The sequence below is a fragment of the Candidatus Zixiibacteriota bacterium genome, assembly GCA_018820315.1.
Taxonomy (GTDB): Bacteria; Zixibacteria; MSB-5A5; order JAABVY01; family JAHJOQ01; genus JAHJOQ01.
Genome location: JAHJOQ010000059.1, coordinates 1 through 57,671, shown reverse-complemented (window position 1 = coordinate 57,671; position 57,671 = coordinate 1). Strand labels below are relative to the sequence as shown.

General features: G+C 50.9%; 49 protein-coding genes and 1 tRNA gene. 11 read left to right on the top strand and 39 right to left on the bottom strand.

Annotated features, from left to right (window positions below):
- Positions 1-288: 288 nt before the first annotated feature.
- Complete coding sequence (locus KKH67_05220; protein MBU1318582.1) at positions 289-645, top strand: VOC family protein; 357 nt, start codon at positions 289-291, stop codon at positions 643-645.
- Between the two features lie 413 nt (positions 646-1,058).
- Here KKH67_05220 and KKH67_05215 read toward each other — a convergent pair whose 3' ends face one another.
- From KKH67_05215 to KKH67_05115, 21 genes are all read right to left on the bottom strand, one after another.
- Positions 1,059-1,532, bottom strand: coding sequence for a hypothetical protein (locus KKH67_05215; GenBank protein ID MBU1318581.1), 474 nt, complete (start codon positions 1,530-1,532; stop codon positions 1,059-1,061).
- A 225-nt stretch (positions 1,533-1,757) separates the two neighbouring features.
- A complete protein-coding gene (locus KKH67_05210) occupies positions 1,758-3,173 on the bottom strand; it encodes a tryptophanase (GenBank protein ID MBU1318580.1) in 1,416 nt (471 codons plus the stop codon).
- 117 nt (positions 3,174-3,290) lie between these two features.
- Entirely contained in the window at positions 3,291-4,295 is a 1,005-nt protein-coding gene (locus KKH67_05205) for an asparaginase (protein ID MBU1318579.1), read from the bottom strand.
- A gap of 158 nt (positions 4,296-4,453) precedes the next feature.
- The gene (locus KKH67_05200) at positions 4,454-5,986 is read right to left on the bottom strand and encodes an aldehyde dehydrogenase family protein (GenBank protein MBU1318578.1); all 1,533 of its coding nucleotides are present in this window, start codon (positions 5,984-5,986) and stop codon (positions 4,454-4,456) included.
- Between the two features lie 312 nt (positions 5,987-6,298).
- Positions 6,299-9,001, bottom strand: coding sequence for an aconitate hydratase AcnA (gene acnA / locus KKH67_05195; GenBank protein ID MBU1318577.1), 2,703 nt, complete (start codon positions 8,999-9,001; stop codon positions 6,299-6,301).
- Positions 9,002-9,199: 198 nt separating this feature from the next.
- Positions 9,200-9,793 (bottom strand): LysE family translocator, encoded by a 594-nt coding sequence (locus tag KKH67_05190; GenBank protein ID MBU1318576.1) that lies wholly within the window; start codon positions 9,791-9,793, stop codon positions 9,200-9,202.
- Positions 9,794-10,065: 272 nt separating this feature from the next.
- Positions 10,066-13,761: a hypothetical protein gene (locus KKH67_05185; protein ID MBU1318575.1), complete on the bottom strand. Its 3,696-nt coding sequence runs from the start codon at positions 13,759-13,761 to the stop codon at positions 10,066-10,068.
- 234 nt (positions 13,762-13,995) lie between these two features.
- Positions 13,996-14,081, bottom strand: a tRNA-Leu gene (locus tag KKH67_05180).
- Between the two features lie 34 nt (positions 14,082-14,115).
- On the bottom strand, positions 14,116-14,274 hold the full coding sequence (locus KKH67_05175) for a hypothetical protein (protein ID MBU1318574.1): 159 nt from the start codon (positions 14,272-14,274) through the stop codon (positions 14,116-14,118).
- A 140-nt stretch (positions 14,275-14,414) separates the two neighbouring features.
- The gene (locus KKH67_05170) at positions 14,415-15,605 is read right to left on the bottom strand and encodes a hypothetical protein (GenBank protein MBU1318573.1); all 1,191 of its coding nucleotides are present in this window, start codon (positions 15,603-15,605) and stop codon (positions 14,415-14,417) included.
- A 466-nt stretch (positions 15,606-16,071) separates the two neighbouring features.
- Complete coding sequence (locus KKH67_05165) at positions 16,072-17,358, bottom strand: DEAD/DEAH box helicase (GenBank protein ID MBU1318572.1); 1,287 nt, start codon at positions 17,356-17,358, stop codon at positions 16,072-16,074.
- 274 nt (positions 17,359-17,632) lie between these two features.
- Positions 17,633-18,901 carry a cytochrome c3 family protein gene (locus KKH67_05160; GenBank protein MBU1318571.1) on the bottom strand — a complete coding sequence of 423 codons (1,269 nt, stop codon included), beginning with the start codon at positions 18,899-18,901 and terminating at the stop codon, positions 17,633-17,635.
- Between the two features lie 7 nt (positions 18,902-18,908).
- Positions 18,909-19,997, bottom strand: a complete 1,089-nt coding sequence (locus KKH67_05155) for a cytochrome bc complex cytochrome b subunit (protein ID MBU1318570.1) — start codon at positions 19,995-19,997, stop codon at positions 18,909-18,911.
- 2 nt (positions 19,998-19,999) lie between these two features.
- On the bottom strand, positions 20,000-20,440 hold the full coding sequence (locus tag KKH67_05150) for a ubiquinol-cytochrome c reductase iron-sulfur subunit (protein ID MBU1318569.1): 441 nt from the start codon (positions 20,438-20,440) through the stop codon (positions 20,000-20,002).
- A gap of 211 nt (positions 20,441-20,651) precedes the next feature.
- Positions 20,652-21,755, bottom strand: coding sequence for a hypothetical protein (locus tag KKH67_05145; protein MBU1318568.1), 1,104 nt, complete (start codon positions 21,753-21,755; stop codon positions 20,652-20,654).
- 9 nt (positions 21,756-21,764) lie between these two features.
- On the bottom strand, positions 21,765-23,327 hold the full coding sequence (locus tag KKH67_05140; protein ID MBU1318567.1) for a hypothetical protein: 1,563 nt from the start codon (positions 23,325-23,327) through the stop codon (positions 21,765-21,767).
- An 11-nt stretch (positions 23,328-23,338) separates the two neighbouring features.
- Positions 23,339-24,274 carry a hypothetical protein gene (locus KKH67_05135; protein MBU1318566.1) on the bottom strand — a complete coding sequence of 312 codons (936 nt, stop codon included), beginning with the start codon at positions 24,272-24,274 and terminating at the stop codon, positions 23,339-23,341.
- Positions 24,275-24,568: 294 nt separating this feature from the next.
- Complete coding sequence (locus tag KKH67_05130) at positions 24,569-25,162, bottom strand: hypothetical protein (GenBank protein ID MBU1318565.1); 594 nt, start codon at positions 25,160-25,162, stop codon at positions 24,569-24,571.
- A gap of 49 nt (positions 25,163-25,211) precedes the next feature.
- The gene (locus KKH67_05125) at positions 25,212-25,769 is read right to left on the bottom strand and encodes a hypothetical protein (protein MBU1318564.1); all 558 of its coding nucleotides are present in this window, start codon (positions 25,767-25,769) and stop codon (positions 25,212-25,214) included.
- A gap of 110 nt (positions 25,770-25,879) precedes the next feature.
- Positions 25,880-27,583: a TldD/PmbA family protein gene (locus tag KKH67_05120; protein MBU1318563.1), complete on the bottom strand. Its 1,704-nt coding sequence runs from the start codon at positions 27,581-27,583 to the stop codon at positions 25,880-25,882.
- Between the two features lie 200 nt (positions 27,584-27,783).
- Positions 27,784-29,007 (bottom strand): hypothetical protein, encoded by a 1,224-nt coding sequence (locus KKH67_05115; GenBank protein MBU1318562.1) that lies wholly within the window; start codon positions 29,005-29,007, stop codon positions 27,784-27,786.
- Between the two features lie 228 nt (positions 29,008-29,235).
- Here KKH67_05115 and KKH67_05110 point away from each other — a divergent pair, with 228 nt between their 5' ends.
- Complete coding sequence (locus KKH67_05110; GenBank protein MBU1318561.1) at positions 29,236-30,573, top strand: glycerate kinase; 1,338 nt, start codon at positions 29,236-29,238, stop codon at positions 30,571-30,573.
- 68 nt (positions 30,574-30,641) lie between these two features.
- Positions 30,642-31,463, top strand: a complete 822-nt coding sequence (locus tag KKH67_05105) for a formylglycine-generating enzyme family protein (GenBank protein ID MBU1318560.1) — start codon at positions 30,642-30,644, stop codon at positions 31,461-31,463.
- A gap of 73 nt (positions 31,464-31,536) precedes the next feature.
- Here the strand turns inward: KKH67_05105 and KKH67_05100 are convergent, their stop codons facing one another.
- Positions 31,537-32,532, bottom strand: coding sequence for a hypothetical protein (locus KKH67_05100; GenBank protein MBU1318559.1), 996 nt, complete (start codon positions 32,530-32,532; stop codon positions 31,537-31,539).
- 538 nt (positions 32,533-33,070) lie between these two features.
- Between KKH67_05100 and KKH67_05095 the strand changes: the two genes are divergently transcribed.
- The 6 genes from KKH67_05095 to KKH67_05070 all read left to right on the top strand — a co-directional run bounded on the left by KKH67_05095 (position 33,071) and on the right by KKH67_05070 (position 37,321).
- Positions 33,071-34,198, top strand: coding sequence for an aminopeptidase (locus KKH67_05095; protein ID MBU1318558.1), 1,128 nt, complete (start codon positions 33,071-33,073; stop codon positions 34,196-34,198).
- Positions 34,199-34,346: 148 nt separating this feature from the next.
- Positions 34,347-34,754 (top strand): hypothetical protein, encoded by a 408-nt coding sequence (locus KKH67_05090; GenBank protein MBU1318557.1) that lies wholly within the window; start codon positions 34,347-34,349, stop codon positions 34,752-34,754.
- A gap of 25 nt (positions 34,755-34,779) precedes the next feature.
- Complete coding sequence (locus tag KKH67_05085; GenBank protein ID MBU1318556.1) at positions 34,780-35,226, top strand: hypothetical protein; 447 nt, start codon at positions 34,780-34,782, stop codon at positions 35,224-35,226.
- Positions 35,227-35,289: 63 nt separating this feature from the next.
- Complete coding sequence (locus KKH67_05080; protein ID MBU1318555.1) at positions 35,290-36,171, top strand: nitroreductase family protein; 882 nt, start codon at positions 35,290-35,292, stop codon at positions 36,169-36,171.
- A gap of 25 nt (positions 36,172-36,196) precedes the next feature.
- Complete coding sequence (locus tag KKH67_05075; GenBank protein MBU1318554.1) at positions 36,197-36,955, top strand: GNAT family N-acetyltransferase; 759 nt, start codon at positions 36,197-36,199, stop codon at positions 36,953-36,955.
- A gap of 12 nt (positions 36,956-36,967) precedes the next feature.
- Positions 36,968-37,321, top strand: coding sequence for a n-acetylglutamate synthase (locus KKH67_05070; protein MBU1318553.1), 354 nt, complete (start codon positions 36,968-36,970; stop codon positions 37,319-37,321).
- Between the two features lie 21 nt (positions 37,322-37,342).
- Here KKH67_05070 and nadA read toward each other — a convergent pair whose 3' ends face one another.
- A complete protein-coding gene (nadA, locus tag KKH67_05065; protein ID MBU1318552.1) occupies positions 37,343-38,434 on the bottom strand; it encodes a quinolinate synthase NadA in 1,092 nt (363 codons plus the stop codon).
- A gap of 92 nt (positions 38,435-38,526) precedes the next feature.
- Positions 38,527-38,940 carry a secondary thiamine-phosphate synthase enzyme YjbQ gene (locus KKH67_05060; GenBank protein MBU1318551.1) on the bottom strand — a complete coding sequence of 138 codons (414 nt, stop codon included), beginning with the start codon at positions 38,938-38,940 and terminating at the stop codon, positions 38,527-38,529.
- A 252-nt stretch (positions 38,941-39,192) separates the two neighbouring features.
- On the opposite strand from KKH67_05060, the gene KKH67_05055 reads away from it, so the two are divergent.
- Positions 39,193-39,456, top strand: coding sequence for a hypothetical protein (locus tag KKH67_05055; protein ID MBU1318550.1), 264 nt, complete (start codon positions 39,193-39,195; stop codon positions 39,454-39,456).
- Positions 39,457-39,809: 353 nt separating this feature from the next.
- Here the strand turns inward: KKH67_05055 and KKH67_05050 are convergent, their stop codons facing one another.
- The 3 genes from KKH67_05050 to KKH67_05040 all read right to left on the bottom strand — a co-directional run bounded on the left by KKH67_05050 (position 39,810) and on the right by KKH67_05040 (position 43,874).
- Complete coding sequence (locus KKH67_05050; GenBank protein ID MBU1318549.1) at positions 39,810-40,673, bottom strand: YfiM family protein; 864 nt, start codon at positions 40,671-40,673, stop codon at positions 39,810-39,812.
- A gap of 82 nt (positions 40,674-40,755) precedes the next feature.
- Positions 40,756-43,056, bottom strand: a complete 2,301-nt coding sequence (locus KKH67_05045) for a hypothetical protein (protein ID MBU1318548.1) — start codon at positions 43,054-43,056, stop codon at positions 40,756-40,758.
- A gap of 107 nt (positions 43,057-43,163) precedes the next feature.
- Positions 43,164-43,874, bottom strand: a complete 711-nt coding sequence (locus tag KKH67_05040; GenBank protein ID MBU1318547.1) for a T9SS type A sorting domain-containing protein — start codon at positions 43,872-43,874, stop codon at positions 43,164-43,166.
- A 336-nt stretch (positions 43,875-44,210) separates the two neighbouring features.
- Here KKH67_05040 and KKH67_05035 point away from each other — a divergent pair, with 336 nt between their 5' ends.
- Entirely contained in the window at positions 44,211-44,651 is a 441-nt protein-coding gene (locus tag KKH67_05035) for a CBS domain-containing protein (GenBank protein MBU1318546.1), read from the top strand.
- Positions 44,652-44,991: 340 nt separating this feature from the next.
- On the opposite strand, the gene KKH67_05030 is transcribed toward KKH67_05035, so the two are convergent.
- The 12 genes from KKH67_05030 to KKH67_04975 form a co-directional block, all read right to left on the bottom strand.
- Positions 44,992-45,285, bottom strand: a complete 294-nt coding sequence (locus KKH67_05030; protein MBU1318545.1) for an integration host factor subunit beta — start codon at positions 45,283-45,285, stop codon at positions 44,992-44,994.
- A 44-nt stretch (positions 45,286-45,329) separates the two neighbouring features.
- On the bottom strand, positions 45,330-45,545 hold the full coding sequence (locus KKH67_05025) for a zinc ribbon domain-containing protein (protein MBU1318544.1): 216 nt from the start codon (positions 45,543-45,545) through the stop codon (positions 45,330-45,332).
- Position 45,546: 1 nt separating this feature from the next.
- Positions 45,547-46,440: a signal peptide peptidase SppA gene (gene sppA, locus KKH67_05020; GenBank protein MBU1318543.1), complete on the bottom strand. Its 894-nt coding sequence runs from the start codon at positions 46,438-46,440 to the stop codon at positions 45,547-45,549.
- Between the two features lie 9 nt (positions 46,441-46,449).
- Entirely contained in the window at positions 46,450-48,504 is a 2,055-nt protein-coding gene (locus tag KKH67_05015) for a LysM peptidoglycan-binding domain-containing protein (GenBank protein MBU1318542.1), read from the bottom strand.
- 221 nt (positions 48,505-48,725) lie between these two features.
- Complete coding sequence (miaA, locus tag KKH67_05010; GenBank protein MBU1318541.1) at positions 48,726-49,655, bottom strand: tRNA (adenosine(37)-N6)-dimethylallyltransferase MiaA; 930 nt, start codon at positions 49,653-49,655, stop codon at positions 48,726-48,728.
- Positions 49,645-51,495, bottom strand: coding sequence for a DNA mismatch repair endonuclease MutL (gene mutL, locus KKH67_05005; protein MBU1318540.1), 1,851 nt, complete (start codon positions 51,493-51,495; stop codon positions 49,645-49,647). The genes miaA and mutL overlap by 11 nt, the downstream gene beginning before the upstream one ends.
- On the bottom strand, positions 51,485-54,064 hold the full coding sequence (mutS, locus tag KKH67_05000; GenBank protein MBU1318539.1) for a DNA mismatch repair protein MutS: 2,580 nt from the start codon (positions 54,062-54,064) through the stop codon (positions 51,485-51,487). The genes mutL and mutS overlap by 11 nt, the downstream gene beginning before the upstream one ends.
- A gap of 23 nt (positions 54,065-54,087) precedes the next feature.
- The gene (locus tag KKH67_04995) at positions 54,088-54,990 is read right to left on the bottom strand and encodes an SPOR domain-containing protein (GenBank protein ID MBU1318538.1); all 903 of its coding nucleotides are present in this window, start codon (positions 54,988-54,990) and stop codon (positions 54,088-54,090) included.
- Positions 54,991-55,115: 125 nt separating this feature from the next.
- A complete protein-coding gene (locus KKH67_04990; protein ID MBU1318537.1) occupies positions 55,116-56,174 on the bottom strand; it encodes a tetratricopeptide repeat protein in 1,059 nt (352 codons plus the stop codon).
- Positions 56,171-56,497, bottom strand: coding sequence for a LapA family protein (locus KKH67_04985; GenBank protein MBU1318536.1), 327 nt, complete (start codon positions 56,495-56,497; stop codon positions 56,171-56,173). The genes KKH67_04990 and KKH67_04985 overlap by 4 nt, the downstream gene beginning before the upstream one ends.
- Before the next feature lie 73 nt (positions 56,498-56,570).
- Positions 56,571-57,278, bottom strand: coding sequence for a hypothetical protein (locus tag KKH67_04980; protein MBU1318535.1), 708 nt, complete (start codon positions 57,276-57,278; stop codon positions 56,571-56,573).
- 180 nt (positions 57,279-57,458) lie between these two features.
- Positions 57,459-57,671: T9SS type A sorting domain-containing protein (locus KKH67_04975; GenBank protein ID MBU1318534.1), on the bottom strand; the 213-nt coding region annotated here is incomplete at its 5' end.

Genomic DNA, 57,671 nt, shown 5'->3' with positions numbered 1-57,671 from the left:
GCACCAGCCACAGCACGCTATTGATACTGAAATATAGAACGCGAAGTTCCGGGAAAGTGCAAACGAATTCACGTTGCGGCATAGATTGAGCTACTCGATTCGATTTCGACCCAAATATGATTGACTCGCCGGGGACATCTATTATATATAGACAACAATCTTGAATCATTTAGTGCGGTATTTCGATTTTGCCCTGATCAGGAACGCAACCGTGATCGAGACGTTCCAACAAACATCAGGTCCATAGTGAATTGACGACGAACCGAGGATATGTTTATAGGAGGAATCATGGCTGGCACTCTTTGTCATTTCGAGATCTCGACAAAAGATCCCGCCAAGGCGGAGAAATTCTACACTGACCTGTTCGGGTGGAAGATCACTCACGACATGGGAGATGATTATCTTTTCGTGAACACCGGTCAGGAACCTGGCGGTGCGCTCGGCAAGTCAGACGATATCAAGCTTGGCGACAATATCAATATGTATTTCCAGGTTGATGACTGCACTGCCTATCTCAAGAAAGCTGTCTCGCTCGGCGCAACTTTGGTCAAAGCAAAGACCGAAATTCCGGGTCACGGATGGTATGGTTTATTCACTGATCTCGATGGCAACAGCATCGGTCTGTTCGAGGCGCTGAAGAAATAATCGTACGATGCGGATCCTCATGCGCCGTGTGTTGCGCCGTCAGGAATCCTTTCCTGACGGAAAAGCACCATCCTGACGAGCAAGTGTAGGGCAAAAAATCCCCAGTCACGCGGAGCGTGACGAAGTGGTTTTGCCAATGCCACAGAGCCGTCAGGAATCCCTTACTGACGGAAATCTATCTACTTCGTTCGACTTCGTCGAACCGCGATCAGAGATCGCGGCCACGCTCATACCGGTTACGCCGCCGCGGGCGGTGTCATTCCGTTGAAAAATGGAATCTGGAAACTGTAGGGCAAAATCCCGGAGTCACATAAAATGTGACGCAGCGGTTTTGCCTACCTGCTTCGTTCGACTTCGTCGAACCGCGATCAGAGATCGCGGCCACGTGCACCAGTGATTCACCATGTCACAGGCTATCTTTCCCGTGGTTCCTTATCGTCGTCACGCTCGTAGCTCGACAATCTCTTGACTGCATTATCCAGCTTCTTACCAATCTCACCACCAGCACCAGGCCTTCGGTTAAGCAAACCGATGGCTTGTAGAGACAGTGTACCGACTGTATCAGCACCTTGAAAATCTCTTGGCTGTTTGGCCCTGAAGAAGTCCAACGCAAAGAAGAATGCCGTGTTTAAGCAATATACGTCGGCATCACTCATCCACGCTTTTTCGTCCATGTGAAGCAACCAATCCCACTGTCTTGTACGGGGCCTGACTTCCCAAAGCCTCGAAGCTTCGATGAAGTACTCTACATGAGGAGATCCTCCATACACTAGACCTTCCTCTGTGACAATCCAAGAACCGAATACCTGGACAACCTTTCCGCACTCCGCTTCATCAATCTTCGAGGAATCTGCCCAGTCCAGAAGCAAAGTATCGTACTTATCCATCTGAACTCTCCTTTCTTTGCCTATAGAAAGGCAACTTCATTCTCTCTGACGGTTCTCGTAGGGCAAAATCCCGGAGTTGCGCAGAGCGCAACGAAGTGGTTTTGCCTATTCTCCAAAGTCGTCAGGAATCCATTCCTGACGAAAAGCCTACCTGCTTCGTTCGACTTCGTCGAACCGCGATCAGAGATCGCGGCCACGCGTTGTCAGCATCGCAAGGATGCTGACCTACGATTTCACATCAACAGTCGAGCTCGAATTCTTCTCCTTCAACTTCATCGTGAAGTGCCGCAGGTATTTCGTCTGGTAGACAATCTCGAATCCGTGAAGCTTCTCTTTGTATGAATCAATCTTGCCGCAGACGTGTGCGACATAATCAAGATGAGAATTCGTATAGACTCTTCGTGGAATCGCGAGCCTCACAAGTTCGAGCGGGGGATTGATCTCCTCGCCCGTCACGGGATCTTTTTCGGCAAACATCAGACCACCGATTTCGACACCTCTGATACCCCCCTCACGATAGAGCGCAACGGTGAGCGTTTGCCCCGGATAATCCGACGCAGGTATATGCGGGAACATCGCCCCCGCATCGACAAATATCGCATGCCCTCCGGGGGGCTGAATGATCGGGACTCCCTTCTCGACAAGACGATCGCCAAGAAACTTCACCTGCGCCGTACGAAAGTCAAGATAGTTAGGATCAAGAGATTCACGCAAACCTCTTGCCACAGCTTCGAGATCACGCCCGGCAAGCCCGCCGTATGTCCTGAATCCTTCGATCAGGATCATCAGTTTCGTGATTTTCTGCTCCAGTTCATCATCGTTGAGCGCGATGAAACCGCCCATGTTGACAAGACCATCTTTCTTTGCAGACATCACGCAGCCATCGGCATACGAGAACATCTCGCGGGCAATCTCTATCGGCTCACGATCGCGATATCCCTCTTCCCTATGCTTGATAAACCAACAGTTTTCGGCAAAACGCGCGGCATCGAAGAAGAACGGGATACTGTACTTCTTACAGATATCACTTGTTTTGCGGATGTTATCCATCGAGACCGGCTGCCCGGCGGCTGTATTATTAGTGATCGTCATAATGATAAGAGGAATCTTTTCCTTGCCTTTCTCGATTATGAAGTCTTCGAGAGCGGCGATATCCATATTGCCTTTGAATGGATGCAAACTACTTGGATCTTTCCCCTCTTTTATGATGAGATCGACCGGCTTTCCCCCCTTGTGCATGGTGTTGGCACGAGTTGTATCGAAGTGAGTGTTGTTGGGGACAAAGTCGCCGTCTTTCAGAGTCACCGAGAACAGGAGGTTCTCCGCCACCCTTCCCTGATGCACCGGCATGACATGCTTGAATCCGAAGATATCCTGAATCGACTCGACAAAGTGGTAATAATTATTACAGCCTGCGTACGATTCATCCCCCTTCATCATTCCAGCCCATTGATCGTCGGACATAGCTGACGTGCCGGAATCGGTGAGCAAGTCGATGAAAACGTCCCTGGCAGCTATGTTGAAGATATTGAACGATGCCTGCCGGATCACCTCTTCCCTCTTATCGCGAGGTAACAGGCGAATCGGCTCGATGACCTTTATACGGTACGGTTCTACCGGAAAATCAAACTCGCTGTTCATGACATTCTCCCACAGTAATGCGTTCACAATCATCAGATCGATAACTGCGGGAGTGTTTACGGAACGTCTTTGATCTTCTCCACTACAGGTCGCATTAACGAGATCCTCTTCGCGTGGTCAACCCTTCTTCAACTCAAACGACGGTACCACATCTCCGTAATGAATATCTCTATAATTGTACAACTTCGTTCGAACGAAATCACCAACATGCTGCAGCCGGTCATCCGGCAGAATTTCGAGCTTGCGCAAAGCCTCCACAACTACCGGATAAAGTGCTCGAACATTTCCGTCAGAAATCTTCGCCGCCAATCCCCAACCTTTCTCCGCGATGCCGACACATTCGACCGCTTCGCCTCCGACTTTGCAGATAATCTTGCCCGGCAGCGCCTGCATGAGCGCAAGATCGAACCTCTTGTCGCCGGATACCATAAACGGATCAGCTTGAATTGCAGTGACTATCCTCTCGAACACTTTCTCACGACCTGTGACGCTCGTCCTGCCGGTAATGATATTCGCGAAAGCAATCGCCATATTCTTCAGAGGCATTCCGAAATTTGGAAGCGAGCAGCCATCGGTTCCGATCTTCACATCGCCGGGATTCATCTCATAAACCTGGCAGACCGCCTCGAACACGCGCTGCTGCACATCATAATCGAATTCGAGATACCTCGCCGGATCGCAGCCCATTTGAATCGCGAGTGCGATCTGCCCCGAATGCTTGCCGGAGCAATTGTGCTGGAGAGGAGAAAACACCTCATCGCTGCGAGGGAGGATGTCTTTCACTTTATATTCAGATGGCGGATGCACGCCACACTTGAGATACGATTCGTCAATGCCTATCTTATCGAGATTCTCCTTCGTCTGAGCGGCATGACGCGGCGATCCATTGTGCGATCCGCACATGATTGCCTGACCGGAGATTGTGAAACCGAATTTGTCGACGGCCCCCGACTCGAAGACCGGTATCGCTTGAATCAGTTTAGCAGACGAGCGAGTGAACGTATTCCATTCAGGATCACCCGCATAGTAGAGCAGTCTGCCATGATTGTCTGTAACGGCTATTGAACCATAGTGAACCGATTCAACTCCGTTACCCCGTGTTGTGTATGCGAGCGGTTCCATAACGCAATAATCTAACTAATGCATAGCCAAAAGCAAGGGCAAAGAATGACAACAGCAACGTTCTTCTTCTTAGAGCTTTACAGGCGGAACTTAAACCAAAACATTAAGCGCAGGACTTACTGCCCTGCGCTTGGTATTCTCAGATTATGCACGAAAAATCAATCGAATTCAATGCCCTGGGCCAGTTCCATTCCGCCCGACCAGTTGATCGTGTTGGACTGACGTCTCATGTAGCCCTTCCAGGCATCGCTTCCAGATTCTCTCCCACCACCGGTCTCTTTCTCGCCACCGAATGCGAGGCCGATTTCGGCGCCGGATGTTCCGACATTCACATTCGCGATTCCACAGTCAGAACCGAAGCATGACAGGAACTTCTCCGATTCAATCAGATTGTTCGTGAAGATTGATGAGCTCAGCCCCTGCGGAACATCATTCTGGAGGGCGATCGCATTCATCACACCGCCTTCATATTTGATGACATAAAGCAGCGGAGCAAATGTCTCATCTTGCACGATCTCCATGCTGTTCTCGACCAGCGCGACAGCCGGTTTCACATAGCAGTCACCTTCATAGTCAAGCTTCTCGCCACCCCAGAGAATCTTGCCCCCCTGCTTCTTGACCGTCTCAATAGCTTTGAGGTATGTATCAACCGCGCCGGTGTCGACCATCGGCCCAACCAGATTCGACTGATCGATCGGATTGCCGTACGTCAGCTTGCCGTAGTATTTCTCGAGAAGCGCCATGAACTTGTCATAAATCGATGATTCGATAATCACACGGCGTGTCGATGTACAGCGCTGACCGGCGGTTCCGACCGCACCAAATAATACAGCCTTCGCTGCCAGCTCGAGATCGGCACTCTGGGTGACGATCAGTGCGTTGTTGCCACCCAGCTCGAGGATCGTCTTTCCGAATCTTGACGAGACAACCTCTGCAATGCGCTTGCCGATGCGCGTCGAGCCTGTATAGCTGATTAGCGGAATGCGTGAATCATTGAGCAGCAACTCGCCGACGTCGGAGCCTTTGCCGATTACAAGCGATGATATCCCAGCGGGGAGCTTGTTCGCTTTGAGGACTTTTTCGAATATCTTCTGGCACGCGATTGCTGTCAGCGGTGCGGGTGATGCCGGTTTCCAGAGGCAGACATCGCCGCACACGAGCGCTATTGCGAGGTTCCATGACCATACCGCGACAGGGAAATTGAACGCGCTGATTATGCCAACTATTCCGAGTGGATGCCACTGCTCATACATGCGGTGGTACGCTCTCTCGCTGTGAGTCTGCACACCGTAGAGCATTCTAGACTGGCCGCAGGCATAATCACAGATGTCGATCATCTCCTGGACTTCGCCCTTACCCTCCTGAATCGACTTGCCCATTTCGATCGTGACGAGCGTTCCCAGTGCATCTTTCTTTTCGCGCAATGCGACGCCGAGCTGCCGTACGATATCGCCACGTTTCGGCGCCGGAACTTCGCGCCACACTTTGAACGCAGCGAGGCCAGCTTTCACGAGTCTATCGTAATCATCGGCGTTTGCCTGTTTGACTCGGGCGATCACCTGGCCGTTGATCGGTGAAATGCTGACATTCTCCGTGCCGTTGCCGAACCAGTCGACACCGTCGCTCGCACCGAGATTGGTCCCTTCAAGACCAAGGTCTTTGAGAATCCCTTCGAGATTATCTATTTTCATTCTCTTACCTCCGTAAGACAGGAATTTGAAAGTCCGTCTCCGATGATCGCATACACGCGCTTCATACACACATCGTCGCAGAGCGCACGAACGCCGCCCCGATTGTAAGCTAAGATCGCCAAAGAGTCAAGCGGAAACGGGAAATGCGACATGTCATTCCGTTGAATATGGTAGGTCAGCGATCCTTGCCTGATCGAGCGGAGCGAAGAGCAGGTGCGAACATCAGTGAGCAGATCCTGACAAATGCCCTCGAAAGCCGAAACGAAGAATCAGGCAGGATCAATCCGCTACGCTACGGATCGCTGCCCTACGTCAAGACCTCAGCATTCGCCTCAATACTAACTGCAGGATGCCGCCGTTCTTGTAGTAATCAAGCTCTACATGAGTGTCGATTCTGACAGTCACGTCAAATGTCACAGTGTCTCCGAATTCGCTTTTAGCGATCACAGCAAGACTCTGCCCGGGAGCGAGCTTATCATCTATGCATTCGATTGTATATGTCTCCCGGCCGGTCAGTCCGAGAGTAGCGGCATTCTCGCCAACCATGAACTGCAGCGGCAGCACTCCCATGCCGATCAGATTGCTTCGATGAATTCGTTCGATGCTTTCGAATACGACTGCCTTCACACCAAGCAGGAAGGTCCCTTTCGCAGCCCAATCACGCGATGACCCCATACCGTAATCTTTGCCCGCAATCACAATAAGAGGCGTGCCGCTAGATTTGTACTTCATCGCTGCATCGTATATCGACATAGTGTCACCGGTGGGAAGATGTTCTGTCACACCCCCCTCGGAATCCGGCAGAAGCCGATTCTTGATGCGAATGTTGCCGAATGTACCGCGCATCATTACTTCATGATTGCCACGGCGCGAACCGTATGTATTGAAATCTCTCCGCTCGATTCCTCGATCATTGAGGTACCTCGCCGCCGGGCTATCGGCTGCAATCGCTCCGGCCGGAGAAATGTGGTCGGTGGTTACCGAATCGCCAAGCAATGCTAACACGCGAGCATCGTTGATCGCCTCAAGTGCTGCTGAATCGGCAGCCAGATCGGCAAAAAACGATGGCTCTCGAATATAGCTCGACTGGTCATCCCACTCATATATATCTCCTCCGGTGACTTCGACGGCATTCCAGCGCGGATTGCCATCATACACGCTGCCGTACTGCTCCCTAAATATCTCAGGCCTAAGAGACTTGGCAATTGTGTCTCGAATCTCCTTTTGCGACGGCCATATATCTTTCATATATATTGACTTACCATTATCATCTTCACCTAATACTTCATGCGCTAAATCGACATCCATCCTGCCAGCCAGAGCATAGGCAACCACCAATGGAGGCGATGCCAGATAGGCTGCCTTGACAAGCGGGTTTACCCGGCCCTCGAAATTTCGGTTTCCACTGAGTACTGCTGCCGCAACAAGCTTCTCCGATCTGACTGCCTCTGCCACCGGCTCAGGAAGAGGTCCGCTATTACCTATGCAGGTCGTGCATCCGAAACCGACGACATTGAAGCCGAGCTTTTCCAGATACGGGAGCAGACCGGATCCCCTGAGATAGGCCTCCACCACTTTCGACCCGGGAGCCAAGCTGGTCTTGACGTGAGGAGGTACGCTCAGTCCTTTCTCCACCGCCTTTTTCGCAAGCAAACCCGCCCCGATCATCACCGACGGATTCGAAGTGTTCGTGCAGCTCGTAATCGCAGCAATAACTACAGAGCCATGACGCAGCGTGGACCTGCCAGACTCGACTTTGACGTCAATCTCCCTATTGAGATCGTTCTTTTCAAGTCCAAACCCGCGCTTCTCCTGCGGCTGAGTAAGCGATTCCAGGAAGCTGTTTTTGACATCGCTGAGTGCGACACGATCCTGCGGACGCTTCGGACCCGCAACGCTGCTCTCTACATCGTTCATGTCAAGTTCGAGTGTCTCTGTATATGTTGGATCGGGGGTCTCATCTGTTCGGAACAACCCCTGCTCCTTGAAGTATCCCTCGACCAGGCTGACCAATGCCTCTTCCCTGCCGGTGCCTTGCAAGTACGCCAACGTCTCTGCGTCGACCGGGAAATAACCGACCGTTGCCCCATATTCCGGAGCCATGTTTGCAATCGTCGCGCGATCAGCAAGTGTGAGTCTGCTCAAGCCCGATCCATAGAACTCGACGAACTTGCCGACGACGCCGTGTGCACGCAACATCTGGGTTACGGTCAGCACGAGATCGGTAGCTGTTACCCCATCCTGCAGCGCGCCTCCCAGCTTGAATCCGATCACATCGGGAGCAAGCATATAAATCGGCTGACCGAGCATCACTACCTCAGCCTCAATGCCGCCCACTCCCCAGGCGAGCACTCCAAGCCCATTTATCATCGTCGTATGCGAATCCGTGCCGACAAGCGTATCGGGCAGGATTATACGCTGACCACCCACAACTCTCGTTTGCACTACTTTCGCCAAGTATTCTAAGTTGACCTGGTGAACGATGCCGGTTGCCGGGGGCACTACGCTGAGGTTATCGAAAGCTCCCTGCCCCCAGCGCAGAAACTCGTAACGCTCTCTGTTTCGCTCAAACTCTCTCTCAGCATTGAACAAAAGAGCATCATCGGAACCGTACTTATCGACCTGCACAGAGTGATCGATCACAAGATCGACCGGGATTGACGGGTTGATTCGTTTTGGATCGCCTCCAAGGCGGTGCATCGCAGATCTGAGCGCCGCCAGATCGACTATAGCAGGAACACCAGTGAAATCCTGCAGCAGTACTCGTGCCGGCATGAATCCAATCTCAGTGCGCACAGGAGAAGAGGGTTTCCAGTTCGCCAGTTCGAGCACATTCTCTTCGCTGATCGAATTGCCATCACAGTTCCTCAGCAGAGCCTCAATGAGTATCCTTATGGAAAAAGGTAGCCGCGACAATTCGCATCCAGCTGCAGTCTCCAGTTTCTGCAGACTATGAAATCCGAACTCCGTGTCATCGAGTCTGAGTATTGAATAAGACCTGAATGTATCATTCATTTGTTATACACTCCTGCCGGCGTGTTGAGAAACCTTTGAAATCATTGCGAGCGAAGCGTGGCAATCTCCGCATTTCACAATAGACTCGATTGACATAGAGATCGCCACGTCGCTTCGCTCCTCGCGATGACGGATTTTGTATCACACAAGACTTCTTCAACAAGCCCCTGAAAGCGAATGTTGCAGGCGATATCTGGATCATAGCCAAGTCATGATCTTTGCGCCGTCAATTATGAACATGCCACCCATGAGTATAAGAAATACACCGCAAACAGCAAAGACTACTCTCTGAAATTTGTCGCCGAAAAACTTTGCGCTTCTGAAAGAGAGGGCCGAAAGGAAATAGAACCACACCAGGTCACATGTCCAATGAAAAGCAACCAGCGCAACGAAGCCGATCAGCCCGAATTCTTCTGACGCGATTATCAACGATGCGCCGACTGTCGCCCACCATATCAGGAAATACGGGCTTGTTGCTGAAAGTATCACACCGGAAGCAACCGGCGACCTAAATGTCGACATCGAGCCGAGATCTGCGTTCTTGACGCTGCGAAACATCCCGTAAGCAATGAATAGAAGAAACAAGCCACCCACTAAACCAATCGCTCCACGGATCTCATTCGATTTGAGCAGATACTCGAAACCGAGAAATATCAGAATCATCAGGGGAAATTCGACTATGCCGTGGCCGACTGCAATCCAGGCACCTGCATGCGGGGACTTGCTGCCATGCGCTACGGTGACCGCCGTTATCGGTCCCGGCGCCATCACTCCGGAGAGCGACAGAAACATGGCCTTCAGGATAAATGCTGCAAATATCAAGTCTCTTTCCTATGCCTGCAGTTAAGTCAGAACGCAGTTTACAGCGACAAGCCGTGCTCGTCAAGTACAGAAGTAACATGTGGCAAACAGCCGTCTTCAATCCAGCATCTATTATGCGTAGAACGTTTCAATATGAGTGAAGTTCCATTCTGCACATTGAACAGCAGCACACCAAAGCAGAACGGGAGCGGCAAAAGCCGCTCCCGCTATGATTGGCGGTCCAAGGAGATCACTCAGTGACGCTACTTGCAATACGCGCACGGCTCAGGGCCACCCATGAAAATATAGGCTATAATATAGACAACATCATCTATGTCTACATCCTCACTGCAATCCACATCACCTGCTAGAACATGCGGCTGGGGCGACGGACCGCCGGAGAATATGTATGCAATCAAATAAACGATATCATCAATGTCCACCTGGCCACTGCCATTCGCATCACCACATTTGTAGCTTATCAGGTCCACCAACACGTGATTCATCAGCCATCCACGCGACTGATCGACGTTATTCATGAGGTCCGAGACAGTGCCGGTCTTGACCGAGGTGAATGTCGTGAATATGTTCAGCGTGTCATCTGCAGCAAGATCATAGTTGTTGAAGTATGTTGTTGCTGCATGAGCATCGACCTCGTATGGAAGATCACTGTATCCCCCCTGTCGCATCCGGGAGTAGAGTTCACCTGGAACAAAGCCTCCAGTTGGCCAAACATAGACTTCATTACTCTCTATGTACGCTCCAAATGGCTGCGTTGTCGTATTCAGTGACTGATCGCCCGATTCATAGTAACCGAGCCATGCCTGACCGCCAAACCGCTCGTCGTTAAACTGACAGCCGGCATAATCCCATTCGACTCCCTGCTGATAAACCAGCTTCTTTGTCATGTCGTATCCGGATGAATTATCTGCATAGCCATCACCCGGCACATCCCAATCGACAACATTTCCGATCAACAAGCCGGAGTGTGCCTGCCCATCGAACGAATACAGCCTGAGGTGCTGTATTACGAAATCACACGAATCGGGTTGGAGAGGCGCGAACCATCCCACCTCAACTCCGATGGTCGAATCCTTCGTCACGAATGTGCCCGTCTTGAAGACTTCATATTCGCCGTTGTTTTCGGTAGGAACAGTGGGGTTGTCTTTGTCGACAAGGCGCAAAGTCTGAGCACCAAATAACGCAAAGCTCACAACCGTGTCATCGTCATTGACATAAGCTATCACCGGAGATCCATCGTAGATATACACTTCTGCAGTGTTGTCACAATCGCCCGTACCGACGAAATCGAGATTCACCCGGCCCAGTCCCTTTCTTCCGAAATTGCCGAAATTGGAGACTACCAGATCCGTACAGGTCGTCGAAATTGTATCCCAGTGAACCGGCCTGTAATCACAGACATCACCGGCGCCGTCACCATCCTCATCAGCCTGGTCAGGATTGTATACTGTAGGACAGTTGTCATCGGAACAGCCTGGATTTGGATATCCCGGATTACCATAACCATCACCGTCGGTGTCCGTGCAATCGTCGCAGGCATCGCCCATCAAATCATTGTCGAAATCCTCCTGTCCCGGATTGTAATCGTCAACGCAATTATCGCAGGCATCCATGATACCATCGCCGTCAGAGTCGGTATCATCCGGACAATCCAGAACTGTCTTGAGCATCGACCTGCCATGCGTACCCGCAACAAGCGTCCGTGACTTCGTATCGAACGCAAGATCATTCACCGGAGTCGACAATGGAATCCCGTCTCCTAGAAACTCCCAGGTACCTCCAAGGTCGAGCGTTCGGTAACAGCCATAGTCTGTAGCGATGTACAGGCGAGAGTTATCGTGATAATCAACGATAACATCGTTGATTGGCATGTCGGGAAGATTGCCGTGTATTGCTGTCCAGTTCTGACCGAAGTCTGTTGTTCGAAGAATGTGAGGTAGGTAATCAGCTACTTTGTATCCGGAGAGAGTTACATAGGCCACGGCTGCATCGAATGGATCAACAGTAACCCTCGTTACCCATCTATCGGGAATGCTGCCATCGATCTGCGACCAATTCTGCCCACCGTTGGTCGTGACCCAGACATTGCCGTCGGCTGTACCGACATAGACCACCTGCCCGTCCGTCCTCGCAACGTCAATTGTAGTGATTGTATTTATGTGCAAATCGCCGCCATCAGTCAGATCTCCACTTATCACCGACCAGTTCGCAGCACCATTTTCGGTGCGGTACACACGATGGGAGCCGTAATAAAGCACTTCGTGATCGTTGGGGTCCATCACCACGGGAGTATTCCAGTTGTGTCGGTCATTTCCGTAGTCGATGCCATTCATGGCATAACCGAACGTCTGTCCCCCATCGGTAGACTTGTTGAGACTGCCATACTGATATTCTGCGTAGATAATGTCCGAATTCTTGTGATCCACGACACAGTAGAAACCGTCTCCGCCAAGTATCTGAATCCAATCACCGACATCTCCGCCCGGAGTTTTCATCGATCCGTTGTCCTGAGTGCCGCCATAGAGCTTGTATGGCGCATTCGGATCAATGGCGATCGCATAGAACTGAGTGTTGGGCAATTGCAGCAGCTGAGCCCATTGCCCTGCGCCATCCGGCGTAATGTTGGCGCCTCCGTCGCATCCATTGTAAACCCAATTCGGATCATTCGGCGAGATCCAGAGCGCATGATGATCGACGTGGATACCCGCGTCAGCACTCACCCAGCTGTAGCCACCGTCTGATGTCTTGTACTGATAGACACCGAGCGCATACACAATGTCTGGGTAGCCGGGTGCCACTCGAATCTGACCGAAATACCAACCGCCATTCCATGAACCAAAAAGTCCCGATGCTGCGCCGTCGTTCGTTCGAGTCCATGTGTCACCGAGATTCGTGCTCTTGTATATTCCGAGAAATTCTCCTTCGGCATTCGAATAGATGGCATAGACAGTTGTCGACATTGGATCGACCGTAACTCCGATTCTGCCCATATCCGATGCGGGCGCCGGCAGACCTCCTCCAAGATAGCTCCAGGTTTCGCCATAATCAGTCGATCTGTAAATTCCGCTAGTGATTCCTCCGAAAAAGGTCCTGTCGACGTAGCGCACCTTTTCCCACATTGCGGCGAAAACGGTACCGGTCGAGTGGTGTACTGCAATATCAATGCAACCGGTGGAATCGGTCAAGTACAGCTTCTGTTCCCAGTTTGCTCCTCCATCTGTAGATCGATAAACACCGCGCTCAGGATTCGTGCCGCCGAAGTGCTTCCCGGTCACCGCGACAAACACCGTTTCCGGGCGCAAGGCATCGATGGCAATTCTCCCAATGTGGTAGCTGTTCGGCAGTCCAACATGATCCCAGGTCAGACCGGCGTCGGTCGTCTTGTAGACGCCCGTGCCCTCGTACATATCTGCAGCTCCGTTGGCCTCCCCCGTGCCGGCGTAGAGAATATTCGGATCATCGGGATGGATGGCGACAGCGCCCATCGACTGAGGTCCCTCATCGTCAAATAGAGGTTCCCATGGCCAGCCAAGTGAGGGCAACCTGAAGATGCCGCCTGCTGCAGAAGCTATATAGACTTCGGTTACTTCAGACGGATGTACCGCAATGTCGGCAACGCGACCGGGGATATTATTCGGTCCGGCGAGAGTCCAGGTGACGTCATCACGCTTTGAGGCCTGCTTGAGTTCGCGCGCAGCTCTGGCTGCCTCGAGGCGTCGTTCAACCGGAATGTCACCGGTCGGATATGCACGCTGTTCATAGAACCAGTCATTCGGCCGTTGTTTGACTTTGGGGACTTTGCCGTCATTCTTCATCATGAAGTAGGCAAAGTCGGGTGTATCCCGATCCGGCATTTGTTCCGGAGCCTGTTCAATCGCAATGAACGCGAACGCCGCCGTCAATACAACTGCCGCCAGTAGGTAGCTGACTTTCTTCATTATGGATAACCTCCCAAACACGGATTGCACACACATTCAGAAGCCTGCACCATGCCCCAGATCGCATTGAATCATAAGTCTGGTGTCCAACCAGTCAAAATCATCTATCAATTGAGATGTAAAATTGTCTGTTTCTAATATCGGTGCAAATCGACATCCTGTCAAGACGCAAAATGGACTGAGAGTATTATATTGGACTTGTCTGGCGAGTAACTGGATCAAGGAGAATCAAAATGCCGGAGGCCGGAATCGAACCGGCACAGAGCGTAAGCTCCGAGGGATTTTAAGTCCCTTGCGTCTACCTATTCCGCCACTCCGGCATTATATGTCGCAGTACACCAAGACTGCATCGCATTAGTCAGTTTGGGAGCGTTTCCCTTCAGTAATCGGAATGTAACTCCCAACCAGCGCAGCAGCAGTCGTCTTCTTTTCGGAGACAACGAATTCTGGAATCCGCCGGCCTCCAAGGGAGCAGTCTATATACCAGGTCTCGCCTATTTTCCTCATAGCCATTTTCTCTCCTAAATCGTGATGGATAAATAAACCAAATCACAATGATAGTCAATAGAGATCGTGGCAATTGATATCTGGTAGTGCATCAATCTGTAAGTCTTCAGACTAACCATGTCCAAACTCTTAGCATGCAATGTCCATTAAGTCGCGGAAGGATCAGATTTGCTCTTGCGGTTGCCCTTATACATCTCGAATTTCAACAGCCTGCATTCAATCGGCCCGTTATACATCTCAATTCGTCTTGACGTTCTCAGGCCAATACTTTTTGCTGCGACTAAATTCCCGGTGAAAACATAGGCATCATAGCCAGTGAAGTTTTTCTTGAATGCATCTCCAATGGAGCGATAAGAATTACTTATGTCGTCGACTGAAAGTCGCTCACCATATGGCGGATTGATAATCACAACAGCTGGCGGCGGAGGGGGAACCAAATCAACAATATCACTCTGTCTGAAATTAACATCGCTGCCAATCCCGGCCCGGTTGGCGTTTTCGGATGCTTCTCGGACCTGGATTGAGTTTATGTCAGAACCGACAATTGTGAAGTTCAGCTTCGGGATGATTTCCTTGCGAGCCTTTTTATAGATCATCTTGAAGAGATTCATGTCATAATCTGGCCAGTTCATGAATCCATATGCTTTCCTGGTCAGTCCCGGGGCGATGTTCCGAGCCAACAAGGCCGCCTCGATAACAATGGTTCCTGAACCGCACATAGCGTCAACAAACGAACTGGTTCTATCCCATTCAGATTGCAGTACAATCCCCGCGGCAAGCACTTCATTTAAGGGTGCTTTGCCTGGTTTGCTTCGATACCCCCGTTTGAAAAGAGGTTCGCCTGATGAGTCGATAGCGACAGTGCATTCATTTTGACATATGTAGATATTTATTCTGATGTCCGGACTCTTCAAGTCAACCGATGGCCTCTGTCCGGTCTCCTTTCGAAAACGGTCAGCAATGGCATCTTTGGCCTTCTGAGCCACATACAGGGAATTCCTGAATTGGGAGTCGCTAATGACAGCATCAACAGCAAATGTCTGATGCAAACCGAAATATTTCCCCCATTCAATGTTCAGAACTCCACGATATAACTCTTCTTCGTCAGCTGCCCTAAAGTTGCGCACTGGCTTGAGAATTCTGGTAGCCGTGCGGCACCACAGATTCGCCTCATACATCAATTGCTTATCACCGTAGAATTCAACCGACCGGTTCATCGTCCTCACATTTTGAGCTCCCAAATCAGTCAATTCCTTGGATAAAATCTCCTCTAATCCGTACAGAGTTTTGGCAACCATCCGGAAACGATGTTCTGCTTTTGTTGCATTGGCAAACATGATACAAGAAAGCAAGTGTTGCGGTAATTTCAAAGGTGAAAATCGAATCAAAGACCGAACTATGAATCAGAGGAAACGAGGGTATCAAGAATCAGCTACCAACAAACAAGTTCAGCCTCAACTTCCAAAACACAATGTCCACTATGTCTGGCAACGTACAGCTGTTTCCAGTCAGTCTAAAATGGACGATTAGATCTCGCTCGGTACTGCAGAAGGGCTATTGTGATGTTCTGTATTGCAGGAGAAGCTCAATCGCCGTCTTCATATCTCAATGTCCGTAGCTTCACTGAATTGAGGTTCAGATAAGTTCTGCCAGTATTAGCACACCAGCCTTACGACTTACTCGTTTCCCTAATATTGCACCCGTTCAATTGTCCTTCATGCTCTGCCCTGTCAGACGAAGTCTGGTGGAACCGTTGTTCGGCTTTTGAGTGGAATCGAAACCGATCAGACAATGGCCTCAGACTTACTTCTCTCGTTTCCACCCTTTACGACTCTTCCGACTTGACTGACGACGTTGGCGTGGTGGCTTCCTTGATGGCCGTTGCGCAGAAGGTTGACGTCGTGGCGGTCGACTTCTGTCTGGGGAATCGGTCGCGGGCATCCGCCTGCGCGGGGGAGGCAGGTCCGGAAGTACTGAAATAGGCAGGTCTGTTCTGATCAGTCGCTCGATACTCCTCACATCTTTCTTCTGATCGAGAGTGGCAAAAGAAACCGACCGACCGGGGAGACCAACTCGCCCGGTGCGTCCGATTCTATGGACATAGTCTTCAGTATTCGTTGGCAGATCGTAGTTGACAACCAGCTCGATTCCCGAGACATCGAGGCCTCTGGCTGCGACATCGGTCGCCACCAGCACGCGGTACTTCCCGGACTTAAAACCATCGAGCGCTTCGCGACGCTGTGATAGACTCCGATCGGAATGGATGTCCGCCGCCGTGTGCCCCATAGATCTGACTTGACGAGCGAGCTTGCGTGCGCCGTGCTTAGTCCGTGTAAATATGAGCACCGGGCCGAGATATCGATTAAGCATGACTTCGAGCAACTGCGTTTTCGCCCCTCTTTCGATGAAAAACATCTCCTGGATAATCTTCTCAGGTGCGGTTCCGGAGGGGGCAACTTCGACATGAATGGGAAATTCCATCTCGCGTCTGGCGAGAGTCATAATCTCCTCCGGAATGGTAGCCGAAAACAGCATCATCTGACGCTTCTTCGGAACGTCCGCCAAAATCCTGTTGATCTGGGGCGCAAACCCCATGTCCAGCATCCGGTCCGCCTCATCCAGAACAAGTATCTGCACGTCGGCTAGACTGACTTTCCGATGCTCGAGATGGTCAATCAGACGACCGGGCGTGGCGACGATAACACGCGGTTTCCGTTCGAGAGAGCGGAGTTGAACTGCCATTGATGCTCCGCCAATCAGTACCGTAGTGCGCAGCCCCAAAGATCGTCCGACGGAATTCAGCGCCTCGTCAACCTGAAGAGCCAGTTCACGTGTCGGGGCTAGAACGAGACCCCGTCCCTTGATCTGGGCCAGGCGCTGTATCATTGGAATACCGTAAGCGAGTGTTTTACCGGTCCCCGTTTGTGCAATTGCGATAAGATCTTTACCCTCGATAGTTATCGGTATGGACTGCCGCTGGATTGGTGTTGGTTCGGTGAACTTGAGGCGATCTATGGCATCAAGCAGACCGGGTGCAATGCCCAAACCGGTGAATCCGCTGTGAGAAGATTGGGTTTTTCTGTCAGTCAATCTGTCGTGACCCTCCGGAGCGGGGTTTCATGATTAGCTTATCAAATACAAGATGTGCTGTCTGTCGAATTGTGTGCGATAAAAACATTGAGTTCACCCGAGCAGATTACTCGCGTGGAGCATTGAAGTCAAGGTAAAACATGGATCATGGTTTCCTCTGGTATTCATGATCTTCTCCTCCAGGTCTGACAATGATGGGGATTTCTACTGCAACGACAGGTTGCAAGTGATTGCAAATTCGTCATAACCGGTAGTCTCAGGAACTGGGCTGACGTTAGCGAAGCTTCTGCCGCGTTTCTATCCGACGCACTTTGATCCATATCAGCAGCGCGAGAAACAGGAGTACAACGACCGATACAGCAAGACCGATCCTGCGAACCACATAGTCGGCCAGTAGACCATCAGCGACAACACTTGCTTGCTGGGCGAGCTTGTCACCATCAAGTGTTATGCCGGAAACACTATCTGCATTCAGTATATGCACAGCAGTCTTAGCCTCAAATAGATTCTGCGTCGCGTCCTTGAGCGTGAACAGCGCGTTGGTCACGTATAGCCCTTTTTGATCGGCATCGTCAAGCCTGGCATTCACATCATCTATCAGGCCGCTCAGCGAGTCTATTGCCATCCGCATTTGCATAGCAGCTTCTATTCCACCAGTCCCGTCTTTTGGATCGTGACACTGAAGACAGACAGAGTGCTCGCCGGCGAGCATCTCGATCGACGGCTTCGCGATTGCGTGATTGGAATGGCAGGTCTCGCAGGCACGTGCATTCATGCCCTGGAAATATTCGAAATGGGTAGATTCCTCGAAAAACGTCATGTTATTCGCGTGGCATAATCCACAAACTCGCTCAATCGAAGTGATACCCGGTGGCATTGCGCCGTGGTTACCATGGCAGCTATTGCATGCCGGAGCGCCGACATCGTGCTTCTCCAGCAACGCTACGCCATGAACGGATGAAGCATACTGCTCCATCTGATTTGTCGGAATTCCACGTCCGGCCATGTATACCGAGTCGGCGTGACAATGCGCGCACGTCGCCGGAATGTTGATTGCATACACGGATGATTTCGGATCATTGGCTGCTCTTATGTCATGCGCTCGGTGGCATGACGCACATTGCGCTACCTTCTGATCCCCCTTAAGGTTCTTCACTCCATGCATCGAGGTCAGATACTTGGAGTACTGATCTGTCGGAAGCTGCGGATTGAACGTCTTGATGTAGACAGGATCAGCGTGACACTTCGAACAGAGCTTCGGAATCTCCAACGGAGATGGTGCGCCGATGAAACCCATCTGTTTGCTCATCGCATCATCTGCGTCCTCCGCCGCTGAATCGCCACCATGACAGCCTACGCATAGCACTCCAAGGCGATTATGCACATCGTTCTCGAACGCCTCGGCCGGTGCCAGCAATTCGTCATCCAGTTGCAGGTGGCATTCGACGCAAGTATTCTTCGGCTCCTGGGCGTATGCGAACCATGGGAGCATCAATGCAATAATGATTGCAGCAAGTAAAACGATTGTATCACGCTTACACATAGCTATCTCATTCCATGGTGTATCCGAGAACTGTCATCACGATGATATAGGCAACAATCACGACACCGGCGTAAGTGAACGCCCGGCTGAGTCTCTCGCCTCTGCCCTCTCTATCGAAGAACGGCACAAACATCCAAAGCAATGCTCCAAGACCGAACATCAATATCCCGAAAAGCTCGCCCTCCATTATCAGCACATGCGCCGGAATATACTTCAACGTCTGAAACACAAACATGAAATACCATTCGGGCTTGATTCCCGCTGGTGCCGATACAAACGGATCAGCCTTCAGGCCAAGCTCCCACGGGAAGAAAACAGACAGGGCAGCCACAATTGAGAGTATGATCAGCCAAAGTGAGAAATCTCTCAGCAGGAAATTCGGGAAGAACGGTGTATGTTTCTTCTTGTCCTCCGGAAGATTCTTCCAATGGAGCGGCTCCGACATGCCGAGTCTCTGCACCAGGGTCAAGTGCATAGTGAGGAACAGGACGAATATTCCGGGCATTATGGCGACATGAATGCCGAAAAACCGCGAGAGCGTAGCGCCAGTGACATCCTCCGACCCCCGCAGAAGCTTCAGTATCGGCTCGCCAATCCCCGGTAGCGCACCGGCAATGTCAGTGCCTACCTTCGTTGCGAAGAATGCAAGCTCGTTCCACGGCAGAAGGTATCCCGAGAAACCAAAGACCATACTGAGAAAGAGAAGCACCATTCCGGAAAGCCAGGTGAGTTCGCGTGGAAAGCGATACGACTTCGTGAAGAAGACCGCGAACATGTGGATAAATGCAAAGAATATCATCAGATTGGCAGACCACGAATGGACATCTCTAATCAGCCATCCAAACGGTACTTCGGACATGATAAATCGTACAGATTCGAATGCCGAGTCAGCAGATCCCTTATAGTACATCAAAAGCAGAATGCCAGAAAACACCTGAACCATGAAAAGAAACAGGCTCACGCCACCTGTGTAGTACAAATACGAATGGCTGTGGCGCGGGACTGTCTTGTGACTGAAGAATTCTACGAGAGAATCGAGCTTGAAACGTTCGTTCAGAAAGCTATACAATCTCTGTCCGCTGCTTCCGTTATCCACGATCAACTCCGCACCGATACATAGATTTCATTGCCCTTCAGATGCACATCGAATTCTTCCAGCGGCCTCGGTGGTGGGCCGGAAATATTCTCGCCATTTGTGTTGAAACGACCATTGTGGCATGCGCAGTAGATTGCACCGAGGTCCTTTCGATACTGCACTATGCAACTCAGGTGAGTGCATGTAGCATGGAACGCCTTGAATTTGCCGTCTGCAGTATGAATAAGAATCCCTGGCTTCCGCCCGAATTTGAAAATCGACCCCGAATCGGGAGGAAAATCCTCGATGACTCCGACCTTGATACTCGATATTGCGGCTTCAGGAACCTCCTGCGGCTCAAAGAACCGTGCTGCTGGATAGAAAATGGCCGCAAGGCTCGCCAGAGTGGTGCCGCCAATCAGCCAATTCAGGAACGTCCGTCTGCCAACATCCTTCTCATTCATAGCTGAATAAACTCTAATTCATCTGCATCAATGTGCCAAGTTCTGCGACTCGCACTACGATTCGCCATATATAACAACATGCACCCTATTTGTCAATCAAATCATCTTCTTTTCTTGCGGGCAGCGCTTTCTTGATCTGATTTTTCGTTATAGTTCCGATAGGACAAAGCCCTCCGAGTCTATCGGAGGGCTTGTTCGGAAATATCATCGATCAGTGAGATCGAATCGCAGCAAACGGTGGCCCGGTGGGAGTCGCTGGAGCTCCGGTAGGATCACCATTCGCAATGAAGTTTATCGATGACTGCAGCAATGCAACTGCATAGCTCGTGTTGTGAATACCCTCAGATTTATCCTCGTGAACATACAAATAGTTGAAAACTGCGCCAGCCGAATCGGCATCGGATAGAATATAGTCTTCCGGAGGCTCGTAAGCATCGTCTTCCTCGTAATACACAAGCAGGCCTTCATCGATCAGCAGTGTCTTGAGGCTGTCAAGGAGACCTTCGATCTCATCCTGAACGCCTTCGGTTTCGTCATCCCAGTCGAAATCTGCTGTGGCTGGCCTATTATAGTCCTCAAGGTCGCTATGACATCCACTTACGTTACAGGCATTGTCTACGTTGATATCCTCATCATCCTCTTCACCGTATACCATGCGGAATGTATGCCCGCCTACATAGCGCGCCACAGGATCTGCTTTGTGGCAGTCAACGCATGCGTTAACCACAAATGTCGTGTGAGGCGAATTGGTGTATGACACGCCTTCGTACTCGTAAGCATTCTCACCCGCGAGCATATCGGACTGATTGCTATGGTGCGGACCAAAATGCTGCGACAACTCGACACCGTCAAAGACGTACGTTTCGACATTGCGTCGGCCATGGTGGCATGCCGCACAGAGATTGCCCTCACCCCCGTCAAAGATCGCACCATTGCCCAATTCAACCGCTTCCTCGGTTCTGAGAGCAAACGTCTCGTTCGTGTGGGGAGCATGGCAGGTGAAGCACCCAATCTTGGATACTGCTTGTCCATCGAAGTCCTCGCCGGTCACATTCTCAAGAAAGCCCTCGCTCGAATGGCACGGTCTGCATGACCCGCTCGATCCGCGGTCCACAGTTTCCATTATGCCATGATTCGACGTCTCCCACTGAGCACGTGCCTCGACAAGCGAAAGGTCCTGATCGGTGTGGCATCCGAAACACTGCAGTTCTGTATCGCCACCATCTTCATTCATGACAATCTTGCGTTCGCAGCCTGCAGAGATAGCAAGCAGCAGAACGAGTAGCGTGGTGGCTGCCAACTTAAGACAACGCATGGTTCCCTCCTACAATGATATATCTCTCGTAATTTTCATTTCCACGATATTGCCCGTGTAGTACTCATCGAATTGATCGGTATACAGGAAATCATCGAAGTTGAACACCGAGTATTTCACCTCCAGATGGTAGAATTCCAGAAATCTATATGCGCCGCTGAAACGAAGCGAAGACTTCACGACATCGAGATCGCGCCTGCTCTGGTAATATGTCGCACCGAATCCGACGATCGCATTGTGGCATTCGCGCGAGGTTATATCTCCGAACAATGTATGGTCCGCGAATTCGAACGTCTGCTCTTTGTTTTCGAAATCCCCCTGCGAATAAACGTATCCGCCCGTGAAATTACCATATTCAGCAATGCGGGCTTCGAGCTGACCAGTGAATCGTGTGAATTCCGACTCGCTCCCAAGCATATCGTTCGTGCGCGTGCGAGAATCAACACCAAGAGTAAGTGACCCGTTATCCCTGCAGCGATATTTCGCAGTGAATTTATGCCTGAAGTGATCTTCATCACCGACGAGTCGCACACCATCCGTCACTTCTTCTGCTCTGGTGCCAACCTCGGCCCTGAATTCGAGCGACTTAATCGGCATTAGCCAGCCAGCGAAATAGAACGAGTTACTCTGCACCTGAGCTTCAAAGTCATCGTTATAGTCCTTCTGATACCCCGCAGTCAGGTACGCAAGATGCGGCCATGTGTGTGTTGCGTACACAGCATGAGATACATTGTCGGTCTTCACAAGATCCGAGTCTGATCCGGTGCGATCGAATACAAAGCTGTATTTCACGCTGAAATTCTCCGGTAACCGTAAAGAAGCTCCACCCCACCCGCGATTCGAAGTGAGTTCGAGTCCGCTTGAGTCGTACTTAGTTGCGAATCTCCTGAAGCCTCCGAGCACAGAGACAAAATCGTACTTAGGCAAAGGGCCGCCAGCCGTGAGCAGGATGCTGGTGCAATTCTGATTGCGGCTTGCATCCTCATTATTGGTGAAATCGGATCCACGGAACTCCGCGCGGAACATCCGCCCCTCGTAGTTCACATGCGCACCACCGTTGTAGTATGTCTGCGTGTAATCCACGTCGATCGTAGCTGTGCTTGCCGCATCGAACAAGTCTACCATCTGACCCGATTTCCCGACGTATGATCCACCACCGAAGAACTTCAGATAACGATGAGGTCGCACCCACAGTTCACCCCCCGATCTGTGCCGTCTGGTAAAACTACTGCCGTCGAAGCTGTAGAATCGTCGATACTGGTTGTGATGCATGCGAACGCCGAAGAGTCCAGCCTTATCAAATCCAAGCGTCAGATTCCGGTTGTTCATTATGATGTTTGTCAGATCGGCTCGCAGCCTCAGACCGTTGTCGAATCTGTAAAGAATATCCTCGATTGATACTGTCGGATCCCCATATAGATTGAATGTGGATTGGTTGACCGACAGGTTCCCTTCTTCATCGAGGTATGTGTAACCGAGTGACAGCTTCGCGCTCCCAGAGCCTGCATTCGCAGCAGACCAACTCAGGAGGACGATCCCGCTCAGCATCACGAATATTCTGGTCAGTTTCATATCCATCCTCCTCAGTCTCCGAGAACATGACATTCAGAACAATCAAACACCATCTTAGCGCCAAGAGCCGGGTCGAGCAGCTTCTTGTTGTCAAACGAACCATGAATGTCGCTGTGACAGTCAACACAAGCGAACCTGGTCGCTATTCCGGCATGTGCGATTCTGTGCACCGGCGGTGTACCATGACACTGCAGACAAACACCGTCTCCCGGCTGCTTGAGTAAACGATCATTCGGCGATCCGTGCGGTTGATGACATTCGGTGCAACCTCCCCCCTCCACCAAGTGAGCGTACACGACCGGATGCTCATACAAGAACGGTCCTGAGAGATCGGAGTGGCAATTCTGACAGCGCCAGTCAAGCCCAACAGCCAAGAGTTGATCTTCAGTCCCATCGAGCATGTGACAATCCACGCAGCGAACGTTTCCCGATTCGAGCGGATGAGCCGACCTGCGTTTGAACTCTGCAGCAACACTTGTGTGGCACACTGCACAATAGTTGTCGCTGTCATCCTTGACAAGATGTTCGTTAACATTCGAATGAACGCTGTGGCATTCAATGCAGCCGATCTCCACCCTTCCGTGCGGATCAGATGACACCATGCTCGACTGATGAAGTGTGATGTGACAACGACTGCATAGATCAACCTGCCCGGAGAAAGAGAGCCTCGCGGCAGTTTCGATGTTCTCCGGAGAGGGATCTTCAACGTGTTCAGCCCAGCCGTCATGACAGTTGACACAACCGATTGCGATCGCAGAGGTCATATCAGTCACTTCAGTTATGCGGTGCAGGGAATTCTCAAGAGATACAGCCTTTTCATCGTGACAATTCAGACACATTGATGATGTCTCTGAGAGTTCCACTTTTGAATAGGAGTGCCCGGCGTACGCAAGTCCAGCTGAGCAGAGAAGCACTAGCGCAGGCAATGCGAGATATCGTAGCTTCATACCTTCTCCCATGGATTAGCCTATATTACTTTGACCACAAATATTGATGCGATGCCAGAAAATGTCAACTAAAACTATCGCGATACTCCTCATTGTAGACCTACGCTATCATGTTGCACCGTTTAAGATTAGCAAGTTCGCCGCTATTAGGATTATCGTCAGAAATACGAGAAAATTCATCGGCTATCAAGAGGTTTTTTGATCAAAATTTCACAAGCATGTCAGAACTGGCGTAATGGCAGGACAATCGCGCCGACCAGTGGAGCCGGAAAGTGGAATGATCGATCAGAGTAGTTAGAAGGAGAGAACCGGTTGATCCGTGACTCTTATCGTCCCCGGTAAGAACTCCGGGATGTATTCTTTCGGATACGGATTTATAGTGGTGTCAACCAGCACCAGACTCGCGACTGAACCGTTCTCCAGAATTATCGAAGTCGTGTCGACCCTGATAATCTGGTTTGGGGCAGATTCGTCCAGAGACACGAAGAGTCGCAGCATCTGACCTGAATCTGGTCCGACAGCATCTTTCTGATAGAAGGCCATACCGATTGTGATCGTTTTTGGGGTGATCGAGTCATACAGCCAGATCGGATCATTGTCAAGTAGCGTGCCGACGAAAGACATTGAGTCAATGACAAAATCTGTTCCTTCAAGCACGAACGGCAGTGTGACAGCCTGAGTCGCGGTGCTCAGTTTCGCGTACACGTCAATCACCGCCTGTGTCCCTGGTGAAGCGTCAACTGAATCAATCCAGATGAGATTACCGCCAGTTGGATCGGGATCGTCCGGCGGGTCGTTCGGACCACCTCCACGATCACTGCTGCATGTGACGCAAAGCACCAGCAACAGCAAGGAGGAGATCAGAACACGAACAAGTGATTGGCTCATGTTGAGTATGTCGGCAAAACCGTTTGCGAACTATAGCCGCGCGGCGCCGCTATCCTCCCGTCTGCAGAACGGATATTTCACCATCGATGAAGTCAGGGATGATTTCAGCACCCGCCTCACTCGTATCTATATAGATGAGGCTATGATAGGGGCCCGTGTCGAGCGAAAATGTGTCAATTGCGAGAACCTGCCCGCCTGAACTGGAATAGAGAGTGAAGTACAGGCTGGCCAGGAGCCCCTCTCCTGAGTCTACACATACTGCCGTGTCCGCAGCGGCTATCTCAATAGTGTTAGTAAAAGTATCGACCGCTCCGATTGTCAAAAAGAAGTCTCCAACTCTGCTGCCGACAAACGACACGGAGTCTATAGTAAATCCACCCCCGGAGACTCTCAATGGCACCTCAAGACCTGACAAGGGCACAAGATTCCCAAACCACACATTCACTTTCACATCATCCTGATTCGATACTGCGGAGACCCTGTCCACCCATACCAGATTTGAATTCACCTTCTCGGGATCGGTGCCCTTGTCATCACTGCCGCATCCCGCGCCAATAATAAGGAGTAACAAGAATGTTGATATGATCTCAAACCTGAAATGCCTCATAACCCAATTCTCCGTACTTACTGAATTCGGGCAACTGCATCGATTCAGTCGTTAAAGTTCATCACTCCAGAAACACGGTCTATGTCCATGACGCCCAACCTCGACAAACATCAATCAAAAAGGGGCGGCGGTAATATCGGAGGTCGCCGCGATTTCTGCGTCGACTTCTGAATCTCGATCTTTGAGATCAGAATGCTCGGCGCAACTGACGAAACCGCCACGGAGCCGGATTCAGCGCCGCAGGTGCCGTTGAACACCGCGGGGTCATCTCCGGCAGCTACCACGTTCTCGAGGATATTCAGAGGAGTGCCTATCAACTCCACACCCCTTATCAACTCCGTGTGCCTGTCGGTGACATAAACCTTCCTGACAATCACAGGTTGGCAACGCAGAGTCTGTACACCATAACCAGATGTGTTCGTTTCACCCGAGGTCAGGACCTCGAAAATGAGCCCGTACTCTTTCTCCTGCACAGTACACTCCTCTATCAGCATATCGAGAAGCTCATCATAGCCTTTTGGATCGCTGGTCGTAACTATCAGATTGCCCATTCGAGATACCGGTTTAGAGAAGATGTCGGCCCGACCATGGCCATTGGACTTTGAGAAGCCCTTTGCAGGCAATCTTGACATTAGGAAGTCCTTCAGAATTCCATCCTGCACAAGATCAACTCGCAGCGCCTTCACACCCTCCTGATCAAACTCATAATGACCGTATAGAGGAGTCCCATCGAACTCCTGCAATGTCGGATCATCATAAACAGACAGGAATTCAGGGATCACCCTCTGTCCGACTTTGCCCTTGAATGTATGCCCTTCCTGCTCGTTGCGTAGTCGGTGCCCTTCGAGGCGATGTCCGAGAGCTTCATGGAAAAACACGCCTGCTGCTTCGTTGACAATGATGGCAGGCCCGCTGTATGGATCTGCCGGCTCAGCCTCACGCAAAGCCAGAAGGTCATCAATAAGTTCTTGAATGCCATTCTCGATCTCTGCTCTGGTCGGTAGATCGGACAACGCAGAAGCCTTCCACGTGATGATATTGTCCACTTCCATCCCATCCTCACATCTCGCGTCGGCAACAGCGGAAATCGTGAAGAAATAGTCCGATATTTGCAGTCTGGTACCCTCTGTGCTCACCATGAATTGGTTTCGTAGGTTTGCAGCAAGCGTTACGCTCGAAGTAAGTATCCGCGGATACCTCTTGAACATAGCTGAAGCGCTTGTCAGTATCGTGCGCCACTCATCCCTATTGATGTCGAGCACCTTGAGGGGGTCAATCCTCACCGTTGGTTCCTCGCCCGAAAAATCATCCGGACGGTCCTCTTCCTCTACCTTGCTGATCAACTCGCCCTTCTTCTTATTGAGAGCGTCCAGCGCCTGCTTATATCTCGCATCTGTGAGAAGCCATAGCGTGTGCCTCAGCGCATCAAGGTCATCATCAAGAGGGGCTCGAGCAAGGTTCCTCGATATCCTGTCATAGTAGTCAGGGATATAGAAATACTCAGCTCCGGATGGCGTATTGTCGAAACTGTAGTCGCCGACATGAAGATCGACCGTGAGGTAACGCGAGTGAGAATCACCGTCTCCTTCAAGCGATCCATAACTAGCCGCCAGCGTTATCTGGTGTAGATCGTTCAGCGAATACGATATGAAGTACGGGCGATCGAATCCTTCAAGCTCAAGCTTATCCATTGATCGCTGGAGCTCTTCGCTCATGGCTGACATCACAGGGCTTTCAGAGCTGGCAAATAATGCGACTGTAGAAGATATGAAGACTGCAAGTACTATCAGGACATATCGGTATTTTCTAATCATCAGGGATGCTCCTCTCAGCATTGATACCTTCATATTGCAGAAACAGTTCCCGACTGTCAAGGTCAATCCGTCACGACAGCGTTCATCGCCAAGATAAATAGCCCGGGCATGTTGCGTACCCGGGCTTGGAGGAGCTGCAGAAAAGAAACGTCATCAATGCGGCAGTGTGATAACGTTTCTGAACCTATATCTTTGTCAGCCTACTTGAATTCTGCCTTTTCAAAGTCATGCCAGTCTACTTCCACTTCGTCTCCGTTGTCAAGAAAAACGATAATGCCGTTGTTGTCGGAGTCAACATCGTTTGACCCCTTCAGCACAATGTTTCTCCCCGACTTTGTCGTCACAACCGACCCGCGACGGGAACTCTTCTCTATTGACTGAATATTCGAAAATTCAACAACCACTGAACAATCATCGTAATCACCATTCAGGTGCTCCCAGGTATATGTCTCATCTTCATCCCATACGATTCTGCCGGTGAACTGCTCGCCATCCTCCGTGAACACAGTGCCGGAAATCTCCTTTCCACCATCGAATGAGTCGTACTTCGGAAGTCTGTCCAACGGAACAGGCATCAGATCGAGTTTTTCGAAGTCACTCCACGAGATATTTACGCGGCCCAGTTCGGCGCTCTTCACTCTGATACCTCTATTCTCGGAATTGACATCATTCGATCCGGACAGCCGCATCGTCTTGCCTGTCTTAAGAGTGATCAGAGCCGATGATCTCGAGCGACGTTCTATCGATTGGATCTTTTCGAATCTGATTTTGCGGTTTCGGCGACTACCTTCATCGCCATCAATGACATCCGTAGAGAGAACTTCGTCGACATCCCACTCGATCCATCCAACATACTCATCGCCCCGGCGAATTGTGACTTTCCCGTACAGGCGCTCTGCCTTGGATTCCGGCTCATTGGGCTCCTTCTGGAAATTCACTTCGTCTATATCATCCCAGTCTAGATATATCTCTCCCTCAGCCCTGTCGTCAATCACTATTTCTCTGACTCCGGAGCCGACATCAGAACCGGTCATTTCGAATTCTATTCCTGATTTCAGCACAATCAGTGCCTCACTTGACGACAGCGGCACAAGCGTTTTGATGTGGCCAAACTTAACCTCAGATTGACGAGACGATCCGATCGAATAGAAGAAGCCGTCCCGAGCAACGTCAAACAGATTGCTCCGCTTCGAAGATCTGCGCGATTTGCTGCGGTACTTCTTGCTGGATCTCTCCTTTGTCCCGTCGAGGATATCATCCCAGAATGCCTCATTCTTGTCCCATCTGATCCAACCCTCGAAATCCTCGCCGTCAACTGTGCGTATGGTGCCGTATATTCGTCCACTTTCAGCAGAGACATCGGCGGGCATGACCAAAAAGCCCAAACCGACTGCCATCAAACCGATCAGTAATGCAATTTTCATGATCTACACTCCCTCCGTACTGATTTCCTTTGGTTCAGGAAACGTGATAGCGTGATCAAAGTTGCGTTTCTTATTCTCGAAAATCGCCCGATTCCCATTTTTTGTTGAAACTCAACCGAGCCGGTACATATTTGTGGTGAATGTCGAAGTTCAAACCCGGCAGAATTCGCAGGAGGTCATCAGGTCCCGACTACCATTCGCTGTACCAAAAAGAAACGGTTGACGACCATGATTGACGGTATCAGAAATCACATCGATTCCATCATTCTGCAGGCAATCCGGAGCGCCGACCCGGGAAATGCTGTCAGAAATAAACTGTCGCGTGACGGATCAATAGTAATTGCCGGCACCAGACAGCTCGATCTCGATGACTACTCCTCGCTTTCAGTGATTGCCGGCGGCAAAGGCGCGTGTTCTATGGCTCGTGCCGCCGAGGACATCCTCGGCAGTCGAATTGCAGGCGGACTTGTCTGCACGAAACATGGATATGCCGATACCCTCAAGGTCTTGCCTGTACTTGAAGCAGGGCATCCCATACCTGACAAAATGAGCGTCAGGTGCGCCGACAGCGCCATCGAAATCGCCTCACGACTGACAAATCAGGACCTTCTGCTGGTGCTGCTGTCCGGCGGCGCATCTGCCGTTTGGTGCAGCCCAGTCCAGGGAGTCAGCCTCCAGGACAAACAAGCGGTCACCTCTTCCCTGCTTTCGTGCGGCGCAACCATCCACGAAGTGAACACGGTTCGCAAGCATCTTTCCAGAATCAAGGGAGGCCGCCTCGCAGAAGGAGCGCACCCTGCAGCAATCATCACACTTGTTCTCTCCGATGTCACCGGCGACGACCTGACATCGATTTCATCCGGACCAACGGTCCCGGACCCGAACACATTCAGAGATGCAATGGGAGTTATCGGCAGGTACGATATCGCTGCATCGATTCCTGGGAGCGCGTTGGATCACATTCAGCGTGGAGTGATCGGCGAAGCCCCCGAAACGCCAAAACCGGGAGACAGATCATTTGAGAACGACTACCAGATCATCGTAGGTTCCAACAGCATCGCGAGGGCTGCGGCCGCCGACTGCGGTCGTTCGCTCGGATACAACACTGTTGTGATTCCGGATCCGATCATCGGAGAGGCGCGCGACGCAGCTGTCAGACTCTGCGGATTGGCAGAGCAGATCGCTTCCGGCAAAGGCCTTGTCGAACCGCCCGCACTGATTGTCGCCGGCGGCGAGACGACTGTTACGATCACCGGGAATGGTAAAGGCGGGCGCAATCAGGAAATGGCGCTGGCGGCTGCTATCGAGCTCGAACGTCTGAAAAACGTCACTTTTGTGTCGTTCGGTACCGACGGCACCGATGGCCCGACAGATGCAGCAGGTGCAATCGCTGACTCAGACACCATCAGGAAGGCGAATGCAGTTGGGTTCAATGCACAAGCGTACTTAGCCAACAATGACAGTTATCACTTTTTCCAGAAGCTGGGCGACCTGATTGTCACCGGCCCGACAGGCACAAATGTCATGGATATTCAACTTGTGTTCATCGCGCCCGAGACCGGCTGACATCTGGGCATTACACGCATAGAACACAGCCGCTACGCCGATTGTAAACATGACAAGAGGAGGATAATATGTTCAGCAACCTCGAACATCGACAAGTGCTTGTACCATTGATCGCTGTGATGGCGGTGATCGCGGCAACGGCGATCTCCCGTGCTCAGACCGAGGAGCAGCTTCAGGAACGCTCACGACCGGAGATGGTGCTCATTCCGGGAGGGCAGTTCCTGATGGGAATCGATGGCGACGGCGACAACAGTCCTGTTCGCACAGTATTCATCGATTCATTCTATATTGGTAAGTACGAAGTAACAAACGCACAATACGCAGAATTCTGCAGGAAGACAGAAAGAGAGATGCCCGAATTCTGGGATATGGATGAATTCCACGGCGGCCCTGAATACGCGGAGTATCCGGTCATTGGTGCGAGTTGGGGTGATGCGAATGCGTATGCCGAATGGGCGGGCATGAGGCTGCCGACCGAGGCAGAATGGGAGTATGCAGGCCGCGGCGGTTTGGTCGGACAGAACTACACGTATGGCGATGAGCCTGATTCGTCAAGAGCAAACTTCAAGTCCGAGGGCACTGTGCCTGTCGGCAGCTATCCGGCCAATGGATTCGGCTTGCACGATATGTCCGGCAACGTTGTCGAGTGGGTGGCCGACTACTATGATCAGGATTATTACAGTTCAAGTTCTCAGAAAAATCCAGCAGGCCCGACCGACGGCAAGTTCAAAGTGATTCGCGGCGGCGGTTGGTATTCGGGACCATACTGCAACAGAGTGCACTTCCGCAATGCACTGCCGGGACAGTGGGTCGACTTTAATGTCGGCTTTCGATGTGCAAAAGACCTGCGAGGACCATCTGCCGCGAACGAAGACACGTCCGAGAAATGACTCACAAGATCGGTAAGTCAGGAATCCCGACTTACCGATCTTAAGCTCGTTAAAGCGGTCACGCAATAATATCTCAGGGCAGCAGATATTCAGGAGATCGGGGCAGTTCGACAGCCTCCTTTATGCTGATTCCACTATTCAGTGAGGCCAGCACTGACTGCACAACGCGCTCGAATCCAATTCCGCATCCAGCCGACTGTCCGACACCCTGTGACAGCACATCGAAGTACCAGTCAAACTGGCCCGGATCGACATCGCGTTCAAGCAGATGGTCATGCATGTATGATTCCTCAAATTGCTTCTTGCACGTTTCCGAGCTCCCTTCGCGCACCGCTCCGCCGACAGATTCACCCACGAACGGAAGGAGCAGATCGCAGCAGATTGTCTTGTCGGAGTTTCGCTTCATTGAGAAGAACTTTATGACTCCCCCCTCTTTCGGTTTCGGGTCTGCAGGGTAGAGCGTAACGAATGTTGGAAGACTTGAGTACGCCTCACAGAGCGCGAGTTCCTCTTCGCTGCCAAGATCATCACCGTACCTGACTTCGAGACCTTTATTCTGCAGAGTCTCAATAGCTTCGGAGTAGCTGACACGATTGAACGGAAGCGTAATATAGTTCTCAAGCATACCGCATCTGTAAATCTCACTCGATGCCGCATACATAGCTTTTAGAAGCGACTCAATCAGATCCATCAGTCCGTCGAGCTCAAAATCGCGCCCCTCGAATTCAATCAACGTGAACTCGCAAAGATGGCGGTTCGTGACCTTGCGCTCCTGCCGAAATGACGGTCCGATAGTGTAGACACGATTGTGGATCTGCGTGAATGCCTCAAGGTAGAGCTGACCGGTCTGCCGCAGGAACATACACTGCTCGTCCCCCTGCTGATCATACATCGTGACGGGCATCGCATTCGGGAACCATTCGCAGGATCCGGTCGCGCCGGTGATGAATGGTACGCACGTTTCGATGAACGAGTTCTGCCCGAACCAATCGCGAGCCGCTTTGAGCATCTTCGATCTCAGAAGAGTCGTTTGAGTGTGCGCACCACCGAGGACTTCCAGATGACGCATAATAACCTCCAGACTAAAGGGCAAGAAAAAGCCACCCAATTGAATCGGGTGGCGGTGAATTCTCCGCTGAAAACAGAGGGGGTTTTGATCTCAGCAAGCAAGATCATCGGCCACTCCTGTGTCCAAATTGTGATATTTTGCAACTACATCAAGCAATATCTAGATTCCTAACTTCCACGCTTTTCGGCTGCCGATCACGGTAAATCCGTGCGTGAATTACTCTGATTTCGCCTTGCCCCGCTTCATAAACCGTAACTACCTCTAAAAGTTGCTATTAAACTGTTTGTGCAAATGCAGTCAACATAAAATCTATTCGAGTACTGATTTTCTCCAAATAGCCAATCAGAACGCAGCTAGTTCGAGATTGCCAGTAACCGCACCGAGGCTCGGCATGCTCTCAGCGTAGCAAAGCAGTTGCTCTTTTCCTCCGATTTTATTAGCTTGGCAACAATCCCGCCGACAGCAGAACAGCTCGACCCGGGGATTTGGCGAGAAAAGTATAGTCTATTTCAATATTTTCCGAGATGGAGAGGACAATATGAAAGATCCGAGAATTGTCACACTCGCGACAAACCTCATAAACTACTCTTGCAGCCTTCAGAAGGGTGAGATCATCTACATCGAGATCAAGGGCATCGATACTCTCGCACTCGGCAAGGAGTGTATCAAACAGGCGACATTAGCCGGCGGAGTGCCATTCTGGTTCTACAACGACGAATCGCTGCTGAGGCAGTATCTGGCTCACGCCAGCGATGACCAACTCAAGAAGCTCGCTGATTTCCATCTCGATATGATGAAGAAATCGTCCGCGTATCTCGGCATTCGCGGCTCTGAGAATCCGTTCGATCTTAACGATCTCGGCGAAGAGAAAATGAAGAAGTGGAACACGCTTTTCTACACTCCGGTGCACCTTGAAGAACGCGTGCGCAACACAAAATGGTGCGTAATGCGCTATCCGAACAACGCCATGGCTCAGCTCGCGATGAAGCCGCAGGAAGTTTTCGAGGACTTCTACTACGATGTCTGCAATGTCAATTATCCGAAAATGTCCACGGCAATGAATCCGCTGGTGAAGCTTATGGAGAAGACCGACAAGGTCCACATCAAGGACAAAGACACTGACCTGACATTTTCCATCAAGGACATATCGGTCGTCAAGTGCGACGGGCATCGCAATATCCCCGATGGCGAAGTCTACACCGCTCCGGTGCGCGATTCGATAAATGGTTACATAAAATACAATACGCCGTCGCTGTATCAGGGAACTGTATTTGAGGGCATCAGATTCGAGTTCAAGAATGGCAAGATCGTGAAAGCTACCGCTGACAACGACGAGGATAAGCTAAACAAGACACTCGACACTGATGACAACGCGCGATATATCGGCGAATTCGCGATCGGCGTCAACCCGATGGTGAAAGAACCGATGAAGGATACGCTGTTTGATGAGAAGATCGGCGGATCGTTCCATTTGACTCCCGGATGCTGCTACGACGAAGCGCCAAACGGCAATCGCTCTGCGATCCACTGGGACCTTGTGCGCATCCAGACGCCGGAATACGGTGGCGGCGAGATGTATTTCGATGATAAGCTGATCCGCAAGGATGGCGAATTCGTAGTCGACGAACTCAAAGGCCTCTTCACAGAAGAAGCATTGAAGGGATAAGTATTGACCGGTATGTCGAAACCACATGGATTTCGACCTACCCACTGAAATAGAATCGTCATTGCGAGCGACCGACGGGAGCGTGGCAATCTCAGACCGCATCATAACATCGAATCACACGAAGAGACTCAGCTCGGGAGGAATACACATGTCAATCATAACAAGAACCGCAATCATCCTGCTCACCCTGCTCCTCCTTGCTGCCTGCGGCAAAGAATCGGCAAAGGAGAAAGCTGCGGTCACAGACGATGAGCAGGCGCTGAGAGTAATCATCACAGAGATGATCAGCTTCATCGAGCTCGAGGATTACGAAGGGTTGTTCAAGAAGTTTGCATCGCCGGAGGACTGGGCTCGCATGGATACCACCGGCAGCATCGAGAAGGCGATGAGGCGCGTTGCGATGTTCCGGGAACCGATGCTGCAAGGACTTCGCGAAGCGCTAGCGGTGAAGCCCGTCTTCAGCGAAAATCACACTAAGGCAACAATCATGGTACCGAGTGAAATACCTGATTTTGTGTTTAGAAAAATCGATGGCAAGTGGTACTCATCACAGTGATCACAATTTGCAAACCGGAGGGACAATGAATACGATTTTATCAAAACTCGCGCTGATGCTGTTAATCGCTCTGGTTGTGATCATTTCCGGCTGCGGCGGAGATGAAGCAGATGAACAGGCAGCTTCCGAGCAACCGACTACGGAAGCCGCGACGCAGACGCCGACGCAGCAACTGACCGTGGCGATTGATATTGCTATTCAGCTTGTCGAAGCTGATGATGTACATGGGCTGTTTGAGAAGTTCACGCCGCCGGATGTACTCGATACATTGATCGCAGCGGGACAGCTTCAGGCCGCGGAGGGTCGTTTCAGGATTTTCAAGAATGAGTTTGTCGCCGCCATGAAAGTGGCGAAAACGGTAGATCCGGAATTCAATGAAGACAGCACAATAGTGGCCTATGCGGTGGAGGAAGTCCCCGGCGGCAAAGTGAAATTTCAGAAGATCGACGGCAATTGGTATTTCTCTGACTGAGTTTAGCTCGTCAACGAGAAGTTACAGAAAGTGACGATGGACTGACTTGGACTGAGGTATAAGATGTCCGAAAAGCAATATCTGAATGAGACGATAAGGCTACTGCACGAAAGATCTACTTGCCGGAGTTTTGAAGATAAGAAGATCCCTGAAGAAGTTCTGCAACAGATTCTCGATGCTGGAATCCACGCTCCGACAGGCGGCAACCTCCAGCCCTACTCGATCATAAAAGTCGAGAACGTCGAGACGAGCAAGAGGCTCGGAGAGTTGTGCGAGCAACAGGATTTCATCGGCACAGCGCCGGTCAATCTGATATTCTGTATCGACTGGCATCTTTTGAAGCGATGGGCAGAGATAGAATACGCGGCATTCACAGCCACCATCAGCTTTCGCCACTTCTGGATCAGCTTCCAGGACACTGTTATCGCGGCACAGAATATCTGCATCGCTGCCGACGCTCTCGGGCTTGGATCTGTCTACATCGGAAGCGTTCTCGAATGCCTCCCGCAGCTTCGCGAGATGTTTCAACTTCCGAAATATGTCTTCCCGGTGGTTCTGCTCAGCATCGGCTATCCGAAATTCAGGCCGAAACCGAAGCCGAAACTCGGCACCGAAACCGTCGTCCACAACGAGACATATTGCAAAATGTCGGATGACGATGTCCGCGCCGCATTCAACAGGAAGTATGGCAATCGCAGCAAGCTCGAAATCACCGACGAGCGTCTTGAGACAATCCGTAGAGTGTGCACGAATGTTCACGGCGAAGACTTCGCAAATAAGTGCCTGACAATGATCAGAGATAATGGATATGTAAACATGGCACAAGCCTACTTCTGTCTTCATTATATTGCTGATGAAATGCCGAACAGAAACGAAGAATTCCTGAAAACAGTCCGCGATTTCGGCTTCGACTGGTTTGAGAAGTACGAGCCGGGCGTGAAGTGATCAACACTATACTACGATTTTCAACATGCCAAAGCCTGAATACAAAATACTGACCGGCAAGGATCGCCCTGACCTTCTTAAAGCGACCAACAACACGGTCAACAAATCGTGGCCCGAATTCATGCTGCACGATCCATACGTCGGCGAATACTGGGATGCTCTCTTCCTGGCCTACCCGGAGTTCCATTTCGGGCTTCAGGCGAATAGTACAGGTGAATTCATTGCTCTCGGAAACAGTGTGCCTCTCGCGTGGGATGGCAAGCCCTACGATCTTCCTGACAAAGGTATCGACTGGGTATTGGAACAGGGATTTGATGATCATTCTAAAGGCCGACCACTTAAAACACTCTGCGCATTGCAGATTGTGATAGACGAAGCGTATCGCGGTAAGGGACTCAGCAGCCGTATGGTGCGCTGCATGATGGCGACCGGCATGGCGAATAGCCTCGACAGGCTGATCGCGCCCGTAAGGCCACCTTCCAAAAGCAACTATCCTCTCGCTCCGATGGATCGATTTATCCGATGGAAGGACAACAATGGTTTTCCGCTCGATCCCTGGATGCGCGTTCACGCACGGCTCGGTGCGCAGACTATAAAGCCATGCGCCGAATCGATGCTCATCACCGGAACAGTTGACGAATGGGAGAAGTGGGCAAAGATGCATTTCCCCGAAAGCGGTTCGTATATCGTGCCCGGTGCGCTCTCCCCTGTCGAGATCGACCGCCAGGCTGATACAGGGACATACATCGAACCGAATGTCTGGATGATGCACTACCTGAGATAGAGGAGATTATCATTGACCGATTTCAATCTTGACAATCGCATTTTCGTCGGAGTGGAGAATTACGACGACGGCGACCTGACAGGAGATACGCTTTTCCATTACCATCAAGAGGGATCAACGGTCTGGGGCACATGCGAGGGAGGCGGTGTTCTTTTCGGGACGCTTGTTGCTAAAATGCTAGACGACGGTCGCCTCGACATGGTATGGCAGTATCTGAACACCGAAGGCAAGTTCGTCTCCGGCACATGCATCTCAACGCCGGAAATACTGCCCGACGGCCGCTACCGACTTCATGAAACGTGGGAGATACTCTCCGGGGACTCAGGAACGTCGGTGATAGAAGAGGTCAGCAGTCCCATCAGATAAACCTTCTAATTCTGACCTGGCTTATCCCTGAATCTCGAGCATTCTCTCGAGAGCGATTTTCGCATCGCGGGCTATGTCGGGAGGTACGGTGACAACCGGAACCGTATCGAGATTTTCGAGACACCACGCAAGATCATTGAGCGTAGTGCGATACATATTCACGCACATCGCGCAGGTGTTGCCTGACAACTCGTAGATATTCTTGTCGGGATATGTGTGCGCCAATCGGTCGATGAGATTGATCTCGGTGCCGATTGCTATTGTCGAACCGGAAGGCGCGTCGTCAACATATTTGACAATGAAACTTGTAGAACCGTTGGCATCCGCAGCATCGACGACATCCTCGGGACACTCCGGATGAACGACAATCTGGATCCCGGGATATGCCTGCCTCATCTGCTTTATGTGTTCGATACGAAAAGTCGTGTGGACATGACAATATCCTTTCCAGAGAATCACCTTTGCGCGCTTGAGATCGTCGACTGAGTTACCGCCCAGCTTGCGATCGCTGAAATCCCACACGGCAATCTGATCTTTTGGAATGCCAAGTCTATTGGCGGAGTTTGTGCCAAGATGCTCATCCGGGAAGAAGAACACCTTCTCCCCCCTCTCGAAAGCCCACTCAAAGGCCTTGACTGCGTTCGATGAAGTGCATATCGCCCCGTCGTTCCGCCCGCAAAATGCCTTCAAGTCGGCTGCTGAATTCATATATGAAAGCGGAATGATCCTGGTGTCCGGAACTGTCTTCGTCAGCATTTCCCATGCATAAAGCACATTCCCGATCTGAGCCATGTCAGCCATCGGGCAACCTGCCAGCGGATTCGGGAGATAGACTTTTTGGTGAGGTTGCGACAGTATCTCAGCAGACTCCGCCATGAAGTGTACACCACAAAATACGATGTAATCAGCCTTCTGCTGGGAGGCGATTTTCGACAGGGCGTAAGAGTCGCCCGCATAATCGCCAAGCTTGACGATTTCCTTGCGCTGGTAGTGATGAGTAAGGAGCACCATTCTGTCTCCCAATTCCTTCTTCCGCCGCAGGATTCGCGACGTCAGATCGTCATCAGTCGCGACCCGATACTCATCTGGAATTATGTTGAATGTCACTGCCATCTATCAATCCTATCAGAACATCTCTCCAAGTATATCACATTTCTCACATTTGTAAAACAGATTAAATACGTCAATGTTTCGGGATCTGACTGTCACTCCCCGATAATCTTGATCACCGCGCGTTTGCGCCTGCGACCGTCAAACTCGGCATAATAGACCTGCTGCCACGGTCCAAAATCAAGCTTGCCGCCTGTCACCGGAATGATAACCTGATTGTGCATCAGAAGGTTTTTCAGATGGGCGTCGCCGTTGTCCTCGCCGGTACGATGATGACGGTAGTCTTTGCCGAATGGCGCGAGGCCATCCAGCCATTCATCGATGTCCTCAATCAGGCCGGACTCCGCATCATTGACATAGACCGCCGCCGTTATATGCATCGCCGATACAAGCGCCATCCCCTCCTGAATTCCCGACTTCTCCAGAGCGGCTTCGACGCGATCGGTGATGTTTATGTACTCTCTGCGCTTCTTGGTTTCGAACCAAAGATATTCCGTGTGTGATTTCATTCTGCCTCCAGTTTTCGGCACAATAAAGCAGAATCCTGCAGCGGGTCAACACAGAAATGCAATCCTCTGCACTCAGAACAAGCTCAACACTGCACTATTCTGCGGAACGGTTTCACCATGAAGCGCTGCATCATAAGTGAACACCTAATCTATTATACCACAGCATATTGACTTGCGAGCGTTTTTTCGAGGGAAATGCGGATCGCAGCTGACGAGGCAAGCTTTTTGAAGTATCCCTGTGTGGAGGCAATAATGAAATCGACAACGGCACAATCAAAATTGAATATCTTCACAATCTTCATGCTGCTGGCAGGGATTTTCTTCGTCACCTATGCACTGCTCGTAGAGAACCCGTTTAGATCTGATCCGCTCGACTTCAAGACTTACTTTAACAGCCTGTTCGGACTGACCACCGATCCATCTGAAATCCCTGCATCCAGGGTCGCAGTTACTATCTTCATCCTGGTGCTGGGTCGAGTCGCCGTGTGGCTCCTTGGACGACTGCTCAAGGCTTAAAGGCTCCCCGCTGCCGAACACACCCTACTTGATGAGCACAGTGCGTGGCAAAATCCCTACAGCCCGTAGCGGTGTCATTCCGATGCAAGGGCTTGTCGAGAAACCCCAAACGCTGTCATTGCGATCGAAGCGTGGCAATCTGATTGTCTCATTATTGCATTGATTGACATAGAGATCGCCATCAATTGCGTCGGGTGGTCCACCCTCTCGATGGGGATTCCGGGACAATCTTCGAAGTTGGAACCCATCTGGAAGGTGGGGCACCCATGTCAAAACCAACCTGGAATGTACTACAGATATGCAACTTACATGGTTTAGCTGAAGCGGTTCATCAAGTCATCCTGCGGCGATTATTAGAACGCTTCGACGTGGAAATTGAAGAAGTAGAGTTCGAGGGGTTTCAGATTCCTGGCAAGCTTCGACGACACCAGTCCGACCAGATCGGGAATCGTAGTACCGATTCCGATATATGCCGACGGGTCAGCGTCTTTCGGTGACGGATGCGTTGTACCGTATCCGACGCCAGCGACTGCGAATTTGTACCGGTAGGTCAGCCAGTAGATGTAGTTGTCATAATCTTCCTGGTCTTCTCCGAGCCCCCTGCTGTACTGGCCCGAGAAAGACCTCATGCTGACTTTGAGATCGAGATCATGTAACGCGGGATTGACACTCTTCCACCAAGCAAGCCCGATACCGAGATAGTCTGCTGCGAGATCGGTAGCTCCCATCCCCTGGCTCGGATTGAATGCATCGACGGGGATCTCTACGAACGTCATAATAAAAGCCGACTCTACAGCACCAAACAGCCGTGCTTTCCCATCCGAAAATCCGAAACTGCGGTAAGCCGCCTCGAATCCCTGCGCGAGTTTATAGCTGATGAAGAGATGAGAGACTTCATCATTGAACGCGAGGTAATCGGCGGTCTCATTCTTGAAATGAAATCTTCCAGTTGGTGCTCCCCAGGTACCGGTCAGATGATTATAGACCGGGACCGCACCGACAAGATGAGCAGCTCCAATGCCGCCATAAGTGTACCACTTGATCCGTTCAGTGGCACTGCTCCTAATCGAGTATTCAGAAGTCTGCAATAATGGAGAATCTGAATATGCAAACGCGTGCAACCTGTATATATCGCCGTCCGGTCCGATGACTGCACCATGCGCGGAACAGGCTGCCAACCCTAGTAATATCAACAAGATCGAAATGACACGAATCATAAGCAATCTCCCCTACCTCGACCAGAAACGCAAAGAGCGTTCCGGCTGCGAGGTTTAATCGAAGAAACCCTGTCGAACCTGCCTAATCGTGCGAGAAAATGGTGTCAATCAGCAGCACAAGATCAGAGAGTGTAACGTCTCCTGACTCGTCCAGATCGAGGGCAACGATCTCTTCCGGAAGTATGTAACTGCTGTAAAGATAGCGGATGAAAGCGATTACGTCAAGCAGATCAAGCGAACCGTCCGGCCTTAAATCGCCCGCCAATGGCCAGGCTCTCCCCTTTCCGGTCAATACGATTTTCTTGACGGGCATATTGAAGTCGTCCGCTACAATCGTCAAAGTGGCAGAACAGATCGTGGTGTCGGATGGGTGGAATGTGATTCTGACGCGCGCTGTATCATCCCCGATGATTCTGAAATCGGGGTGTAACACTTTGAACTGGTCGGGCTTGTCAAGATACATCGAATAATCTTTGTCGTAGACATATAGATCATGCAGAGCGATCGAAGCGGACTTGTCGAGCCCGACGACAACATCCCAAAAATCGACACTATCGGCAGAAGCTGTCTCACCCTCGGTCTCCACTCTTATTTGCAGCTTTTGACCGCCACGGATGTTCTTTCGCTCATGACCCGGCTTCAGTGATAGCGCCATCGCGTACATCAGGTCAGTATCAAGAGCGGCGTTCGGGAAAACCTTATTCTCGTAATATGCGAGCGGCGTTTCATCATATTCAGACTGAGTGACCAGCACAAGATCAGGAGCTGCGGCATCCTCACCAGCGACAGTCCACTTGCCGTCCTTGTTTGCGTCTACAACCAGAACATTCACCAGCGTCGAATCAGCCGAACGACGGCAGAAGAATGGCACCGTTGAAATGCCCACAAATCTGTACAATCCTCCCTGCTCGACAAACCTTGCGGCCTCCTGTCCGCCTCCGGGTGCAAACAGAAATTCGACATCGACATTGTCTGCCCTATTCAGCGACGTGCCCCATAGCCTGCCGGCCAAACCGATTCCGCCTGAAAGTGCTGAACCTCCCCAGTCACTGCCGATGAACCATGTTTGCTCTGGCGGAATAAATGACACGGTTTGAATCGTGCCATCTCTAACATTCTGCTCGGCATCCAAGCCATTCAGACCTAAAGTCTTGAAATCGTGCACTACGTGAACTACTTCGTAGAAATTCTCGACCGCATCCTCGTTAGTCTTTCCGGAGCCAGCGACAAATGCCGCACTGAGCGAGAGAGTGTCAACGCGGCTGAACTCCACAGGCGCAGATGATATTATGATTTGCCTGTCGCCTTTGCCCTCATCGAGCCATCCATCTCCCGACCTCGGGTCGCCACCGTATGGATAATGTGTCGAGCTGCCGGTCGTTGGGTCAATGTACTCCGCTCCGTCGACTGTCATGCCTTGGAGAATATTCAGAGTCATGTCAACAGAGTAGCTTCTGAAGAAGTCTCTCAACACGTTTGCAGAGCCGGATGGACGACCGGTAAATGGCGACGACGGGGATTCGAGCATCATCATGCCCACTACCGGCAAGAAATCAGCAGGAAGCTCGCTGTCCCCTTCGAGTGTGTAAGTATAGACTGTGGACAAAGACGAATCGGTCCCGCCTTTGTCATCACGGTAGAAGCCGATGTCGGCATCGGACCAAAGACCAACCATGAAATTCCGCCAATCAGTGCCGGACTTGTTCACGAAACTGTAATCCAGAAAGATCGCATTGTCCAGCAATCCTGCATTCCTGTAAGCATATGCGTAAAGCTGAACCTCCATTCCTATTGGCAGATCACTGCCTCCTCTCAAACTATGATTCGTAGTATCTCGATCATTGAATACTGTCCAGATGCTCTGATCTCCGGTCAGTAGCGGCTCTCCCCGCTCGTTGACGGGAGCGCCCCACTCGCTTGGCCAATCGATCCAATCCTGGGAAGGGCTCAGCGTGTCGTTACTCGTTATTTTGTATGCTCGGAAAATGGAGCTGTCTTCAACTTGGTCGTGGTCGTATGGACCTGGTGAGAACTCAGATCTTCCGAACACCATCGCTACACGTTGAGTGAAATTCACCTGAGAATAAACCCATATCCCTGCTGAGGACATCAGGATCAGTCCAGAGTCGAGCGGATAGTAAAACCCGGAGTAGGTATCATGCTCAAAACTCTCGTCTCTTGCAAGTGACCCATTGTTAGAGATGTGCATACCAATCTCGTTGGCATCGAGTATTGCCGAAGCTTCGTAATCCTCATCTCGGTCAGCCTTGCTCCGTGCAGGATAGCCATCGTCAATCGTGATCGAATATGCAGATGCGGACAGCAGAATCATTATTATCGCGCAGATTGCGTATGCAGACTTCATATCAACAATTAACGACATGCCTCTGATTTGTCAATCGCTGATTGGAAATATGAAGGCCGGGAGACTTTTCGACTCCCGGCCTTCCGACATGTAGCGTTCTGGAGGTGAGGTTAATGCGTGTCAGATCATCTCAATACTATCATTTTCTTCACTAGCGATAGGCTATCAAACTTGAGTCGATAGAAATAGATGCCACTGGATAGATTGTGAATCGATTTATCGACAGCGAATTCAGAGAATCCGGCATCTACATATCCTCGATACACTTCATTCACTTTCTGACCGAGAATATTGAAAAGCTCCAGCGAAACCTCGCCCCCCTCCGGCAACACGAACGATATGTTGGTGCTCGAATTGAAAGGATTTGGGTTGTTTTGGTGAAGCTCCGGTTCGACTGCCTGATCCGAGCTTTCGACTCGTCTGTGCGCGGTTGAATTCTCTATCGTCACATTGGAATTATCAAACACCAGAGTGTCCCCCGGATTGCGCCCGGCACGATTTATCTCAATCGGCTGGGAGGCAATCATCGGGGGAGCATCTGAACATATATCTGATTTGTTTAGTGTTGGCGTGGGATCGATATTTCCGTCTGCGGCTGAGAGTGAGTTATTGCTACCGCTGACTCGATCATCCTCGATACGAGGATCGACAGCATCCGAACCGTCCATCCCCGTATTCGAATCGTTGACGGTCAGGCTGGTACCTGTACCGTAACGTAGTTCCTCTCCATGGAGCGTCGCATCGAGTCCAATCCATCTGAGGATCGCGTGATTTGCTGGAACGATTATCAGCATCGCTGCGACAAGCAGCAAGAATAGTAATGTTCTAAACCTCATCTCCTCCTCCGGCTATTGTCTAACTGCCCTCCTATATCACAAACCGTGTGCCGGACTGATCCAAAACGAAACAATCTTACAATCACTGATGGTTCATGCAGTTAGAGATGCACCATGATCTTGAAAGCAGGGATTCACACAAGATCGGGAGAAATTTATTCCGAGGGGCTGTCGTCTTTTTCCGAACGATTGGTGGAGAAAAGTGTTCTAAACAGTACAAGTTAGGTATATTATTCGGTCTTCGTTTGGGTAGTGATATACGTGAGCGGCACAGACAGCATCAACTCTCACGGGAAATGAAAATCAGACTATACGCACAGTTCCAGGAGGTGTCCATTGCTGGTAAGAGATATTATTGAGAAGAAGGGTTTCAAGATCGTATCTGTCGCACCGGACGATAGTCTCGCAGGTGCAATTAAGATTATGATGGAGAATTTCGTCGGATCAGCGCTTGTAATTGATAAAGCGGGCGAAGTTGCAGGTATGCTTACTGAACGTGACATTCTTAGATTCTGCTCCAGAATCGGCGGATCGTTGACCGAATCGAAAGTCTCTGCGATCATGTCGACAGACTTGATAGTCGCGCTCGTTGGAGACGATGTCGAGACAATGATAGCAACGATGGTCGAAAACCGTTTCCGTCATTTGCCAGTACTGGATGAGGGTCAGCTTGTCGGGCTTGTTTCGATGGGAGACCTCGTCAAATCACAACTGAAAGAAGAGAAGGGTGAAAACCGTCATCTCAAAGATTACATAGCCGGCAAGTATCCGGCGTAAATTTACACGCATCTTATTCCTCTGCAGAGTCGCCCGCTTAATCAGCGGGCGATTGTTTTTGTTCGATATTCTCTTCTGATTCAAGGTCATCGCACAAACAGCAAAAGGCCACCTGATAAGGTGGCCTTTGCCTTAATATCAAAGTAGAGAACAAGAAATTACCTGATCTTCTTTTTGTGACGATCGCGTTTCCTTCTCTTCTTCCGCTTGTGGGTCTTGATTTTCAACCGCTTACGTTTCTTGCCAGACGGCATCTATCCTCCTGAACCAAAACCGTTGTTTCCGGTATGCTGACAGAAAGGACAAAATAACCGAAAGCCCGGAAAATGCAAGCAAAATCTTACTGTTCTTCAAGCGGTAGCTTGGTAATCATATTCTTGAACTCATTCGATGGCTTGAAAACCGGGACTTTTCGGTCTGGAACCGGTACAACATCGCCAGTTCGAGGATTTCTCGCCTTCCTCGCCTTGCGCAGTTTGATCTTAAATGTTCCAAAACCGCGAATCTCGATATTGTGCCCGTCTTCCATTGTCCGCTTGATCGTGTCGAGAAACGAGTCGACAACAACCGCGACATCTGTACGGGTCAGACCAGTCTTCTCGGCCACTTGTTCGACCAGATCAGCTTTGGTCATTTCCCTCCTCCTTACCTGCTTCAGGCTCTATTGCATGTAACTTATTAATTACAGTTTTTGCACGATCCCTTGCTGCATCCGGAACATGCGCTCCCGTGTGATGAAGTGAACTTCCCACCGGACGAGAAACCGAAAGTCGAGAATTGTTTTTCGCATTCACCGCTCCCGCATTCCGGACAACTCACATCTTTGTGGCCCATTCCGATCAAAAGCTCAAACTCCGCTAAACAACTCGCACATCGAAACTCATATATAGGCATATTATCTGAATAAGTACTTAAGTTCTGGACCGGGCGCCAGCACTCTCTCCTCTACGAATCCGAGGACCGTTCCCTGCAGGACATCCCACAAAGTCGCACGTCTCCTTGGCCTCTCCTTGATTGTTGACGGCTCGCCTTCTATTCCAACCAGTTCTGCAGTGATCCGGATCGCCTCTTCGTAACTGCCGAGCCTGTCGACCAGACCCAAGTCAAGCGCCTGACGACCGGTGAATATCGATCCGTCCGCGATCTCGAGAACTTCTTCTCGCGTAAGATTGCGTCCTTCCATGACGACTTCCACGAATTGTTCATAAGTATCATCGATCGCAGCCTGCAGCATCTGGCGGTCCTTCTCAGTCGGCTGCCGCCATGGCGACCCAACATCCTTCACGTCTCCCGACTTAATCGTCTCATGGCTGATTCCGACTTTGTCGGCAAGCCCTTCCAAGATCATATAATCCAGTATTACTCCGATCGAGCCTGTCAGAGTGCCGGGGTTTGCAATGATCTGGTCTGCCGCACAGGACAGATAATATCCGCCCGATGCGCCAACAGAGGACATCGATACTACAATCAGCTTCTCTTTCTCTATCCTGACACGCATCAGCTCGTCATAGATCTCCTGGGTCACCGCGACACCGCCGCCGGGTGAGTCGACATGGATCAGGATTGCTGCGATGGAACCGTCATCGCCGTATTTCTTGATCTGCCTCACGACTTCGTCGGAAGAAGTGATTGCACCGACAACGTCGACAATCGCAATCCTGTCCTCAAATGCAAAGAGATCAGAATCTCCTCCATACATCTCCATGAAGCTCACTAACATGATCCCTACGAAGAACAGAAAGCAGACTGCGATTATTACACCGATTGCAATGTCACGTTTGCGAGCCATTCACTCTCCCTAATCAGCGCTCACGCGCAGCTTGGTCCCTACCGAGAGTTTGCGAGGATTCGTAATGCTGTTCCAGGCCATCAGGCTGTTGAGGCTAATCCCAAAATTCTTCGCGATCTTGGACAAGGTGTCCCCCCGCCTGACGACATAGTGGCTGGAGCTATGGGACGATGATGATCCACTGCCCGAGCCGGGGACTTTCAGAACCTGTCCCGGAGTTAGCATTCTATTCCTCGAAATTCCATTGAGTCTGCACAATTCATTGATAGTAGTGCCATACTTTTCGGCAAGCTTCCAGAGACTGTCACCCTTCCTGACCTTGTGCTTAGTGACAGAAGATCCCGATGAGCTTGAGGCATAGCTGTCGCCACCCCTTCCCGGTATCGACAGCTTCTGCCCCGGGTGAATCCTGCCGTCGCGCCGGAGATTGTTCAGCACACGAAGTTCACGCGTGGTCGTACCGAATGCCTTAGCGATATCCCACAAATTGTCACCGGAACGGACCACATAGTGACCATCGGCGGTTCCGTAGCTATCGTTCGATTTGCTACTGGATGAATATGTCTTCTTCTCACCGAGAGGTACCGGGACGGTCAGATTCTGCCCAATATTTATCCTGTATGGTCGCCGCATGTTATTGGCATCGATTATCGCATATTGAGAAACACCATACTTCCGGGCAATACCGGAAACGGTCTCACCCTTGCGAACCTTGTGCTGCACCCAACTGGTTTCTTCCGGCGATTTCATCTTCGGGTATGCAGCCCAAAACGCGTTTCGCTTCAGCCTGGGTATCCTGACTGTATAGCTCTTCCGGTCTGGTGGTGTATACTTCCTCAGAAGTTCCGGATTCAGGTCATTAAGCTCCTGTAATGAGCAATCAACGGCCTTTGCGATGTCCTCCAGGGCCAGACACCTCCTGACCGTGACGGTATCGAACTCAATGGGATCATGATAGTCTATGTTGAATCCATATTTCTCCGGCTGCTTCGCGATAATGGTAGCAGCAAGATACAGAGGCACATAGTTGCGCATCTGAGAATTTCGAATTGTCATCTTGAAGTAATCGCGAGTCTTGTTATACTTAATCATCTTCCTGACATTGCCCATCCCGGCATTATATCCGAGAAGCGCGAGATACCAATCGCCTGCTTCCTTGTAAAGATCCTTCAGGTGTCGCGCCGCTGCGCGAGTCGATTTCTCAAAATCCCGACGCTCATCCCACCACCAGCTTCTATTCAGGCCATACATGCGGCCTGTGGAAGAGATGAACTGCCAGTGACCAACCGCATGTGCCCAGGAATATGCTCTTGGATTAAAGCCGCTCTCAATCAATGGCAAGTATACAAGATCATGCGGCAAACCTTCTTCCGCGAAAATCTTCTCCATCAGCGGCAGATATTTCCCTGATCGGGCGAGAGATATTTCAAACGGCTTCTTCCCAACAGTCTGGAAGTAGTTGACGCACTTCTCGACTTTCTCATTCCACGTAATCGGGATATCAAACACCACGGTATCCGGTATTTGCTCCGGTTCCACGCTCTTGAGAACGCTCCCATTGGACATCCCGTCGAGTTCCTCATATCTGGCAATCACTGCCGAAGGAGAGGCCTCGCCCGGAAGCGTGGCGATGTATAGCAACGTCAGCTTGTATTCAGAGATAATCTCGTTTATCAGGCGGCTGTATATGTCGGCAGCGAGCGTCGGACTATCAGGATCTATGTCCAGCCCTGCCAGCAGCTCGATAGCGCTCTCGAAGTAGATCTGCGCCTCCAGCCAGTTAGAATCGGTCATCGCCGAATAGCCGAACTTGTAGTCCTCTTCAGCGCGATCCAATTGATACTGCAGGTCACTATCAATGTATGCATACTCGAGAAGCGATGAATCGGCTGGATCAACCTGCTCATCCGGTTCGATAGACTCTGCATCTGCCACAGATTCGCCCGATGAACGCTGATCTGGTTGCGGCTCGCTCGTGAATCGCGCAGCGTTGCTGCTGCAAGATATAAACACCAGCAGCGCCATAGTAAGCAAGCTCATTGTTAAGCAATGTTTTCTAAGCATAACTACCCCTATACCAACCCAGTTGTCAGCAAGTTTAGCTGACCGATCAGAGAAGTTGTTGCAGCCGACATTTGGTGGCAAGCTACAACTCCTTGACAGTCAACGCTATAATACTTTTTATCAATTCGGCTTGTCAACATAAATCTTTACGCTATTTTACTTTATCGGTAATCATGCATCAACTTGATACAAAAGTACCTGTCTATTTTCGAGTCAATCAGTCAGGCATCCCAAAATTGTTCTAATATCTTATCAATCAATCCGTTATCGCGAATGTCAAACGGATCAGTCCCGGGATGTTTGCGGAACCACGTAAGTTGCCTCTTGGCATAATTCCGGGTGGCTTGCTTGAATTTCTTCATCATTTCCTCAAGAGAGCAGAGCTTATCAAGATACTGATAAGCCTCACTGTAACCAACTACTTTGGCAGCTATCGAATCACTCAGCACACTATTTTCCCTCAAGGACTTAGCTTCGGCAATTAAACCGCTTTCGAGCATCTCCTCGCAGCGACGATCTATCCTGTCATACAGCGCCTTCCGCTCGAGCGAAAGCCCTGCGAACACAAATGAATAAGGCAACGGATCGAGCTGTCGTTCATCCTGCAACTCTGATCTGGTTTTACCCGAAAGGTTATACAATTCCAATGCTCGAATTATCCTCACTCTGTCGTTTATCGAGAGGGCCGATGCCGCCTCGGGGTCAACATCTGCCAGCCGTCGATGAAGCGCCTCCAGACCGTTTGTATCGGCGATCTTCTCCAATCCGGAACGCAGCTCCTGATCTGCATCGGGAGCCTCGAAGATGCCATCCGTCAGTGCCTTAAGATACATACCGGTTCCGACCGTCATTATGGGGGTTTTCTCTCTCTTGAGGATATCTCGAATCGCATCGCTGGCGAGAAGTCGGAAACGATACGCATTCAGGAAATGATCCGGAGGAACTATGTCCACAAGATGAAACCTGGCCTTATCCCGCTCAGCAGGAGTCGGTTTCGCTGTTCCGATGTCGAGGAACTTGAAGACCTGACGGGAATCACAGGACACGATTTCACCGTTCAGGCGGTCTGCCAACTCGATCGCAATCGATGTCTTGCCAATCGCGGTTGGACCGAAGAGGGTCAGAACACGAGGCAGACTGCTATCGGCCAAAGCGCTTCTCCAGCTCAGTCTTGCTCAGTTTGATTAGAGTCGGGCGGCCATGCGGACAGACATATGGGTTTCGACAGGTGAACAAATCTGAGACAAGCGCAGACATCTCCTGTTCGGTCAGGCGATCTCCCGCCATGAAGGCCGCACGACACGCAAAGCTCTGGGCGACCTTCTTGTGAATCTTCTCCCCTTCTGACTCAACTCCGTCGAGATCATCGATGATATTTCGATATATCTTTTCCGGATTCACGCCGCGAGCGACGGCAGGGGTCGCATAAATGGCCACGCTTCTTGCTCCAAACGGCTTTATTTCAAACCCGAGTGAGTTCAATTCATCCATAGTAGCCTCCGCTACCTGATAAGATGCAGGATCGAGTTCGATGTTCACCGGGAACAGGAGCTTCTGAGACACGAGCTGCGAGCGGTCAAATGCCGCGAGCGCTTTCTCGTAGAGAATCCGCTCATGCGCAGCATGCTGATCCACGATGAAAATGGCTTCCGCCGAAAGTGCTACTATGTAGAGATCGGAAAATCCGACAAGCCGGTACGGCCTGACAGTCGACTGAACGCCTGGATGCTGCGCACCGCCCACGAGGGCTTGGTCATTAGATGTGCCTGCTGGATTCTGTGAGGCCTCCGACTCGAACGTTCGCCCGGAAGTGGGATGAGTTGCTCGTGATCGCTCGACACTCGGCATGGAGCGATCATCGAGCGGCATGAAGGTCTGGCTGGCATTTGATGTCTTCTGCTCATGCGAATTGAGGAAAGTCTTGACCGCTGATTTGGCTCGTTCGACATACTCCCGTGTTGTCCCATCGTCGGCATCGGACGCGACTTCGGGAATCACCTTTGGGTTGCTGACCGCCGCCGATACGGTGTGATAGAGAATGTGATACAGTGACCGCTCATCATTAAACCGCACCTCGTTTTTCGTCGGCGAAACGTTGACATCTATGAGTTCGGGCGAAATCTCGATAAACAACGCCCCTTGCGGATAGCAGCCTTTCGGAAGAAGTTCGCCGTACGCCGACATGACAGCCGCGTGGACTATCTTCGAAGTGATGGCTCTTCTATTGACGAAGAAGCGAGTCTCCATTCGGTGACGCTTCGCGTCTGCCGGTGCAGACAGGAACCCCGCAACTTTCACAGGGCCGGCATCCTCATCGAATGTCAGGAATCGCCCGAAGAGATTCTCTCCGTAAGCATCACAAATCCGCTGGGCAAGACTCTTGACCGGAGGATAGTCGAACAATGCCCGCCCATCGGATACCAACTCGAAGCCTATCCCGGGATTAGCCAGGGCAAGTGCAGTCACTGTCTGAATGATTTGTCTCGTCTCAGTGGTCACAGATTTGAGAAATTTGCGTCGCGCAGGCAAGTTGAAGAACAACTCTCTGACCTCGACTGTCGTACCCTGAGGGGCACCCAGTGGCGCAGCAGATTTCACTGCGCCCCCTTGGACCGATATCTTTATTCCATCGGAGAATTCCGCAGACCTGCTCACAAGCTGAAACATCGACACGGAGGCGATAGACGGAAGCGCTTCTCCCCGGAATCCGAGAGTCGAGATCGCGAAAAGATCATCGACAGATCCAATCTTGCTGGTGGCATGTCTCGTGAGCGAAAGCTTCGCCCCCTCCGGAGACATGCCGACGCCGTCATCACTCACCTTGATGAGCTTGACACCGCCACTTTCGATCTCAACCCTGATATTATGCGCTTCTGCGTCAATTGAGTTCTCAAGCAGCTCCTTGACAACGGAGGCAGGTCGCTCCACAACTTCGCCCGCTGCGATTTTGTTTATGAGGCTATCCGGAAGTACCTGGATCTTATGAGTCATCGTCAGCAGCTCGCTTGAGTTCAGCCAGGAGATTCAACGCTTCGAGAGGTGTCATCTGCTCCGGACTAATGTTCTTTATCTTATCAAACACTCTATCTCTGATCTTGTTCGAGTTACCATATTTAAATGCAAACAGATCCTTGTCGGTCGTTTCAGCACTCTCTTTCTCACTAGGAGAGAAGAATGTCCCCGATTCGATCAGTCGCAAAACGATGTTCGCACGGTCGGTCACATCTTTCGGAAGCCCGGCGAGCCGCGCCACTTCGATGCCATAGCTGTCGTCGCAGCCACCCGGTATTATCTTGCGAATGAATATGATCTGATCCTGCCACTCGCGCACTGCCACCTGATAATTTCTGACACGTTTGAATCTCGCGGCCAATTCGGTTAGCTCATGATAGTGCGTGGCAAAGAGCGTGCGTGCCTGCCGATTCGGCGTCTCGTGAAGATATTCGGCTACCGACCAGGCTATAGAAAGCCCGTCATAGGTCGACGTTCCCCGACCAACCTCATCGAGCAGAATCAGACTCCTGGATGTCGCATTGTTGAGGATATTGGCTGTCTCATTCATCTCCACCAGGAATGTCGATTGACCAAGCGTCAGTTTGTCTGCCGCGCCGACCCTTGTGAAAATGCGATCGACAATTCCAATCGAAGCGCTTTCCGCCGGTACGAACGACCCTACTTGAGCCATAAGTACGATCAATCCGACCTGTCTGAGATAGGTCGACTTGCCCGCCATGTTCGGACCGGTGATGATTTGTATCTGTGACCTGCCAGCGTCGATCTCGGTATCGTTGGGCACGAAGCTCCCGGATGAGAGTATATTCTCGAGCACCGGATGGCGACCTCCTTCGATCTTGAGAAGTGTCGACTCGTTTATTTCCGGCTTCTTGTACCTCTGTTTCTCCGCAACGTTCGCCAGCGAGACGATTGTATCGATAATAGCAACGAACAATGCAGAAGTCTGAATCAGGGCTGTGCTGTTGGAGAGCTCATCACGAATCTTTTCGAACAATCTCTGTTCATGTCCGTTGATTTTCTCCTCGGCCCTGAGCACGATATCCTCTTTTTCCTTCAGATCAGGAGTGATGAATCGCTCGGCAGAGACAAGTGTCTGCTTGCGTATATATTCACCCGGGACTTTCGACAGATGCGGTCGAGTAACCTCGATATAGTAACCGAACACCTTATTATAGCCAACCTTGAGCACCGGGATGCCGGTTCTTTCACGCTCTCGTTTTTGAAGCGATGCGATCCAGTCTTTTGAGGAACTGATTTCAGTCTTCATCTGATCCAGTGACTCGTCATAGCCCGGCTTGATGATGCCGCCATCATGCGCCACCAGCGGCGGTTGATCGACTATTGATCTTTCGATCAAATCCGCAACTTGTGCAAGCATTTCTGGAGCTATGTCGAGCGACGCAAAGAGATTCGACAGAAGTTGCGATGTTTCACTTTTCAGTTTCAGGCATGCCTCGATGGAATGTTTTAAACTGATGAGGTCTCTCGGTGTTGCTCGTAGCGATCCGAGTCGTCCTGCGATTCTCTCGAGATCCGAGATCTCAGTAAGAATTTGTGAAAGTGATTTCCTCGTCGATTTCTCATCGAGAAGCTCAGCCACCGCATCTTGTCGTGAGAGGATGCCCTTCTTATCGATCAGTGGTGAAATCAGCCACTTACGAAACAGCCTGCTCCCCATCGGAGTGCGAGTCTGGTTGAGATGCTTATAGAGTGAATTGACGCCATCGGAAGCTGTGACAATCTCGAGATTCGTCACTGTCGCGTTGTCGAGAAACATGATGTTTCTCGCGGAGGTGCGAGAGATTTTACCGATGTGTTTCAGCGCACCCATCTTAGTCTCGTTGAGATAGGCTATTACTGCGCCCGCTGCGGAAACCCCGCAACTGAGATCTTCGATGCCGAATCCATCGAGCGACATGACGCCGAAGTGTTGGGTCAGCTTTTCGGTAGCATATTGCCGATCGAACTTCCATCCTTCGATAATCGTCCTTGCAGACTTGAGATCGAGCTTGCTGACAGCATCCCGAATCACGTCCGAATTCTCAGGCATCAGTATTTCGGCAGGCTGCAAGTTCATCAGGCGGTCCGCAATGTCCCTGCTCCCCGGCTCCTCTACAGAAAACTCACCGGTGGAAAGATCGGCTACCGCGAGTCCAACTCGACCGTTTTCCTCGCATACAGCGACAAGATAGTTGTTGGCATCGATCGGCAGGGCGCCGTCAAGTGCCACGGTCCCTGGTGTGATAATCTCGATGACTTCACGCTTGACCAAACCCTTGGCGAGTTTCGGATCTTCAGTCTGCTCGCAAATAACGACTTTCTCGCCGGCTGCGATCAGCTTCGTGAGATATTTCTCGGCAGCATGATACGGCACCCCTGCCAATGGGATATCGCCGTTCTTGCCGTGAGCGCGAGAAGTCAGGGCAATCCCGAGTATCGGCGCGGCCTTCCGGGCATCCTCACCAAACATCTCATAGAAATCACCCATCCTGAAGAAGAGTATCTTATCCGGATATTCTCTCTTGATCCGGTTATATTGCTCCATCAATGGTGTGAGCTTGTCAGCCACTATCTCATAACCACGCGGTAGCTGCCCGGAAACAGGCTTTCGAGCTTGTCTTTTGTTTTTGCAGCGGCCTGCTGCGATCTGAAGATTCCGACCCTGACAGTCCAGTACCGATTGTCGCCGGAGAATGAGCTTTCGAGATCCACTGACCATTTTGAGGCTTTGAGCTGGCCAACGAGCTTGTCAGCTTCCGACTTGTCGCTGAACACACCCATTTCGATCGTGTAAGTAGTGTCTGGCGAGAGAGTGGACTGCCCGGACTGGTCGTTCGGCTTCTTAGCCGTAATCAGCCCGGCAAGCTCATCGCTCCCAATAAATCGACCAAAGCGCTCATCAAGCAGGTTGTATCCAAACAACCCGCTCTCCTGATCACCCGCCTGGGCAGCTAAATAGGATCTGTTGTAAATAGAAAGTGCAGAGACCTCTCCGCCAGATGAAATCAAAGACCGGAAGTCGGAATCCGCATCACCAAATTCTCCCTTTCTGGCTTCAACGCTTCCGCAGCCGAGAGATCCCCATCCGGATAGATGAACATCCTCGAACTTCTTCTCAATATCCTTGAACACATTCTCAGCCGACTTGTACTCTCCAAGCCTCATATATGACATACCAGCCAGCCAGAAGAACTTCAGGCTGGCAGGAGCAACCTCCACCTTCTTTCTGTGCGACTTGTATATCCCCACTGCATCCTGATACCGTTTCTGCGCGTAGTAGGCGGCGACCAGTTCGACGACAATGTCCGAGCAGTTATCCTCGCAGAGACTGAGGCCTTTCTGCAAGTCTACTACTGCCACATCTCCTCTGGCCTCGAGCCTTGAATGATAGTAGAATCCTTCGGCATCGATGAAATCGTCTCGAAGAACATCGTTAAGGCTGACTTCTGCGTCGAGAAGCTCTCCTCGCATGATAAGCTCCTCCACGGTATCGTATCGACTGCCTATGGCAACGGAAGTAATTAAAACAGAGGAGGCCGCAACAACTGCGGCCACCATGATTTCTGTGCGTGTGATGAATCGCATGTCGGAGCCGTCTATTTGTCGATGGGAAGGAGTGTCTTGACGGTTCGCTCAATGACCTGAGCCGCTTCGCCGAATTTCTTCTCATCGCGGTATAGTTTGAGAAGTCCGGCGAGCGCAGGACGATAATCCGGTTTCGTCTCCAATATCTGATTGTAAGTCTCGACTGCCAGCAATGTGTCGCCCTTCTTCTCGGCCAAAGTCGCCAGACCGGTCAGCGCGGCAAGATTATCTTTGTCGCGCTCAAGAACCTTGTTGTACAAATCCTCGATTTCACCGAAGCGTCCGAGATCGAAGAGTGCTTTTTTCAATCTGCCGAACACTAGCTCAGCCTTGGTCGGGCTTACATCAATCATCTGACGCCAGGCTTTGACTGCATCCTCGAGTCGCCCTTCTTTCTCATAGGCATCGCCCAGTCCGAGCACTGCCTCTGCCGACTTCGGATCGAGCTTAAGAGCTTCCTTGAATTCCAGTCTTGCCTTGTGAAGGTCGCCATTCGCCATCATCCTCTCGCCCAACCTGAGTTTGTATTTCGCAAGTGATGACTTGTCACGCTCTCGCGAGAGATTCAGGAATTCATGGCCCGTTTTAAACGCGTCCTCCCAGCGCTCCATTCGCTCATATAGCTCGACAAGCTTCTTCGTCGCCGTGCTCTTCTGCCCACTCATCTGGGCCAGATTTTGAAGTATGCCTTCCGCCGCTTCGAGCCTTCCGGCCGCAAGATGGTCATCAGCGAGGCTGTAGAGTACCCGCACTTTGTCAGCAGGACCTATGGTCTGCCGCAGGCTGAGATCTGTGCTCAACTGAAGTGCCTTCGAATGCATGCCGCGCTGACGGAAGAGGGCCACAAGCCTCAAATATGCATCAATGTTGTTCGAATCGCCCGTGACTGTCTCTTTGAGCTTGAGAAATGCGAGTGTCTGGTTGCCGTCGAGCAAAGCCCTCAAAGCTTCGACATAACTCTCATCAGATGCAGGCTTTTCCTTGGATGATCGACGGACATAGAAGTAATACGCGGCCGCCGCAGACGCGACAACAATCATGAAAATCACTATCCACCAGAATGTGGTCATTCCTGCCTGACCTCACTTTCATCAAGCGTGTCAACGTCTTCAAGCGAGCGGTTTCTCAGTGCCGCAAGTTCCATTTCCAATTGGTGTACTTTCCTGCGACTTGCCCGCACATCACTCGACATCTTCATCGTCTGCGCCACTGTCAAAATGAAGCTGACCAGAATTCCGACGCAGAAGGCACTCAACATCACGACCGTCAGCGGCACATCCGGAATCAGACGAGTCGGGAGATTGATAAACACCCTCTGAGATGAATTCAAAATCGCGAAGCCCAGGATCAGCACTATCAGAATCAACAGCAGCAAGTATCTAACTGCCCACATGGTTCCTCCTTTACCCGAACTCCTGAATACTATCCGTGCATTGGCGCATTGTCAAACAAAAAGCCGGGTATTCCTATTCCTCCGTCGAATCACTATCCTTAACGTCGCTGTCCTTATCGCTATCCGTGAACGTGAAGCTACTGATCAAGAAATCGAAATCGGGTTCCAGTTGCTCCTGAATCTCTCTTTCACAAACAAATTCCATTACTACAAGGCCATTCTCAGCATTTATGATATAGATATATCCGAACAAATAATCGGACATTGCGCCAGTCTCTTCCGTCTGATATGAGTACTGCTTCTTGCCGACGATCTTGATACCGTGGTGACCACCGACTTTCACAGACCTTGGTCGTTGCGGCTCGAAAGTATATTTGGAATCCTGTTGAAACAGCAGAAACTTGTCCAAGGCCTTCTTCTTCAGATCGTCTTTCCCGTCCTCCGCAAGAAGGAAGTCCATATATTCCTTGGGGTTCTGGTCAATCTCGCATGCCAGAACTGTGATCTGCGGCTGTGTGAAAAGCTGCCGAAATCTGGTATAGCGCGCCGGGACGGTCGGATTATCTTGAAGCAGAAGCACCCTTTCGACGTCCTTATTCTTGTGAATATCCTTGAATTTCCAGGTGGCCGGCTTCTCAAACGAAAACCCGAACTTGTTATCCACATAAACCGAATCGCCAATCTTTTCACCTGCATCGTCCTTACCGGCAAGGGTGACTGATGGCATGAGGATCACCGCCAGAAGCGACAGTAACAGAATTAGGCTAAGTTGAATTCTCATAATCTCTCTCCCTCCCTTGGATTCACACGAAACTTATGAAATTGGATACATGGTGTCAAGGTCATTGTTCTCCAGTTGAGCCAGCACTATTGCCCATGATTCCATACGTTATTCGAAAGTGTGAGTTCCGTGGAGTTGCCGGATTGAAGTCTGTCTGCAGATATGATACGCAATCGAGCTCTACTTCATCAACACCATTTTCTTGGTGGAGCGGGCGTCATCTACAGTAAGGCGATAGAAGTAGACACCGCTGGCAACCTCTTCGCCGTAAGAGTCTCTGCCATTCCATGTGAAGTGATGCACTCCGGGCTGCAGATCGCCCTCGACGAGAGTGGTCACAGCCTGACCGAGAGTATTGAAAATTCTGAGTTCTACAGGTCTGGATGCAGCATC

Bases quoted from the DNA above. Each gene is read 5' to 3' on its own strand.
- nadA (MBU1318552.1), bottom strand. From the start codon at position 38,434: ATGGCAGTGACATTCAACATAATTCCAGATGAGTATCGGGTCGCGACT.
- KKH67_05115 (MBU1318562.1), bottom strand. From the start codon at position 29,007: ATGAAAATTGCATTACTGATCGGTTTGATGGCAGTCGGTTTGGGCTTT.
- KKH67_05030 (MBU1318545.1), bottom strand. From the start codon at position 45,285: ATGACCAAAGCTGATCTGGTCGAACAAGTGGCCGAGAAGACTGGTCTG.
- KKH67_05050 (MBU1318549.1), bottom strand. From the start codon at position 40,673: ATGATTCGTGTCATTTCGATCTTGTTGATATTACTAGGGTTGGCAGCC.
- KKH67_05200 (MBU1318578.1), bottom strand. From the start codon at position 5,986: ATGAAAATAGATAATCTCGAAGGGATTCTCAAAGACCTTGGTCTTGAA.
- KKH67_05170 (MBU1318573.1), bottom strand. From the start codon at position 15,605: ATGTTTGCCAATGCAACAAAAGCAGAACATCGTTTCCGGATGGTTGCC.
- KKH67_05185 (MBU1318575.1), bottom strand. From the start codon at position 13,761: ATGAAGAAAGTCAGCTACCTACTGGCGGCAGTTGTATTGACGGCGGCG.
- KKH67_05135 (MBU1318566.1), bottom strand. From the start codon at position 24,274: ATGAAGCTACGATATCTCGCATTGCCTGCGCTAGTGCTTCTCTGCTCA.
- KKH67_05090 (MBU1318557.1), top strand. From the start codon at position 34,347: ATGTCAATCATAACAAGAACCGCAATCATCCTGCTCACCCTGCTCCTC.
- KKH67_04990 (MBU1318537.1), bottom strand. From the start codon at position 56,174: ATGACCACATTCTGGTGGATAGTGATTTTCATGATTGTTGTCGCGTCT.
- KKH67_05055 (MBU1318550.1), top strand. From the start codon at position 39,193: ATGAAATCGACAACGGCACAATCAAAATTGAATATCTTCACAATCTTC.
- KKH67_05105 (MBU1318560.1), top strand. From the start codon at position 30,642: ATGTTCAGCAACCTCGAACATCGACAAGTGCTTGTACCATTGATCGCT.
- KKH67_05100 (MBU1318559.1), bottom strand. From the start codon at position 32,532: ATGCGTCATCTGGAAGTCCTCGGTGGTGCGCACACTCAAACGACTCTT.
- KKH67_05160 (MBU1318571.1), bottom strand. From the start codon at position 18,901: ATGTGTAAGCGTGATACAATCGTTTTACTTGCTGCAATCATTATTGCA.
- KKH67_04995 (MBU1318538.1), bottom strand. From the start codon at position 54,990: ATGCGAGGAGAGCTTCTCGACGCAGAAGTCAGCCTTAACGATGTTCTT.
- KKH67_04985 (MBU1318536.1), bottom strand. From the start codon at position 56,497: ATGTGGGCAGTTAGATACTTGCTGCTGTTGATTCTGATAGTGCTGATC.
- KKH67_05140 (MBU1318567.1), bottom strand. From the start codon at position 23,327: ATGAAACTGACCAGAATATTCGTGATGCTGAGCGGGATCGTCCTCCTG.
- KKH67_05145 (MBU1318568.1), bottom strand. From the start codon at position 21,755: ATGCGTTGTCTTAAGTTGGCAGCCACCACGCTACTCGTTCTGCTGCTT.
- KKH67_05085 (MBU1318556.1), top strand. From the start codon at position 34,780: ATGAATACGATTTTATCAAAACTCGCGCTGATGCTGTTAATCGCTCTG.
- KKH67_05190 (MBU1318576.1), bottom strand. From the start codon at position 9,793: ATGTTTCTGTCGCTCTCCGGAGTGATGGCGCCGGGACCGATAACGGCG.
- acnA (MBU1318577.1), bottom strand. From the start codon at position 9,001: ATGAATGATACATTCAGGTCTTATTCAATACTCAGACTCGATGACACG.
- KKH67_05215 (MBU1318581.1), bottom strand. From the start codon at position 1,532: ATGGATAAGTACGATACTTTGCTTCTGGACTGGGCAGATTCCTCGAAG.
- KKH67_05210 (MBU1318580.1), bottom strand. From the start codon at position 3,173: ATGAACAGCGAGTTTGATTTTCCGGTAGAACCGTACCGTATAAAGGTC.
- KKH67_05025 (MBU1318544.1), bottom strand. From the start codon at position 45,545: ATGCCTATATATGAGTTTCGATGTGCGAGTTGTTTAGCGGAGTTTGAG.
- KKH67_05040 (MBU1318547.1), bottom strand. From the start codon at position 43,874: ATGAGGTTTAGAACATTACTATTCTTGCTGCTTGTCGCAGCGATGCTG.
- mutL (MBU1318540.1), bottom strand. From the start codon at position 51,495: ATGACTCATAAGATCCAGGTACTTCCGGATAGCCTCATAAACAAAATC.
- KKH67_05110 (MBU1318561.1), top strand. From the start codon at position 29,236: ATGATTGACGGTATCAGAAATCACATCGATTCCATCATTCTGCAGGCA.
- KKH67_05060 (MBU1318551.1), bottom strand. From the start codon at position 38,940: ATGAAATCACACACGGAATATCTTTGGTTCGAAACCAAGAAGCGCAGA.
- KKH67_05015 (MBU1318542.1), bottom strand. From the start codon at position 48,504: ATGCTTAGAAAACATTGCTTAACAATGAGCTTGCTTACTATGGCGCTG.
- KKH67_05150 (MBU1318569.1), bottom strand. From the start codon at position 20,440: ATGAATGAGAAGGATGTTGGCAGACGGACGTTCCTGAATTGGCTGATT.
- KKH67_05075 (MBU1318554.1), top strand. From the start codon at position 36,197: ATGCCAAAGCCTGAATACAAAATACTGACCGGCAAGGATCGCCCTGAC.
- KKH67_05080 (MBU1318555.1), top strand. From the start codon at position 35,290: ATGTCCGAAAAGCAATATCTGAATGAGACGATAAGGCTACTGCACGAA.
- sppA (MBU1318543.1), bottom strand. From the start codon at position 46,440: ATGGCTCGCAAACGTGACATTGCAATCGGTGTAATAATCGCAGTCTGC.
- KKH67_05205 (MBU1318579.1), bottom strand. From the start codon at position 4,295: ATGGAACCGCTCGCATACACAACACGGGGTAACGGAGTTGAATCGGTT.
- KKH67_05120 (MBU1318563.1), bottom strand. From the start codon at position 27,583: ATGATTAGAAAATACCGATATGTCCTGATAGTACTTGCAGTCTTCATA.
- KKH67_05130 (MBU1318565.1), bottom strand. From the start codon at position 25,162: ATGAGCCAATCACTTGTTCGTGTTCTGATCTCCTCCTTGCTGTTGCTG.
- KKH67_05220 (MBU1318582.1), top strand. From the start codon at position 289: ATGGCTGGCACTCTTTGTCATTTCGAGATCTCGACAAAAGATCCCGCC.
- KKH67_04980 (MBU1318535.1), bottom strand. From the start codon at position 57,278: ATGAGAATTCAACTTAGCCTAATTCTGTTACTGTCGCTTCTGGCGGTG.
- KKH67_05125 (MBU1318564.1), bottom strand. From the start codon at position 25,769: ATGAGGCATTTCAGGTTTGAGATCATATCAACATTCTTGTTACTCCTT.
- KKH67_05175 (MBU1318574.1), bottom strand. From the start codon at position 14,274: ATGGCTATGAGGAAAATAGGCGAGACCTGGTATATAGACTGCTCCCTT.
- KKH67_05045 (MBU1318548.1), bottom strand. From the start codon at position 43,056: ATGTCGTTAATTGTTGATATGAAGTCTGCATACGCAATCTGCGCGATA.
- KKH67_05095 (MBU1318558.1), top strand. From the start codon at position 33,071: ATGAAAGATCCGAGAATTGTCACACTCGCGACAAACCTCATAAACTAC.
- mutS (MBU1318539.1), bottom strand. From the start codon at position 54,064: ATGGAGCAATATAACCGGATCAAGAGAGAATATCCGGATAAGATACTC.